At 68.2% G+C, this 57,463-nt stretch carries 51 protein-coding genes and 2 pseudogenes (2 of these 53 cut by a window edge); 38 read left to right on the plus strand and 15 right to left on the minus strand.

The genetic code is table 11. From position 1 onward, the window contains the following. Window positions 1–722 carry the 5' portion of a Ppx/GppA phosphatase family protein gene (locus tag AC3WS6_RS06535; protein ID WP_492500244.1) on the minus strand. It extends 208 nt beyond the left edge of the window, so 722 of the gene's 930 nt are visible here — the first part of the coding sequence; its start codon is at window positions 720–722; its stop codon lies beyond the left edge, outside the window. 36 nt (window positions 723–758) lie between these two features. Between AC3WS6_RS06535 and coaA the strand changes: the two genes are divergently transcribed. Next, on the plus strand, window positions 759–1,703 hold the full coding sequence (gene coaA, locus AC3WS6_RS06540; protein WP_492500245.1) for a type I pantothenate kinase: 945 nt from the start codon (window positions 759–761) through the stop codon (window positions 1,701–1,703). Between the two features lie 63 nt (window positions 1,704–1,766). Then, a complete protein-coding gene (gene glmS / locus AC3WS6_RS06545) occupies window positions 1,767–3,614 on the plus strand; it encodes a glutamine--fructose-6-phosphate transaminase (isomerizing) (protein ID WP_492500246.1) in 1,848 nt (615 codons plus the stop codon). 107 nt (window positions 3,615–3,721) lie between these two features. Here the strand turns inward: glmS and AC3WS6_RS06550 are convergent, their stop codons facing one another. Both AC3WS6_RS06550 and AC3WS6_RS06555 read right to left on the minus strand, forming a co-directional pair. Further along, window positions 3,722–4,216, minus strand: coding sequence for an endonuclease domain-containing protein (locus AC3WS6_RS06550; RefSeq protein WP_492501454.1), 495 nt, complete (start codon window positions 4,214–4,216; stop codon window positions 3,722–3,724). 201 nt (window positions 4,217–4,417) lie between these two features. Further along, a pseudogene (locus AC3WS6_RS06555) lies at window positions 4,418–4,552 on the minus strand (type IV toxin-antitoxin system AbiEi family antitoxin domain-containing protein); the annotation flags it as partial. Window positions 4,553–4,785: 233 nt separating this feature from the next. Here AC3WS6_RS06555 and AC3WS6_RS06560 point away from each other — a divergent pair. Genes AC3WS6_RS06560 through AC3WS6_RS06595 form a run of 8 tightly spaced genes read left to right on the plus strand, consistent with a single transcriptional unit; the run spans window position 4,786 to window position 10,717 of the window. Continuing rightward, window positions 4,786–5,145 carry a holo-ACP synthase gene (locus tag AC3WS6_RS06560; protein WP_492500247.1) on the plus strand — a complete coding sequence of 120 codons (360 nt, stop codon included), beginning with the start codon at window positions 4,786–4,788 and terminating at the stop codon, window positions 5,143–5,145. Beyond that, a complete protein-coding gene (gene alr / locus AC3WS6_RS06565) occupies window positions 5,142–6,248 on the plus strand; it encodes an alanine racemase (protein ID WP_492500248.1) in 1,107 nt (368 codons plus the stop codon). The genes AC3WS6_RS06560 and alr overlap by 4 nt, the downstream gene beginning before the upstream one ends. Then, on the plus strand, window positions 6,245–6,742 hold the full coding sequence (gene tsaE / locus AC3WS6_RS06570; protein WP_492500249.1) for a tRNA (adenosine(37)-N6)-threonylcarbamoyltransferase complex ATPase subunit type 1 TsaE: 498 nt from the start codon (window positions 6,245–6,247) through the stop codon (window positions 6,740–6,742). Before alr ends, tsaE begins: the two co-directional genes overlap by 4 nt. Before the next feature lie 20 nt (window positions 6,743–6,762). Then, window positions 6,763–7,386 carry a tRNA (adenosine(37)-N6)-threonylcarbamoyltransferase complex dimerization subunit type 1 TsaB gene (tsaB, locus tag AC3WS6_RS06575; RefSeq protein ID WP_492500250.1) on the plus strand — a complete coding sequence of 208 codons (624 nt, stop codon included), beginning with the start codon at window positions 6,763–6,765 and terminating at the stop codon, window positions 7,384–7,386. Further along, the gene (rimI, locus tag AC3WS6_RS06580; RefSeq protein WP_492500251.1) at window positions 7,383–7,889 is read left to right on the plus strand and encodes a ribosomal protein S18-alanine N-acetyltransferase; all 507 of its coding nucleotides are present in this window, start codon (window positions 7,383–7,385) and stop codon (window positions 7,887–7,889) included. The genes tsaB and rimI overlap by 4 nt, the downstream gene beginning before the upstream one ends. Next, a complete protein-coding gene (gene tsaD, locus AC3WS6_RS06585) occupies window positions 7,886–8,956 on the plus strand; it encodes a tRNA (adenosine(37)-N6)-threonylcarbamoyltransferase complex transferase subunit TsaD (protein ID WP_492500252.1) in 1,071 nt (356 codons plus the stop codon). Before rimI ends, tsaD begins: the two co-directional genes overlap by 4 nt. After that, the gene (locus AC3WS6_RS06590; protein WP_492500253.1) at window positions 8,956–9,474 is read left to right on the plus strand and encodes a hypothetical protein; all 519 of its coding nucleotides are present in this window, start codon (window positions 8,956–8,958) and stop codon (window positions 9,472–9,474) included. Before tsaD ends, AC3WS6_RS06590 begins: the two co-directional genes overlap by 1 nt. Window positions 9,475–9,478: 4 nt before the next feature. Beyond that, window positions 9,479–10,717, plus strand: coding sequence for a hypothetical protein (locus tag AC3WS6_RS06595; protein ID WP_492500254.1), 1,239 nt, complete (start codon window positions 9,479–9,481; stop codon window positions 10,715–10,717). A gap of 2 nt (window positions 10,718–10,719) precedes the next feature. Here the strand turns inward: AC3WS6_RS06595 and AC3WS6_RS06600 are convergent, their stop codons facing one another. Next, window positions 10,720–11,934, minus strand: a complete 1,215-nt coding sequence (locus tag AC3WS6_RS06600; protein WP_492500255.1) for a class I SAM-dependent methyltransferase — start codon at window positions 11,932–11,934, stop codon at window positions 10,720–10,722. A gap of 163 nt (window positions 11,935–12,097) precedes the next feature. Between AC3WS6_RS06600 and groES the strand changes: the two genes are divergently transcribed. Next, window positions 12,098–12,394 (plus strand): co-chaperone GroES, encoded by a 297-nt coding sequence (gene groES / locus AC3WS6_RS06605; RefSeq protein WP_017203655.1) that lies wholly within the window; start codon window positions 12,098–12,100, stop codon window positions 12,392–12,394. Here groES and AC3WS6_RS06610 read toward each other — a convergent pair. Together AC3WS6_RS06610 and AC3WS6_RS06615 are read right to left on the minus strand one after the other, a co-directional pair. Beyond that, window positions 12,301–12,972, minus strand: coding sequence for an MmyB family transcriptional regulator (locus AC3WS6_RS06610; protein WP_492501455.1), 672 nt, complete (start codon window positions 12,970–12,972; stop codon window positions 12,301–12,303). The genes groES and AC3WS6_RS06610 overlap by 94 nt on opposite strands. Before the next feature lie 77 nt (window positions 12,973–13,049). Continuing rightward, window positions 13,050–13,277, minus strand: a pseudogene (locus tag AC3WS6_RS06615) (helix-turn-helix domain-containing protein); the annotation flags it as partial. 101 nt (window positions 13,278–13,378) lie between these two features. On the opposite strand from AC3WS6_RS06615, the gene AC3WS6_RS06620 reads away from it, so the two are divergent. The 3 genes from AC3WS6_RS06620 (at window position 13,379) to AC3WS6_RS06630 (ending at window position 17,268) form a co-directional block, all read left to right on the plus strand. Next, on the plus strand, window positions 13,379–14,794 hold the full coding sequence (locus AC3WS6_RS06620) for an MFS transporter (protein ID WP_492500256.1): 1,416 nt from the start codon (window positions 13,379–13,381) through the stop codon (window positions 14,792–14,794). 121 nt (window positions 14,795–14,915) lie between these two features. Then, window positions 14,916–15,848, plus strand: a complete 933-nt coding sequence (rarD, locus tag AC3WS6_RS06625; protein WP_492501456.1) for an EamA family transporter RarD — start codon at window positions 14,916–14,918, stop codon at window positions 15,846–15,848. Window positions 15,849–15,993: 145 nt separating this feature from the next. Continuing rightward, window positions 15,994–17,268 (plus strand): ABC transporter substrate-binding protein, encoded by a 1,275-nt coding sequence (locus AC3WS6_RS06630; RefSeq protein WP_492500257.1) that lies wholly within the window; start codon window positions 15,994–15,996, stop codon window positions 17,266–17,268. A 139-nt stretch (window positions 17,269–17,407) separates the two neighbouring features. Here AC3WS6_RS06630 and AC3WS6_RS06635 read toward each other — a convergent pair whose 3' ends face one another. The 4 genes from AC3WS6_RS06635 to AC3WS6_RS06650 are packed head-to-tail and all read right to left on the minus strand — an operon-like array spanning window position 17,408 to window position 21,456. Beyond that, a complete protein-coding gene (locus AC3WS6_RS06635; RefSeq protein ID WP_492500259.1) occupies window positions 17,408–18,163 on the minus strand; it encodes an ABC transporter ATP-binding protein in 756 nt (251 codons plus the stop codon). Continuing rightward, window positions 18,160–19,113 (minus strand): ABC transporter ATP-binding protein, encoded by a 954-nt coding sequence (locus AC3WS6_RS06640; RefSeq protein WP_492501457.1) that lies wholly within the window; start codon window positions 19,111–19,113, stop codon window positions 18,160–18,162. The genes AC3WS6_RS06635 and AC3WS6_RS06640 overlap by 4 nt, the downstream gene beginning before the upstream one ends. Before the next feature lie 46 nt (window positions 19,114–19,159). After that, window positions 19,160–20,137: a branched-chain amino acid ABC transporter permease gene (locus tag AC3WS6_RS06645; RefSeq protein ID WP_492500260.1), complete on the minus strand. Its 978-nt coding sequence runs from the start codon at window positions 20,135–20,137 to the stop codon at window positions 19,160–19,162. 2 nt (window positions 20,138–20,139) lie between these two features. After that, window positions 20,140–21,456, minus strand: a complete 1,317-nt coding sequence (locus AC3WS6_RS06650; protein ID WP_492500261.1) for a branched-chain amino acid ABC transporter permease — start codon at window positions 21,454–21,456, stop codon at window positions 20,140–20,142. 301 nt (window positions 21,457–21,757) lie between these two features. On the opposite strand from AC3WS6_RS06650, the gene guaB reads away from it, so the two are divergent. The 9 genes from guaB (at window position 21,758) to AC3WS6_RS06695 (ending at window position 31,690) form a co-directional block, all read left to right on the plus strand. After that, entirely contained in the window at window positions 21,758–23,260 is a 1,503-nt protein-coding gene (gene guaB, locus AC3WS6_RS06655) for an IMP dehydrogenase (RefSeq protein WP_201469079.1), read from the plus strand. A 190-nt stretch (window positions 23,261–23,450) separates the two neighbouring features. Next, a complete protein-coding gene (locus tag AC3WS6_RS06660) occupies window positions 23,451–24,494 on the plus strand; it encodes a PIG-L deacetylase family protein (protein WP_492500262.1) in 1,044 nt (347 codons plus the stop codon). Further along, window positions 24,494–25,483: an ATP-grasp domain-containing protein gene (locus AC3WS6_RS06665; RefSeq protein ID WP_492500263.1), complete on the plus strand. Its 990-nt coding sequence runs from the start codon at window positions 24,494–24,496 to the stop codon at window positions 25,481–25,483. Before AC3WS6_RS06660 ends, AC3WS6_RS06665 begins: the two co-directional genes overlap by 1 nt. Further along, entirely contained in the window at window positions 25,480–26,190 is a 711-nt protein-coding gene (locus AC3WS6_RS06670) for a PHP domain-containing protein (RefSeq protein ID WP_492500264.1), read from the plus strand. The genes AC3WS6_RS06665 and AC3WS6_RS06670 overlap by 4 nt, the downstream gene beginning before the upstream one ends. Further along, a complete protein-coding gene (locus tag AC3WS6_RS06675) occupies window positions 26,190–27,677 on the plus strand; it encodes a glycosyltransferase family 2 protein (RefSeq protein WP_492500265.1) in 1,488 nt (495 codons plus the stop codon). The genes AC3WS6_RS06670 and AC3WS6_RS06675 overlap by 1 nt, the downstream gene beginning before the upstream one ends. Continuing rightward, entirely contained in the window at window positions 27,674–27,817 is a 144-nt protein-coding gene (locus tag AC3WS6_RS06680; protein WP_492500266.1) for a hypothetical protein, read from the plus strand. Before AC3WS6_RS06675 ends, AC3WS6_RS06680 begins: the two co-directional genes overlap by 4 nt. Beyond that, window positions 27,814–28,161 carry a response regulator gene (locus AC3WS6_RS06685; RefSeq protein ID WP_492500267.1) on the plus strand — a complete coding sequence of 116 codons (348 nt, stop codon included), beginning with the start codon at window positions 27,814–27,816 and terminating at the stop codon, window positions 28,159–28,161. Before AC3WS6_RS06680 ends, AC3WS6_RS06685 begins: the two co-directional genes overlap by 4 nt. Continuing rightward, window positions 28,158–29,933, plus strand: a complete 1,776-nt coding sequence (locus AC3WS6_RS06690; RefSeq protein ID WP_492500268.1) for a sensor histidine kinase — start codon at window positions 28,158–28,160, stop codon at window positions 29,931–29,933. The genes AC3WS6_RS06685 and AC3WS6_RS06690 overlap by 4 nt, the downstream gene beginning before the upstream one ends. Before the next feature lie 68 nt (window positions 29,934–30,001). Then, window positions 30,002–31,690, plus strand: a complete 1,689-nt coding sequence (locus AC3WS6_RS06695) for an ABC-F family ATP-binding cassette domain-containing protein (protein WP_492500269.1) — start codon at window positions 30,002–30,004, stop codon at window positions 31,688–31,690. Window positions 31,691–31,696: 6 nt separating this feature from the next. Here AC3WS6_RS06695 and AC3WS6_RS06700 read toward each other — a convergent pair whose 3' ends face one another. Then, complete coding sequence (locus tag AC3WS6_RS06700; protein WP_492500270.1) at window positions 31,697–32,779, minus strand: FAD-dependent oxidoreductase; 1,083 nt, start codon at window positions 32,777–32,779, stop codon at window positions 31,697–31,699. Between the two features lie 76 nt (window positions 32,780–32,855). On the opposite strand from AC3WS6_RS06700, the gene AC3WS6_RS06705 reads away from it, so the two are divergent. The 12 genes from AC3WS6_RS06705 (at window position 32,856) to AC3WS6_RS06760 (ending at window position 49,008) form a co-directional block, all read left to right on the plus strand. Beyond that, complete coding sequence (locus AC3WS6_RS06705; protein WP_492501458.1) at window positions 32,856–33,971, plus strand: GuaB3 family IMP dehydrogenase-related protein; 1,116 nt, start codon at window positions 32,856–32,858, stop codon at window positions 33,969–33,971. A 58-nt stretch (window positions 33,972–34,029) separates the two neighbouring features. Then, window positions 34,030–34,794 (plus strand): SURF1 family protein, encoded by a 765-nt coding sequence (locus AC3WS6_RS06710; RefSeq protein WP_492501459.1) that lies wholly within the window; start codon window positions 34,030–34,032, stop codon window positions 34,792–34,794. A gap of 236 nt (window positions 34,795–35,030) precedes the next feature. Then, entirely contained in the window at window positions 35,031–39,689 is a 4,659-nt protein-coding gene (locus AC3WS6_RS06715) for an ExeM/NucH family extracellular endonuclease (RefSeq protein ID WP_492500271.1), read from the plus strand. 162 nt (window positions 39,690–39,851) lie between these two features. Continuing rightward, window positions 39,852–40,649: a DeoR/GlpR family DNA-binding transcription regulator gene (locus AC3WS6_RS06720; protein WP_492501460.1), complete on the plus strand. Its 798-nt coding sequence runs from the start codon at window positions 39,852–39,854 to the stop codon at window positions 40,647–40,649. After that, window positions 40,646–41,584: a 1-phosphofructokinase family hexose kinase gene (locus AC3WS6_RS06725; RefSeq protein ID WP_492500272.1), complete on the plus strand. Its 939-nt coding sequence runs from the start codon at window positions 40,646–40,648 to the stop codon at window positions 41,582–41,584. The genes AC3WS6_RS06720 and AC3WS6_RS06725 overlap by 4 nt, the downstream gene beginning before the upstream one ends. A 25-nt stretch (window positions 41,585–41,609) precedes the next feature. Beyond that, window positions 41,610–43,646, plus strand: a complete 2,037-nt coding sequence (locus tag AC3WS6_RS06730) for a PTS fructose transporter subunit IIABC (protein WP_492500273.1) — start codon at window positions 41,610–41,612, stop codon at window positions 43,644–43,646. 49 nt (window positions 43,647–43,695) lie between these two features. After that, entirely contained in the window at window positions 43,696–43,965 is a 270-nt protein-coding gene (locus AC3WS6_RS06735) for an HPr family phosphocarrier protein (RefSeq protein WP_492500274.1), read from the plus strand. 96 nt (window positions 43,966–44,061) lie between these two features. Continuing rightward, window positions 44,062–44,574, plus strand: a complete 513-nt coding sequence (locus tag AC3WS6_RS06740; protein WP_492500275.1) for a DUF3817 domain-containing protein — start codon at window positions 44,062–44,064, stop codon at window positions 44,572–44,574. Further along, window positions 44,571–46,157: a glutamine-hydrolyzing GMP synthase gene (gene guaA / locus AC3WS6_RS06745; protein ID WP_492500276.1), complete on the plus strand. Its 1,587-nt coding sequence runs from the start codon at window positions 44,571–44,573 to the stop codon at window positions 46,155–46,157. Before AC3WS6_RS06740 ends, guaA begins: the two co-directional genes overlap by 4 nt. Window positions 46,158–46,241: 84 nt before the next feature. After that, window positions 46,242–47,180, plus strand: coding sequence for an L-lactate dehydrogenase (locus tag AC3WS6_RS06750; protein WP_492500277.1), 939 nt, complete (start codon window positions 46,242–46,244; stop codon window positions 47,178–47,180). Between the two features lie 114 nt (window positions 47,181–47,294). Next, a complete protein-coding gene (locus tag AC3WS6_RS06755) occupies window positions 47,295–47,723 on the plus strand; it encodes a YciI family protein (protein WP_492500278.1) in 429 nt (142 codons plus the stop codon). 1 nt (window position 47,724) lies between these two features. Then, window positions 47,725–49,008 (plus strand): RNA polymerase sigma factor, encoded by a 1,284-nt coding sequence (locus AC3WS6_RS06760; protein ID WP_492500279.1) that lies wholly within the window; start codon window positions 47,725–47,727, stop codon window positions 49,006–49,008. A 72-nt stretch (window positions 49,009–49,080) separates the two neighbouring features. Here the strand turns inward: AC3WS6_RS06760 and AC3WS6_RS06765 are convergent, their stop codons facing one another. Further along, complete coding sequence (locus AC3WS6_RS06765) at window positions 49,081–49,353, minus strand: GlsB/YeaQ/YmgE family stress response membrane protein (protein ID WP_210097234.1); 273 nt, start codon at window positions 49,351–49,353, stop codon at window positions 49,081–49,083. Window positions 49,354–49,513: 160 nt separating this feature from the next. After that, a complete protein-coding gene (locus AC3WS6_RS06770; protein ID WP_492500280.1) occupies window positions 49,514–50,443 on the minus strand; it encodes a Bax inhibitor-1/YccA family protein in 930 nt (309 codons plus the stop codon). Window positions 50,444–50,531: 88 nt separating this feature from the next. On the opposite strand from AC3WS6_RS06770, the gene AC3WS6_RS06775 reads away from it, so the two are divergent. Next, window positions 50,532–51,518 (plus strand): glycerophosphodiester phosphodiesterase family protein, encoded by a 987-nt coding sequence (locus AC3WS6_RS06775; RefSeq protein ID WP_492500281.1) that lies wholly within the window; start codon window positions 50,532–50,534, stop codon window positions 51,516–51,518. A 37-nt stretch (window positions 51,519–51,555) separates the two neighbouring features. On the opposite strand, the gene AC3WS6_RS06780 is transcribed toward AC3WS6_RS06775, so the two are convergent. Together AC3WS6_RS06780 and AC3WS6_RS06785 are read right to left on the minus strand one after the other, a co-directional pair. Further along, window positions 51,556–52,017, minus strand: a complete 462-nt coding sequence (locus AC3WS6_RS06780; RefSeq protein WP_201469098.1) for a hemerythrin domain-containing protein — start codon at window positions 52,015–52,017, stop codon at window positions 51,556–51,558. A gap of 32 nt (window positions 52,018–52,049) precedes the next feature. Then, a complete protein-coding gene (locus AC3WS6_RS06785; RefSeq protein ID WP_492500282.1) occupies window positions 52,050–52,445 on the minus strand; it encodes a YccF domain-containing protein in 396 nt (131 codons plus the stop codon). Between the two features lie 157 nt (window positions 52,446–52,602). Between AC3WS6_RS06785 and AC3WS6_RS06790 the strand changes: the two genes are divergently transcribed. Together AC3WS6_RS06790 and AC3WS6_RS06795 are read left to right on the plus strand one after the other, a co-directional pair. Beyond that, window positions 52,603–55,926 carry a lamin tail domain-containing protein gene (locus AC3WS6_RS06790; protein WP_492500283.1) on the plus strand — a complete coding sequence of 1,108 codons (3,324 nt, stop codon included), beginning with the start codon at window positions 52,603–52,605 and terminating at the stop codon, window positions 55,924–55,926. A gap of 129 nt (window positions 55,927–56,055) precedes the next feature. After that, window positions 56,056–57,463: the 5' portion of an ATP-dependent helicase gene (locus AC3WS6_RS06795; protein ID WP_492500284.1), read on the plus strand. 1,052 nt of this gene lie beyond the right edge of the window; 1,408 of the gene's 2,460 nt are visible here — the first part of the coding sequence; its start codon is at window positions 56,056–56,058; its stop codon lies off the right edge, out of view.

The raw sequence follows: 57,463 nt of genomic DNA on the forward strand, positions 1-57,463 counted from the left end.
CCGAGAGCTGCGCGCGGCAGCACCATCCGCTGGATCCCCGACCACCCGGGCATCGGATAGCCGGCCAACCGGGCCAGTGACCGGATGGCCTTCGACGAGCCCACCACGTGATCGGGGCGGGGAAGCGCCTCGAACCGGGGGAGCACCCCGGCGAGAGTCTCCGTCGCGTGCACGCGCAGGCGGTCGACGTCGTCTTCCCCCGGCGGGTCCTCCGGAAGGAACTGCACCGTCATGCGGCCTGCACCGAGGGGCACCGATGCGGCGGCATCCGGAAGTTCATCGCCGCCGGCCGCGATCTCCAACGAGCCGCCGCCGATGTCGAGAAGCAGCAGCTGGCCCGCTGACCACCCGAACCAGCGGCGCACCGCCAGGAACGTCAACTCGGCCTCGGTCTCGCCGTCGAGCACCTGCAGCGGCTGGCCGAGCGCCTGCTCGATGCGGGCGATCACGTCGGCGCCGTTCGTCGCATCGCGCACGGCGCTGGTGGCGGTGGCCAGGAGCGCGTCGACGCGCTCCTCCTCGGCGACTCGTCGCGCCTGCGACACGGCAGCCTCGAGCGCGCGGACTCCCTCTTCCGAGATCGACCCGTCATCCGTGAGATACCGCATCAGACGCAGCACGCTGCGATCGCTCGTCTTCGCGAGAGGACGACCGCCCGGATGCACGTCGGCGGCGAGCATGTGGACGGTGTTGGAACCGATGTCGAGAACTCCGAGGCGCACGGATAGACACTACCGCCGCCCCGTTACGATGTATCCGTGACCACCGTCGACCCCACGCTGCCGCTGTCCCCCTATCGGGAGATCGGCCGCGCTGAATGGGCGCGGCTCGCCGCAGGACTCGATCAACCCCTCACCGAGACCGAGGTCGTCGAGCTCCGCGGCATCGGAGACCGGCTCGACCTCACCGAGGTGCGCGAGGTCTATCTGCCCCTGAGCCGACTGCTCAGTCTGTATGCCACCGCGACGAAGCGGCTCGGTGCCGCGACGAGCTCGTTCCTGCAGGAGGACGACTCCACGACCCCGTTCGTGGTCGGCGTCGCAGGCTCGGTCGCGGTCGGCAAGTCGACGATCGCACGACTGCTGCGCGAGCTCATGAGCCGGTGGCCGGGCACGCCGAGAGTCGAGCTCGTCACGACCGACGGCTTTCTGCACTCCAACGCCGAACTCGAGCGGCGAGGGCTCATGGACCGCAAGGGGTTTCCCGAGTCGTATGACCGCCGCGCGCTGATCGAGTTCCTCACCGAGGTCAAGAGCGGCGCCGCCGAAGTACGCGCACCCTTCTATTCGCACATGCGCTACGACATCGTCCCCGATGCACACGTCGTGGTGCGGCGACCTGACGTCGTGATCGTCGAGGGGCTCAACGTGCTGCAGCCGCCGCCCGCGCCGAACGACGTCGCCGTGAGCGACCTGTTCGACTTCTCGATCTTCGTCGATGCCGACACCGCCCACATCGAGAAATGGTACGTCGACCGCTTCCTCGCGCTGCGCGAGGGGGCGTTCTCGAACCCGTCGTCGTACTTCAACGTGTTCGCCCACCTCACCGACGAAGAGGCCATCACGACCGCTCTCGGGTACTGGAACGAGATCAACATGCCGAATCTCGTCGAGAACGTGATGCCGACCAAGCATCGTGCCCGACTGGTGCTCAACAAGGGCGTCGATCACAGCGTCGAGAGCGTGCTGCTCCGCAAACTCTGAGCCTGAGGCCCCGCCGCAGTTCGTTCGGGATCTTCGCAAAATTCCGCCCTTACGCTTGATCGCATGTGTGGAATCGTCGGATACGTGGGCCCTCGGCCCAGCCAGGACATCCTGCTCGCGGGCCTCGCTCGCCTCGAGTATCGCGGCTATGACTCCGCGGGGGTCGCCGTGATCGACGGAGACGGCGCGCTGGGGATGCGCAAGAAGGCGGGCAAGCTCGCGGCACTGCGCGATTCGCTCGCCGACTCCGCCCTCGCGGACGGTCACACCGGCATCGGCCACACACGCTGGGCGACCCACGGGGGGCCGACCGATGTCAACGCGCACCCGCACCTGGCCGACGACGACCGGCTGGCACTGATCCACAACGGCATCATCGAGAACTTCTCGGCGCTGCGTGAGGAACTGCTCGCCGACGGCGTGGTGTTCCGCAGCGAGACCGACACCGAGGTCGCCGCTGCCCTGCTCGGCCGCGAGTACCGCGGCAACGGCGGCGATCTGCAGCTGGCGTTCCGCAACGTGGTCAACCGCCTCGAGGGGGCGTTCACGCTCCTTGCCCTCCACCAGGATCACCCGGGTCTCGTGGTCGGCGCGCGCCGCAACTCCCCGCTCGTCATCGGTCTGGGCGAGGGCGAGAACTTCCTCGGCTCCGATGTGGCCGCTTTCGTCGAGCACACCCGCAAGGCACTCGCGATCGGTCAGGACCAGATCGTCTCGATCACGCCCGACGCCGTCACCGTCACCGACTTCGCGGGCACCCCGGTCGAGGCCGAGCCGTTCGACGTGTCGTGGGACGCTGCCGCCGCCGAGAAGGGCGGATGGTCGAGCTTCATGGCGAAAGAGGTCGCAGAGCAGCCCGAGGCGGTCGCCAACACGCTCCGTGGGCGCATCCAGGACGGTCAGGTCGTCATCCCGGAACTCGAGGGGCTCGACGATCTCTTCCTCGGCATCAACCGCATCATCATCACGGCGTGCGGCACCGCTGCGTACTCGGCGCTCGTCGGCAAGTATGCGATCGAGCAGTGGGCACGCATCCCGGTCGACGTCGAGCTGGCCCACGAGTTCCGCTACCGCGATCCGGTGATCGGCGCAGACACCCTCGTGGTGTCGATCAGCCAGTCGGGCGAGACGATGGACACCCTGATGGCCGTCAAGTACGCCCGCGAACGTGGGGCGCGCACGCTGTCGATCTGCAACACGCAGGGAGCGACCATCCCTCGCGAATCCGATGCGGTGGTCTACACGCACGCGGGCCCCGAGGTCGCGGTCGCATCGACCAAGGCGTTCTCGGCTCAGATCACGGCACTGCTGCTGCTCGGCCTGCACATGGGCCGCATCCGTGGTTCTGTCGCTGACGCATCCGCCGACGTGGCCGAGCTCGCCGCGCTGCCCGAGAAGATCGCGAAGGTGCTCGCGAGCGAGCACGAGCACGTCTCGCAGCTGGCGGGGTGGATGGCCGACACGCGCTCGGTCCTGTTCCTCGGACGCCACGTCGGGTTCCCGATCGCCCTCGAGGGTGCGCTCAAGCTCAAGGAGATCTCGTACATCCATGCCGAGGGATTCGCGGCCGGTGAGCTCAAGCACGGTCCGATCGCGCTGATCGAGCCCGGTCAGCCGGTCTTCGTGCTGGTGCCCTCGCCGCGCCACTCGGCTCTCGTGCACTCGAAGGTCGTCTCGAACATCCAGGAGATCCGGGCCCGTGGGGCGCGGGTCATCGTGGTCGCCGAAGAAGGCGACGCGGCAGTTCTGCCCTTCGCCGACGAGGTCATCCGCATCCCCCTCGCCGGGCCGATGTTCGAGCCGCTGCTCGCCGTGGTTCCGCTGCAGATCTTCGCGATGGCACTCGCCACCGCGAAGGGCCTCGACGTCGATCAGCCGCGTAACCTCGCGAAGTCGGTCACGGTCGAGTAGACCTCATCGGGTGGGTCGGGTTTCCATCTGGATGGCTGCCGGATCCCCGGATGGCTGGAGATGCGCGCGCCCACGGTCAGCCGGCAGGGAATCTGCCAGCCATACGGCTAAGACTGCGAGCGGGACAGAGCGCTGAGGATCGCGGCGATCACCACGTCCCACTCATGGATGATCATGGCGTAGTCGAACCGCAGCGTCTCGAACCCGAGACGGGATGCCGCGGCATCCCTCATCAGATCCCGGTGGCGCTCGGAGCGGCCGGCGTGGTTGCCCTTGCCGTCTGCCTCGACGATGATTCGTCTCTCGATGACGAAGTCGACACGGCCTACGCCGTCGATCGCAACCTGAGTCTCCACCCGAATGCCGAGCAGGTACAGCCGCAACCGGACGATGGACTCGAGACCGCTGTCTGCATCATGGCGCGCGATGTCGGTAAGCCACCGAGCGCGCGCAGGAAGCGCGACGCGAATTCGGCGCCGCGCGGCTGCGCCGATCAAGCCCAGCGCCCACGCCGACTCATAAGCAGCGAAGAAGAACTCCTCGCCATGGCACCCGAACGAGTGCACCAATGCCGTTTCGACCGGGGCGAGCCCCAGATGCATAGGCCCCGCACGGTAGTGCTCTACGCATCCGCAGCCAGCGTGAGCATGCGTTCGCCCTGCTTGACCGAGCCAGACGTGGGGGCTCGTGTCGTCGTCGAGGACCCAGACACCGTGCAAGCGAAGCGCGCCAGAACACGAGAGCGCACCCCCGTGCAGGGCCGCAGTGCGTACACTCCACGCGCACGACGGTGCCGCGAACACTCCAGCCCGCACGCGGATCAACTCGCCTCGACGCACGGCGGTTGACAGATCTTTGCGAGTGAATCCGAATCTCGCGAGTCCCGATCCACGAGCGATACCACCCTGCAGTTCGACCAGCATCAGAGGTGTGTGCATCCGCCGATCCTTGTGCAGTCATGAGCCACGCGTCGCGGACCGCGCCAGGGCCTGAGGATGAGTAGCGTCACCCGGGCGGGTGGGGAGAGACAGTGAAGGCTGCCGGCTGGCTGCCGGATCCCCGCGTGGCCGCCACGAGGCGCCCAACGACGCAGCCCACCGGGGAATGGCCAGCCGATCGGGCGCACGGCACCGAGCGGAGGCATTCCGGATGCCGCGACTAGGCTGAACTGGTGATCATCGGGACCGGCATCGACCTCGTGGACATCCCGCGGTTCGAGCGGACGCTCGATCGCACACCGCGGCTTGTGGAGCGGCTCTTCGCGCCGAGTGAACGGGGCCTGCGGCTGCCGTCGCTCGCCGCGCGGTACGCAGCGAAGGAAGCGCTGATCAAGACGCTCGGCGGCTCGGACGGCGTGCACTGGATCGAGATCGAGATCGCGTCCGAGACATCCGGTCGACCGCACTTCGTGCTCTCGGGAACCACCGCCGAGGTCGTCGCCGAGCGAGGGATCGTCCGCCTCCACCTGACCCTCACCCACGACGCGGGGCTCGCCGCCGCGTTCGTCGTCGCCGAAGGAGATCCGCTGTGACCGTTCCGTTCCGCGAGGCCCGCATCGAGCTCGACGCCATCGGCGACAACGTGCGCCACTTCCGTCGCCTGACCGGCGTGCAGGTCATCGCGGTCGTCAAGGCCAATGCGTACGGACACGGTGCCGCCGCCGCCGCCGTCGCGGCCCTCGCCGGGGGAGCGACGCGACTCGGCGTCGCCGAGATCCCCGAAGCGCTGGACCTGCGGCGCCAGGGGATCACCGCGCCCATCCTCGCGTGGCTGCACGCCCCGGGGGAGAGGTTCGAGCAGGCAGCGGAGCACGGCGTCGAGGTCGGCATCTCGTCGTTCGACCAGCTGGAGGCGGCAGGGGCTGCGGCCTCGGTCGATCGTCCCGTCGGCGTGCACCTGAAGTTCGAGACGGGGCTGTCGCGCAACGGCATCGCGCCGGCCGACTGGCGTCGCGTGCTCGCCGAGGCGGCCCGTCTCGAACGCATCGGCCGGCTGCGCATCATCGGACTCTTCAGCCATCTCTCCAACACCTCTGCGCAGGATGACCGCGAGTCGCTGTCGAAGTTCGAGCAGGGCGTGGCGCTCGCCGCATCCTTCGGGATCCATCCCGAGATCCGGCACATCGCTGCGACGGCCGCGGCGATCGACCTTCCCGAGATGCGGCTCGACGCGGTGCGCATCGGCATCGGAATCTACGGTCTCTCGCCGTTCGACGACCGTTCGTCGGCCGAGCTGGGCCTGCGGCCCGCCATGACACTGCGCGGCGCTGTCGCCGCGGTGCGTCGAGTGCCGGCCGGAGCGGGGATCTCCTACGGATACGACCATCGCACGCCGCGCGACACCACCCTCGTGCTCGTTCCGTTCGGCTACGCCGACGGAGTTCCTCGGCAGGCCTCGGGGCGGTTGCCCGTCTCGATCGCGGGACGGCGTTATACCAACGTCGGGCGCATCGCTATGGATCAGTTCGTCGTCGATGTGGGTGATGCGGCGGTCTCGATCGGCGACGAGGTCGTGCTGTTCGGCGATCCGACCCTCGGGGTGCCCTCCGCCGCGGAATGGGCGAACGCCGCGTCGACCATCGACTACGAGATCGTGACCCGTATCGGCGCACGGGTCGCGCGGAGGTCTGCATGAGCGTCGACCCCGCCTTCCTCGGCAGGCACGAGATCGAGACGTCGGATGCGATGGAGCAGCTCGGCTTCCGCATCGGAGAGCAGCTGCGGGCCGGTGACCTGCTGATCCTGACCGGGCCGCTGGGCGCCGGCAAGACGACCTTCACCCGCGGGCTCGCCGAGGGTCTCGGCGTGCGTGGCCCGGTCCAGAGCCCGACCTTCGTGATCGCGCGGACGCATCCGTCGCTCGTCGGGCGCGCACCGCTCGTGCACGTCGACGCATACCGGCTCGGCTCGGGGGCCGAACTCGACGACCTCGACCTCGACCTGGCGCGCTCGGTCGTGGTGATCGAGTGGGGGCGCGGCATGGCCGAAGACCTCGCCGACCGCTGGTGGGACATCGAGCTCGAGAGACCTGTGGGTGGGGGAGAAGACCTCGACCCGTCAGAGCTCGATGCCGACGCTCCGCGGCATGTCACGATCACGTGCGAGGGGCGCTCGGCGATCCCCGAGTGAACCCCGACTACCCTGGAGAGGTGATCCTCGCCGTCGACACCTCCCTGGGCACCGCCGTCTCGCTCATCGATGCCGACGGCACCCTGCGCTCGCAGGTCTCCGCCTCCGATCCGCTCGGACACGCCGAGGTGATCGGCGATCTGCTGGCGCGTGCGCTGCACGACGCCGGCGAAGGGCGGATCACCCACGTCGTCGCGGGGATGGGCCCCGGGCCGTTCACCGGCCTGCGGATCGGCATCGCGGCGGCGCGTGCGTTCGCCCTCGGTCGCGGGATCCCCGTCGTGCCGGTCCCCAGTCATCATGCGGCCGCCCTCACCGCGATCGAGCAGGACCTCGTCGTCGGAGCCTTCGCGATCGTGACGGATGCACGACGCCGCGAGGTAGCGATCACCGTGTTCGACGGAACAGATGCCGACGGCATCCCGGCCGTCGTCACCGAGACCGCGCTCGTGCCGCGCACCGACGCGGACGAGCACCTCGACGGCATCCGCCGCATCGATGTCGAGACGCTCTTCGCCGCCGACCTCGCGCGGGTGGGTGCACGTGCTCTCGCCGCCGGACGCGTGCTGGCCGACGCAGAGCCGCTCTACCTGCGTCAGCCCGACGTCACCATGCCGGGTGCTCCGAAGAAGGTGGGACTGTGACTCTTCGCGCCGCCACGTCTGACGATCTCGACGCCATCATGGCGATCGAGCACCGCTCCTTCCCGACCGACGCGTGGAGCTCGGAGGCGATGGCGCTCGAACTCGCCAGTGTGCACGGTCGCTACCTGGTCGATGAGCACGAGGGCTCGATCATCGGGTACGGCGGAGTCCGTGCGCTGCAGGGGTCGAAGGATGCCGACATCCAGACCATCGCGTTCGACGCGGAATACCGCGGCATGGGGCGAGGCCGCGCGCTGCTGCGGGCATTGCTCGGTGCCGCCGCCGAGCGCGGAGCCCGCGAGGTGTTCCTCGAGGTGCGCGCCGACAACCCGGGCGCCGAGGGCCTCTATCGTTCCGAGGGTTTCGAGGAGATCGCCCGCCGCCCTCGGTACTACCAGCCCGACGACATCGACGCGATCGTGATGCGCCTCGCTCTACAGCATCCGCGTTCCGACCACCGAGACGGCGCTGCGTCGGATGCCGCGAAGGAGGCGAGCGCATGACCGAGCCGTTGGTGCTGGGCATCGAGACCAGCTGCGACGAGACGGGCATCGGCATCGTCAGAGGACGCACTCTGCTCTCGAACACGATCGCCTCGAGCATGGACGAGCACTCGCGCTACGGCGGGGTGATTCCCGAGGTCGCCGCGCGCGCCCACCTCGAGGCTCTGCAGCCGTCGATCGATGCCGCGCTCGCCGAGGCCGACGTGCGACTCGAGGACCTCGATGCCGTCGCCGTGACGAGCGGTCCCGGTCTCGCCGGTGCGCTCATGGTGGGAGTGGGAGCCGCGAAGGGCCTCGCCGTCGCGCTCGACAAGCCCCTGTACGCGGTCAACCACCTGGTGGGTCATATCGCAGCAGACATCCTGACCCCCGACTCGGAGCCGCTCGAGTATCCGACGATCGCACTGCTCGTGTCGGGAGGTCACACGTCGCTGCTGCATGTGCGCGACCTCACCACCGACGTCGAGATGCTCGGCGAGACGATGGACGATGCCGCGGGCGAGGCCTTCGACAAGGTCGCTCGTCTGCTGTCACTCCCGTATCCCGGAGGTCCCGAGATCGACCGCGCCGCGGCGACAGGCGACCCGACCGCGATCCGCTTTCCCCGCGGACTGTCCCGCGCCTCCGACCTCGCCGCGCACCGGTACGACTTCTCGTTCTCCGGGTTGAAGACCGCCGTCGCGCGATGGGTGGAGCGCTGCGAAGCCGACGGCCTCGAGGTCCCCGTCGCCGATGTCGCAGCGAGCTTCCGCGAGGCGGTCGTCGACGTGCTCGTCACGAAGGCGCTCGCCGCATGTGCCGATCTCGGAGTACCGCGTCTGCTGCTGGGAGGCGGGGTCATCGCGAATCGGCGTCTGCGAGAGGTCGCGCTCTCGAGGGCAGAGTCCGCGGGCGTCACCGTGCGCATCCCGCCGCTCTCGCTCTGCACCGACAACGGCGCGATGATCGCGGCGCTGGCCGCCGAACTCATCAGCTCGGGCCGCCCGCCGTCGACGCTCGCGTTCGGCGCCGACTCGACTCTTCCCGTCACCCAGATCCAGGTCGATGAGCGGGTCGAGGTGCGCTGATGAGTGACTCGTCGGGCACGACCGGCCCCACGGATGCCGCGGGGGCGGGTCCGCGGGCGGTGGTTCCGCCGGCGCGTCTCGAGCAGCCCACGCCCGAGGTGGTACGCCCGGCGGGAGCCGCGCGACTGCCCGGAGTCCCGCGGGAGGGATACACGAAGCTGCCGACCGGTCCGGTCGGGATCGAACCCGTGGTCGTGAGCGGCCCCGAGCTCGATCGGCCGCCGCGCGAGACCGAGTGGGAGCCCACGGGCACCGCTGCGGTACCCGTGATCGCAGACGAGACGAGGCTCGCGCCGTGGGCTCTCATGGCGGCGATCGTGGCACTGGTCGCCTCGTTCTTCGTCGGCTGGGGGATCCCGATCGCCATCGTCGCGGTGATCGCCTCGATCATGTCGCTGAGGCGCCCGGTCGAGAGCCGGGCGATCGCGCGGTGGGCGCTGGTGCTCGGTCTGTGCGCCACTGTGTACAGCCTGGGCTGGCTGGTGTGGGCCGGCATGCAGTTCGAGAGGCTCGGCTGACCGGATGCTCGACGCCGAAGAGACGACGCAGCTGCGAGCGCTTCAGGCGCGTGCCTACGGGCGTGAGAGCTCTCTCACAGCGGCGGATGCCGCACGGTTGGCGGAGCTCGAGGCGAAGCGGTTCGGGGCGTCGCGCGATGAGTCTCAGCGGGCGACGACCGTGGCTGATCGGTCGGAGGCGGTACCGTCGTTGCAGCCCGCAGCACTTGCCGCACCGGAGTCGTCCCCGCTCTCCCCGGAGGCCGCGGACTCGGTCGAGTCCGAAGAGCCCACGGCCGAGTCGACCGCCGAGTCCACGGCCGAGCCCGCCGACGAGCCCGCGAGCACGCGTGCTGCGACGGCGGCGCTGCGTCCCGCGGTCCGCCGCCACTGGCGAGCCGTGGCGGCCGCCTGCGTCGGCCTTCTGATCGTCGGTCTGGGGGCCGGGTGGGCGTTGTTCGGGCGCGACGACGGGGTTCCGCTGAGTGCAGAGGAGAAGCAGCGGAGCGCCGCGATCGAATCCGCCGGAGGGTACGACCCGGGGACTGTCGAGGCGATCGCACGCGATGACGATGCGATCGTGTGGTTCGGTACGAAGAAGAACGGCGAGATCGAGTGCATCGTCCTCGACGCCGCAGAGGAGTCGTCGAACGGCTGTCTGATCGTGGCCGACCTCGAGCGCGGCCACGGTCTCAGCGCCGCCGTCATCGACTCGCGCCGCAGTGACGAGGGAATGGGCGAGCAGATCTCCGCCACCGCAGGGCGTACGCACGACGGGGAGATGACCGCGCTCATCCAGCGCTGGGCGGTCGGCGTCGATGATTGGATGCAGCAGTTCGACGCGAGTGAGCGGGAGCGTGCCGAAGAGCTGCTCGACAGAGGGTACGAGCCGTACTCGCTGTCGGTCATGGGCTACGCGGCAGGGGCGCCGATCTGGACGGCGACGCGCACCGAGGAGTTCACCACCATGCAGTGCCTGATCGTGGATGCCGTCGAAGCGACGCATTGCGTCGACGGCGACAACGGCATGATCCCGGGAGAGGGAATCGTCGTCGAAGGCGTCTCGGTCGACGATGCGAATGGGCAGGCGGCCCCGTGGAGCGTCACGCTGGAGTACACGACGATGGGTCGCTCGTACCTCATCGTGGCGGGAGACATCCCGGACGCAGGCGACGTCCGCGACGAGGAGACGTCCACGGGCACCGCCACGGTGCGGCCGGATGAGTCGCTCGAGCCCGACGCGCCTTCGGGAGACGCGGGCTGACCCTATTCGCTCGAGGCGCGGCTCGGCGCGACGCGATCGGCGAGGATCGCCCGACGCTGGGATCCGATGCGCGTGAGGATCAGCGTCGCCGACTCATCGCCACGAAGGGTGAGCTTCTTGCGGAAGGCGGCGGGGTCGATGTCCATTCCCCGCTTCTTGATCTCGAGGGTGCCGATGCCATGCGCCTTGAGGGAGGAGCTGATGGCCTTCGGGTTCGCCGGCAACACCTCGCGCACGCGGAACGACTGCACGAACGGGCTCGTGAGCGCGGCGTCCGAGGTCAGGTAGGCGATCTTGTCGTCGAGCATCCCGGCATCGAGCGTCCGGGCGACGTCGCCGATCAGCCGGGCACGGATCACCGCGCCGTCGGGCTCGTGCACGAACGCTCCGAGTTCTCGGACAGGGGCGTCTTCGGCGTCTGCGCCGGCGGTGAGCTCGTGCGACTCGTCGCCCCTGATGATCAGGGCCGAGCGCCGGACTCCTTCACGGGCCAGGACGCCCGTCCACACCACGAGCTCCACCACGCTGCCGTCCGCGCTGACCCACTGGGTCTCCGCGTCATCCGGGAGCGCACCTCGGTCGTGCCCGGGACCGAGCTTGATCCCCGTCGGGATGCGCGAGGCCACGGAGAACGCCCAGTCCAGCGGTGGCGAGTAGTCGTCGGAGGCGACGCGACGTGTGTCGCCATGCCCCTGGGTGCGTCGAGCGGGGTCCATCCAGACGGCCTGTGGGCCGTCTGCCTCGTCCGGCACGTTCTCCTGGGCCGTGCCGTGCCGCACGACGGCGTCGTCGCCGAACGGTGCGAGGTTGTACGCCGCGATCGCAGAGGTGACCTCATCGGCGTCGACGGCGACGACGTCGAGGCCCGCGGCGGCGAACGCGAGGGCATCGCCGCCGATCCCGCAACCGAGATCTGCCACGCGAGTGATCCCGGACCGGCGCAGACGCTGCGCATGCCTCGCCGCGACGCCGAGCCGGGTCGACTGCTCGAGGCCCGCTCGAGTGAACAGCATCCGGCTCGCGAAGGGACCGAACTTCGTCACCGCCTTCGCACGGAGGTGCGCTTGGCCGACCACGGCCGAGACGAGATCGGGGGAGTGTCCTGCGGCTCGCAGGCGGGAGACCGCGCGCGCGACATCTGCGACCTGATCGATCGGGCCGACCGCGTCCAGCAGCTCGAGGCCTTCGGGGGTGAGCAGGGCTCTCAGCTCAGACATCTCCACCTGCTCAGCTTAGGCGGGGCGACTCACCCGCTTCGTGTCGGCGACTGGCACTCGCATTGCATGAGTGCCAGCGCACCGCATAGACTGGGGTTAGCACTCTCGGGTTGAGAGTGCGAACAAGTCTTTCGTGTCAGCGTCAAGAAAGAAGAGGTAGACCGTGTCGGTTTCCATCAAGCCGCTCGAGGACCGCATCGTCATCAAGCAGGTCGAGGCCGAGCAGACCACCGCGAGTGGCCTGGTCATCCCCGACACCGCAAAGGAGAAGCCCCAGGAGGGCGAGGTCGTGGCCGTGGGCCCCGGTCGCATCGATGACAACGGCAACCGTGTTCCGCTCGACGTCGCCGTCGGCGACCGCGTGCTCTACAGCAAGTACGGCGGCACCGAGGTGAAGTTCGGCGCAGACGAGTTCCTCGTTCTGTCGGCCCGCGACGTGCTCGCGGTCGTCGTCCGCTGATCAGCGGACCAGCCTGTTCCTGAGCCCGACGAGGGCCAGGAGCGCATGTTCCTCGGAGAGGGCCCGGATGCATCACGCATCCGGGCCCTCTCTGCATGTCCGGAGATCGCGATCCGGGCAGGTGGGATCATCGGGAATCGAGCAGTGCGATGGCTGCCGCCGCAGCGCTCGACCTCGGCGCGCTGAATGCGAGGATGCTGGCCGTCGCCGTCCGGGAGGTGAAGGACTTCGTATCCCAGAGTCAGCTCGCCGACGACGGGGTGGGCGAACCGCTTTGCTCCGCTGGTGCAGAGCCGGACCATGTGTCCCGCCCACAGCGCGGCGAACCTCGGGCTTTTCAGGCTCAGCTCGCCGACGAGCGAGATGAGACGCGCATCGTCGGGGAACTGAGCGGCCGTGTACCGCAGCGATGCGACGGCGAGAGCTGCCTCGTCCTCCCAGTCGGGGTAGAGGTCTCGGGTATGCGGGTCGAGGAAGAGCATCCGGATGTTGTTCGGTCGGTCCGCCGACACAGACGAGGCATCGGCGTCCAGATGACCCGCCAGCAGCAGATGAGCCGAGCGATTCCAATCGAGGATGTCGTTGACGCGCCCGACAAGAAGTCGTCGTCACTCAGTTGCAGGGCGCGCGCCAGGGCGTCGATCACGGCGTCCGACGCGTTCTGGGACTGGCCCTGCTCGAGGCGGGTGAGATAGGTGACCGAGACTCCGGCGAGCTGTGCCAGCTCTTCCCGACGCAGTCCGGGCACGCGACGTCTGCCGAAGCTCTGCACCCCGGCACGCTGCGGGGTGATGCGGTCCCGCCGTGATCGCAGGAACTCGCCGAGCTCAGTGACAGGGCGGCCAGGGGCCGTGGCCGAGCTCGCCGACGGATGCCTGTTCATGACTACATTCTCGCTGACCTCGGAGTCGGCAGCCTGACCCTACGGGTGCTAGTCACGTCAGGGGGCTGGATGCCCGATCGCGCGACTCTCAGGCGGGCAGCATGACCCAGATCGATTCGACCGCCTCCGGGCGCGACGCGCGGGGTTCCGCGCACTTCACGACCGCACAGACAGTGGCGATGGCCGTGCTCCTCGCCGCCAACTTCACTCTCGCCGTCGACTTCTCCATCCTCACCGTCGCTCTGCCGCCGATCGGCAGAGAACTGGGATTCGACGATGCCGCGCTGCAGTGGATCGTCACGGTGTTCGCCGTGTGCGCTGCGTCGTTCACGCTGTTCTTCGGGCGAGTCGCCGACCTCTTCGGTCGGAAGCGTCTGTTCCTCGCGGGGATCGTCCTGCTCGGTGTCGCGTCGCTCGCGGGCGGGCTCGCAGCCACGCCAGGGATGCTGCTGGCGGCGCGAGCCGGACAGGGCATCGCCACTGCCATGGTCACGCCCGCGGCCTTGGCGTTGATGACCACGATGTTCCCGGAGGGTCCGGCGCGTTCACGAGCGCTCGGTCTGAACGGCGCCCTGATGGCCGCAGGATTCACGACCGGAGCGGTGCTCGGAGGCGTGCTGACGGGATCCGTCTCCTGGCGTTGGGCGTTTCTTCTCAACGTCGCCGTCGCGGTCGCGGCCTTCGTCGTGGGGGTCGCCGTGCTGCGCGAACCGTCTCGGGTCCGGCGGCCGCGGCTCGATCTGGTGGGCGCAGTCACTGTCACCGCGGCACTGGTCGCACTCGTGCTCGGCATCGATTCCGCCGGGCGTCAGGGCTGGGCACACCCCGGAACCTGGGGCGCGCTCGTGATCTCAGCCGTGTTCATCGCGGCGTTCGTGCGGACCGAGCAGCGCACCGCGCAGCCCCTCGTCGATCTGGCGATGTTGCGTCGGCGGAGCGTCGCCTGGGGCAATCTCGCGGGTCTTCTCGCGTTCGCCACCGAGACCTCGCTCGTGTTCCTCCTCACCCTCTATCTGCAGGACATCCTCGGCTTCTCGCCCCTCGCGGCCGGGCTGATGCTCGGTCTGCTCGGGCTGGGCACGGTGCTCGGGGGTCTGCTCGCGCCACGGGTCATCGGCAGGATCGGCGCTCGCACCGCGATCGTCCTCGCGATGACCGCGCAGGCGCTCGTGACGCTGCCGCTGGCGTTCCTCTCGTCCGACAGCGCCTGGGTGGCGCCGCTGCTGGGGCTCACCTTCGTCGGCGGCGTGGCCAATCTCGTCGCGATCGTCGGCTACGTCGTCACCGCCACCGGCGAGGTTCCCGCTGACCAGCAGGGGCTCGCGACCGGACTGGTCACGATGAGTCAGCAGGTCGGCATCGCTCTGGGCACTCCTGTGATGGCGGCCGTGGTCTCCGTCTTCACGGGGGCCGGGCTCCTGCGCGGAGTGCAGTCGGCGATCGCGCTCAATGCAGCGATCGCTCTGACGACGGCGATCGTGACCTCGATCGCCCTCAGGGAGCCGCGACGACGCTGACTCGAGACCGTCGCGAGAGTCGCATCTGCGTCGTCATGCGTCGTATTGCTGCCAATCAGGAGCCCGCGGCCGCGGACTGCTCTGCGCCCCTTCGAGCCGGGCATAGTGTTGTGCGGTGACCCTGACGACCCCCACCGCCCGCGCGACCCAGACGGCGGGAGTCGCGTACGCAGGCGGGGCATACCTGCTGTGGGGCGTGCTCCCGCTGTACTTCCTCCTGCTCGCACCGACCGGTCCGTGGGAGGTCGTCGCCTGGCGCGTGCTGCTGTCGTTCGTCTTCTGCGCGCTCCTGCTCACCGTCACTCGCGGGTGGTCGGCGCTCGCGGCGATCGTGCGCCAGCCGAAGCTGCTCGGGTGGACCGCGCTGGCCGGGGTGCTGATCTACGTCAACTGGCAGGTGTTCCTCATCGGCACGCTGACCGGACACGTGGTCGAGACCAGCCTCGGCTACTTCATCAATCCGATCGCCACGGTCCTTCTCGGCGTCTTCGTGCTCAAGGAGCGCATCCGCAGGCTCCAGTGGGTGGCCATCGGCATCGCGGCCATCGCTGTGGTCGTGATCGTGGTCTTCTACAGCTCGTTCCCATGGATCGCGCTGTCGCTCACGGCATCGTTCGGAGTCTACGGACTGATCAAGAAGAAGATCGGCCCGGCGGTGGACGCGATCAGCGGACTCACGCTCGAGTCGTTCTGGTTGATCCCGATCGCGGTGGTGCAGCTGATCCTCGTGGCGACGACGCCCGCTGGCATCACCATGGGACAGTACGGCGTCTGGCATGCGGTGCTGCTCGCATTCGCCGGGGTCGCGACCGCCGTTCCCCTGCTGCTCTTCGCGGCGGGCACGAGGCGGATCAACCTGACCGTGATCGGGATGATCCAGTTCGTGACTCCCGTGATGCAGTTCATCATCGGCGCGGCGGTGCTGGGAGAACCGATGCCGCTCGAGCGCTGGCTGGGCTTCGTGATCGTCTGGATCGCGATCGCCGTGTTCGTCGTCGACCTGCTCCTCGCCGCTCGCCGCGGGCGCCGGACGGGGCATCCCGACACGGTCTGAGTCCGGGAGCAGCCCCCGTGACACTCGGTGCCGGATCGTTAACGCACCGAAACATCGGCGACCCCAAATCGACCAATTCCGGTCCTAGGGTTAGAGCACCCGAGCGTGGTCAGTAGATCCACGTTCAGCAACGCAAGGGAGCATCATGAACTCACTGAAGGGCTCGCGCAAGGCGAGGATCTTCGCAGGGCTCGCGCTGGCCAGCGCGGCCGCCGTCGTCATCGCGGGCTGCAGCAGCACGCCGACCGAGGAGCCGTCGGAAGGCGGTGGATCGTCGTCCTCCGAGGACCTCACCCTCAAGCTCGGCTCGCTGCTTCCGCAGACCGGATCGCTGTCGTTCCTCGGCCCGCCCATGGAATCGGGCGTCGGCCTGGCCGTCTCCGAGGTCAACGAGGCCGCAGCCGGAATCACCATCGATCTCACCGCTGAGGACGAGGGCGACACCGACACCAAGGCCTACGAGACCTCGATCACGAAGCTCGAGGGCGCCGATGTCTCCGCGATCGTCGGCGCGGCAGCGTCGGGAGTCTCGCGTCTGATCCTCGACGGCAACGTCAGCGCGGGGATCCTGCAGATCTCGGCCTCGAACACGGGCCCGGACTTCACGGACTGGGACGACAACGGCCTCTACTTCCGCACGGCTCCCAGCGACCTGCTGCAGGGTGAGGTGCTCGGCAACCTGATCGCCGAGGACGGCGCCAAGACGCTCGGTGTGATCTACCAGAACGACGCCTACGGCACCGGTCTGTTCGAGAACATCAAGTCGACGTTCGAAGGCGCCGGCGGCGAGGTCGTCGCAGACGCGTCGTACAACGTCGGTGACGGACAGTTCGATGCTCAGGTCGCGACCATCACGGCCGCCAACCCCGACGCCGTCGCCATCGTCTCGTTCGATCAGTTCAAGACGATCGCACCGCTGCTGTCGAACGCCGGCGTCTCGCCCGAGAAGTGGTACCTCGTCGACGGAAACCTGTCGGACTACGGCTCCTCGCCCGACACGAACTTCCCGTTCTCGCTCGAGGGCGCGCAGGGCACCAAGCCCGGCCCCGCACTCGAAGACGACTTCACCGAGCGTCTCCAGACCTTCTGGACCGGCGAGGGCAACTCCGAGGTCAACGACTTCACGTACGCCGCAGAGGCATACGACGCTGTCGTGCTCGTGGCGCTCGCGTCGCTTGCGGCGGGCTCCACCGAGGGCACGGAGATCGCAGCCAAGATGCAGGAGGTCTCGGGAGGCAGCGGAGACGGTGAGAAGTGCACCAGCTTCGCCGACTGCGCCAAGATCATCAACGACGGCGGAACGGCCGACTACGACGGCTACTCCGGCGAGGTCACGTTCGACGAGAACGGCGACCCGCAGGGCGCCTCGATCGGCACCTACGTCTACGGCGCGGACAACCTGATCACCCGCACCAACTGATCACCTGATCGCAGCACGAAGGCCCCGGATGCATCATCCGGGGCCTTCGTCATGCGACGCGCAGGCGTCGCGTCCGACGCACCGGCGGGCAGGGAAGAGGGGCGGATGCATATCGCATCCGCCCCTCTCCCATACGCTCTCAGGCGGCTTCGGTGCCCAGGGTTCCCAGGTAGAGGCCGATGACCTTGGGGTCGTTCAGCAGATCGCGTCCGGTGCCCTCGTACGCGTCCCTGCCCTGATCGAGCACGTAGCCCCGATCGCAGATCTGCAGGCAGCGTCGGGCGTTCTGCTCGACCATGATCGTGGTCACACCGGCCTTGTTGATGTCGGAGACGCGGATGAACGCGTCGTCCTGGCGCACCGGGCTGAGACCCGCCGACGGCTCGTCGAGCAGCAGCACCGACGGGTCCATCATGAGCGCCCGTGACATGGCGACCATCTGCCGCTCGCCACCCGAGAGGGATCCTGCCCGCTGCTTGAGGCGCTTGCCGAGCTCGGCGAAGATCTCGGTGACGAACTCGAGCCGCTCGGCGTAGATCTTGGGGTTCTGGTAGAGCCCCATCTGCAGGTTCTCCTCGATGGAGAGCGAGGGGAAGACGTTGTTCGTCTGCGGCACGAATGCGACGCCGCGCTTGACGAGCTTGTCCGCCTTGAGCCCGACGATGCTCTCGCCGTTGAGCGTGATGTCGCCGTCTCGCACGTTCACGAGGCCGAACATCGCCTTCAGCAGTGTCGACTTGCCCGCGCCGTTCGGACCGATGATCCCGATCAGCTCGCCCTTGCGGGCGATCAGGTTGGCGCCGTTGAGGATGTTCACGCCCGGCAGATAGCCGGCGTGCACGCCCTTCATCTCGACGACGACGTGGTCGTTCTTCACAGAAGCGTCATCGGTCATGCGCGTCCCTCCTCGGTGTCTTCAGCGGCGAGCTCGGCCTCGGCCTCTGCCTCGATCTGTTCGCGCAGCCGGACGGCCGCGGTGTCGGCGAGCACGGGGATGCGCCCGGTCACGGCTCCGAGGTCCACATCCTGATGAGCGCCCAGATAGGCGTCGATCACGGCGGGATCCTCCATGACCTGGTCGGGCGGTCCCTCGGCGACGACGCGCCCCTCGGCCATCACGACCACCCAGTCGGCGATGTGGCGGACCATGTGCATGTCGTGCTCGACGAACAGCACGGTCATGCCCTGTTCCTTCAGGTCGAGGATGTGGTCGAGCAGCGACTGCGTCAGAGCCGGGTTCACGCCGGCCATCGGCTCGTCGAGCATCACCAGGGTCGGGTCGCTCATCAGAGCGCGCGCCATCTCGAGCAGCTTGCGCTGTCCGCCCGAGAGCGCCGCGGCGAAGTCCTTCTCCTTGGCATCGAGTTTGAAGCGGGCGAGCAGCTCGCGCGCCTTCACCTCGATCTCCTGGTCCTGCGAGCGCCAGAGGAAGGGGAAGAGGCTCGACCAGAACCCCTCGCCGCGCTGGCCGGGGGCGCCGAGCTTCATGTTCTCGAGCACCGTGAGCAGCGACAGCGACTTCGTCAGCTGGAACGTGCGCACCTGGCCCATGCGTGCGACCTTGAAAGAGGGCACGCCCGAGAGGTTGGTTCCGTCGAACGACCACGAGCCGCTGTTGGGCTTGTCGAATCCGCAGAGCAGGTTGAACAGCGTCGTCTTGCCGGCCCCGTTCGGGCCGATCAGCGCCGTGATCGCACCGCGGGGGATCTCGAGGTGCTCCACGTCGACAGCGGTCAGACCGCCGAAGCGTCGCTGCACCGCGTCGACCACGAGGATCGGGTCGACCTTGCCCACGCCCGGGGCCGCGGGGCCGGTGGTGAGACCGGTGGTCTTGGGACGCCGGATGCTTCCGGTGGCGGGCGCCTGTGCGGCACCCGCGTCGGGGTTCAGTTCATTTGACAAAGGTCATCTCCCTCTTGTCTCCGAGAATCCCCTGGGGGCGGAAGATCACGAGCAGCATCAGGGCCACACCGACGAAGACGAACACGAGTGTGGACGCCTGGCTGTCGGACATCGGGAGGATCCCCGACTTCGCCAGCGCGGGAAGCAGATTCGCCAGGAAGGCGAAGACCACCCAGAAGAGCACTGCACCGAGAGTGGGACCGAACACGGTCGCCGCTCCGCCGAGCAGGAGGATGGTCCACAGGAAGAACGTGAGCGAGGTCGTGTAGCTGCCGGGGACCACGGCGGAGGGAAGCACGAAGATGATGCCGCCCGCCGCGCCGATGATACCGCCGACGACCAGGGCCTGCAGTTTGTACGCGAACACGTTCTTGCCGAGCGAGCGCACCGCATCCTCGTCTTCGCGGATGCCCTTGAGTACACGACCCCAGGGGCTGCGCATCAGCGACCACACGAGCAGGATCGCGATCGCGAGGACGATGAGTCCGAACACGCGGTTCCACAGGTCGTTGGCGGTGAAGGTCCACGGGCCGAAGCCGTAGGTGCCGTCGGGGAAGGGGTTGGCGTCGCGGAACCCGCCGTTGAACTGCGCGAGTCCGTCGGCGGAGTTCGTGTACTCGTCGAAGACCTGCGTCGTGAAGAGCAGACGCACGATCTCGCCCGCGGCGATCGTCGCGATGGCGAGGTAGTCGGCGCGCAGCCGCAGGGTCGGGATGCCGAGGATGATCGCGAACACCGCGCCGCCGATCAGTCCGATCAGCATGCCGATCCACCAGGGGAGCCCGAACGTGAGCACCGAGATCGCGTAGCCGTAGCCGCCGATGGCCATGAACGCGGCCATGCCGAAGTTGAGCAGGCCCGCGTAGCCGAAGTGCACTGCCAGACCCGTGGCCGCGAGCGCATACGCGATCGTGACGGGGCTGAGCAGGTAGACCGCGGTGTTGGAGAAGATGCTTCCGAAGTCCATCGTCAGCCCAACCTTTCCTTGCGTCCGAGCAGACCCTGCGGCCTCACCAGGAGGATCACGATGAGGATGACCAGCGCACTCGCGTACTTCAGGTCGGAGGGGATCCACAGCGTCGAGATCTCGACCGCGATCCCGACGATCAGCGAGCCGACGAGGGCTCCGAACGCGGTGCCGAGTCCGCCGAGGGTGATCGCGGCGAAGATCAGGAGCAGCATCTGCACGCCCATGTCCCATTTCACACCCGGGCGGAAGTACGCCCAGAGGATGCCGGAGATGGCGGCGAGCGAACCGGCCAGGATCCACACGATGCGGATCACCCGGTCGACGTCGATGCCCGATGCCGCGGCGAGCTGCGGGTTGTCGGAGATCGCTCTGGTCGCCTTGCCGATGCGGGTGCGCGTGAGGAACCAGGCGACCCCGACGATGACGACGATGCTGACGCCCATGCCGATCATGTCGATGTACGAGAGCGACACGGGACCGAACTGGATCGGAGTCGGGCTCGCGCCGGGGAGCTGGCGGGTGCCGCCGCCGATGAAGTACTGGAAGACGTACCGCAGGGCCAGCGAGAGGCCGATGCTCACGATCATGAGCTGCACGATCCCGAGTCCGCGTCGTCGCAGGGGACGCCAGAGACCGGCGTCCATGGCCCAGCCCAGGAGGCCACCGCCGATCACGGCGGCGACGATGCCGAGCCAGAGGGGCAGCTGCCAGAACGATGTCACGACGAGAGCCACGAGCCCGCCCCACGTCACCATCTCGGCATGGGCGAAGTTCGACAGGCGGGTCGTGCCGTAGATCAGCGCTGCGCCCATCGAGGCGAGCGCGAGCAGCAGGCCGAAGTTCAGGCCGCCCACCAGTCGTGACAGCAGCTGGTCGACGAACGAGACCGTGATGCGCTCGCCCTCTCCGAGGAAGAGGTTCATGATCTTGGTGCCGGTGAGTCCGAACTCGACCTCGAACGATGCGGTCGTGCCCGAGATCGGCTGCGTGCCCTCGGGGAGCTGAGCCGCATCGACGATGACACCGTCGGGGAGGGTGTCTTCATCGACCGTCAGCGTGTACGTCTCCTTCTCAGGCACGTACAGGCGCCACTTGCCCTCGGCATCCGTCTCGGTCTCGCCCTCGAAGCCGTTGCCCTCGATAGCCATGACCACACCTTCGACGGGGTCGTCATCGAAAGTGATGACACCGGCGAAGTAGAACTCGGTGATCTCCTGCCCGTCATCCGTCTCTTCGGCGGCGGCCGATGCGGGAGGCTGCAGCCACAGGAAAGCGATGGCGAGAAGCGACGCCAGCAGGATCGTGACCCACCGCATTCCGCTTCGATTCGCCGAGATCGTCGGACGCACAGAACCTCCAGCCCAGTACAGGGGCCATGACGGAGTTGTGCATCGGCCCTGATGTACGACGGTATGAGCGTAATGTGTCGGCTCTGTTTCGACCAAGGCACGATCTGCGCACGGTGAGAACGATCCCATCACGAAGTTGCGCGATCGCTGTCGGTCGCGGAGCGATGCAGCTCGTGGACGGCGACGCGCGCGGGGAATTTCTCCGGCGCCACGGCACTTAGAATTGGTACACCCTCACCCCAGATCGCGCCCCGCAGGAGGACAATCCATGGACCAGCACGACCCCTTCGGCTTCGTCGGACTCACGTACGACGATGTGCTGCTCCTGCCGGGGCACACCGACGTCATCCCGAGCGAGGCCGACACCTCATCGCGGATCACTCGCCGGATCTCGGTCGCCACTCCGCTGCTCTCCAGCGCCATGGACACCGTCACCGAATCCCGCATGGCCATCGCCATGGCGCGTGAGGGCGGCATCGGCATCCTGCACCGCAACCTGTCGATCGCGGATCAGGCGGCTCACGTCGACCGCGTCAAGCGCAGCGAGTCGGGCATGATCACCGACCCGATCACCACGAACCCCGATGCCACCGTCGAAGAGGTCGACGCGCTGTGCGCGAAGTACCGCATCTCGGGCCTGCCGGTCGTAGATCCCGACGGTCGCCTCGTGGGAATCATCACGAACCGCGACATGCGCTTCGTCTCGGGCTTCGAGCGTCAGACCACCTTTGTGAAAGACGTCATGACCTCGGAAGGACTCGTCACCGCGCCCGTGGGCGTCGCGGCGGGCGAGGTGATCGCACTCTTCGCGAAGCACCGCGTCGAGAAGCTCCCGCTCATCGATGACGACGGCAAGCTCGCAGGCCTCATCACCATCAAGGACTTCGACAAGAGCGAGAAGTACCCCCTCGCCACGAAGGACGACCAGGGTCGCCTGCGCGTCGGAGCGGCCATCGGATTCTTCGGAGACGCGTGGGAGCGTGCCGAGGCACTGCGGGATGCGGGCGTCGACGTGCTCGTGGTCGACACCGCGAATGGGCAGTCCCAGGGCGTCATCGACCTGGTCAAGAGGATCAAGGCCGACGAGAGCTTCGCGCACGTCGACGTGATCGGCGGCAACGTCGCGACGCGCGAGGGTGCTCAGGCGCTCGTCGACGCCGGCGTCGACGCCGTCAAGGTCGGTGTCGGACCCGGATCGATCTGCACCACGCGCGTCGTCGCCGGCGTGGGCGTGCCGCAGGTGACCGCGGTCTACGAAGCCTCGCTCGCGGCTGCGCCCGCCGGCATCCCGGTGATCGCCGACGGCGGTCTGCAGTACTCGGGCGACATCGCCAAGGCGCTCGTGGCCGGTGCTGACGCTGTCATGCTGGGGTCGCTGCTCGCCGGCACCGACGAGTCGCCGGGCGAGATCGTGTTCCAGTCCGGCAAGCAGTTCAAGCAGTACCGCGGCATGGGATCGCTCGGTGCCATGCAGACCCGCGGCAAGCAGACCTCGTACTCGAAGGACCGCTACTTCCAGGCGGATGTGCCGAGCGACGACAAGCTCATCCCCGAGGGCATCGAGGGGCAGGTCCCGTACCGCGGACCCGTGTCGGCCGTGGCGTATCAGCTGGTCGGCGGGCTGCGTCAGTCGATGTTCTACGTCGGTGCGCGCACGATCGAGGAGCTCAAGCAGCGCGGCAGGTTCGTGCGCATCACCGCGGCGGGACTCAAGGAGTCGCACCCGCACGACGTGCAGATCGTGGTCGAGGCGCCGAACTACAAGCGCTGATTCGGAAGAGACGAAGGACCGGATGCGAAAGCATCCGGTCCTTCGTCATGCTGCGCCCTCGCCACGTGTGTTGATATGCCAGTATTTAGTGACACCCGCTCGACTTCCCCTCGAGCTCCCGGCGCGAAGGGCGCAGAGAGACACTCCGGACATTGACCGGTAGGGGACTTCCCCATTGAGAGCTGCCGATATGCCCCAGGATGCTCCCCGCGTCCTTGTCGTCGACGACGACCCCGACGTCGCCCTGCTCGTCAAGACCGTGCTCGAGAGGCGGGCGGGCTGCGAGGTCGTGGTCGCCCACGATGGAGAGTCCGCCGTCGCGCGGCTCGAGACCTTCACGCCGGACGTGGTCGTCACGGACATCGAGATGCCCGGACTCGACGGGCTGGAACTGCTCGCGCAGCTGCGTCGAAACGACCCGCTCCTGCCCGTGGTCGTCATGACCGCGCACGTCTCGGTCGAATACGCCGTCTCGGCCCTGCGCGCGCAGGCGGACGAATTCCTCACGAAGCCGCTCGACAACATGAAGCTCGTCGAGGCCGTCACGCGCCTCGTGACGGAGGGCCGCGCGCGCCGTGAGGCCAACCGCACGAAGGAGGTCGTGCTCGCGATCGGCGCACACCCCGACGATGTCGAGATCGGAGTCGGCGGACTCCTCGCAGCGCACGCCCAGGCCGGCGACTCGATCACGATCCTGACCCTGTCGCGTGGTGCGCGCGGGGGAGACGCCGACAGTCGGCAGCACGAATCCCTCGCCTCGGCCGAGATGCTCGGCGCGCGACTGTTCGTCAAAGACCTCATCGACACCGAGATCTCGGGCGGCGGCGCCACGGTGCGGCTGATCGAAGAGGTCGTGCAGGAGGTGCAGCCGACCATCGTCTACACCCACTCGTCGAACGACCGACACCAGGACCACCGCGCCGTGAGCGAAGCCACGATCGCTGCGACCAGACGGGTCGGCACTGTCGCCTGCTATCAGAGCCCCTCGGCGACGATCGACTTCCGCCCGACGCGTTTCGTGCGCATCGACCAGTACATCGCCCAGAAGCTGCGACTGCTCGAATGCTTCGGCTCGCAGACCGCGACCAGGGACTATCTCGACCCCGACTTCGTGACCGCCACGGCCCGATACTGGTCGCGCTTCGGAGGAGGAGCGGCTGTCGAGCCGCTCGAGGTCGTCCGCGAGACCGCCGAGTTCATCGGCGCCCACGAACTCACTCGACGGGAGAGCTGATGAGCGCACGTGTACTGGTGACCGGCGCTGGAGGACCCGCCGGGGTGGCCGTCATCCGCTCGCTTCTCCGCCGCTCCGATCTCGAGGTCTTCGCCGCCGACATGGACGGCTGGGCGAGCGGCATCTACCTCGTGCCGCCGACCCACCGGCGGCTCGTGCCGCCCGGTCGCGACGACGACTTCGTGCCCGCGATCGCCCGCATGGTGGCCGACGATCGGCTCGACCTCGTGATCTCGACGGTCGACGTCGAGCTCGCGGCCCTCGCCGGACGACGCGAGGAGCTGGCGCCGGCCGTGCTCGCGGCTCCGTCGCAGGACACGCTGTCGGTCGCGCTCGACAAGCTGCTGCTCGCCGAGCGCTGCGAGGCGACCGGTCTCACGCCGCGCACCGTGCTCGCCGGCCCCGACGCGCTCGCGGTCGACTGGGAGTTCCCCGTCTTCGCCAAGCCGCGCCAGGGTGCGGGCAGCCGCGGGGTGCGACTCGTTCCCGACCGTGCGGCACTCGAGGCGCTGCCGGATGACGAGGGGCTCATCGTCCAGGACTACCTGCCCGGCGAGGAGTACTCGGTCGACGTGATCGCGGATGCGGACGGCGCAGTCATCGCCGCGGTGCCTCGCACACGCGCCAGGGTCGACTCCGGTGTCGCGATCGCCGGGCGCACCGTGCACGATCCGGAACTCGAGCACACCGCCTCGGCGATCGCGCAGGCGATCGGTCTGGTCGGCGTCGCGAACGTGCAGCTCCGTCGTGACCGTGCGGGCCGCGCGGTACTGCTCGAGGTGAATCCCCGCTTCCCCGGAGCGCTCCCGCTCACGATCGCGGCGGGTGTCGACATCCCGTCGCTCGTCGCGGACCTCTTCCTGGGGCGTGACATCCCACGCAGCATCCCCTTCCGCGAGATCGCTTCGGTGCGGTTCCTCGAGGACATCATCGTCGAGATTCCCGAGATCCTCGTCTCCGCGCATGCCGGGCATCAGGAGGATTCGTGATCGATGCGCTGCGCGGAGACCACCACGTCCATTCGACGTTCTCCGACGACGCCGTCTCGACCATGGCGGAGAACGTGGCCGTCGCATCGGCGATCGGACTCACGACTCTCCGCCTCGTCGACCACGTACGCCGATCGACGACCTGGGTTCCGGAGTACCTGACCGCGGTGCAGGCACTGCACGTCCCTGACGGCCTCACCGTCCTGACCGGCGTCGAGGCGAAGATCCTCGACGCCTCCGGCGCGCTCGACATCCCCGATCTGCCGTCCGGTATCGACCGCATCCTGATCGCCGACCACCAGTTCCCCGGCGCCGACGGCCCGCTGAGCCCGAGCACGGTCCGTGAGCGGATCGCGAGCGGCTGGAGTGCCGACGGCGTTCTCGACCAGCTGATCTCGGCGCTGATCTCGGCGATGCGTCGCCATCCGGGGAACCAGCTCGCGCACTGCTTCTCGATCCTCCCGAAGATCGGTCTCGCCGAAGACGACCTCGGCTCCGAGCGGGTGGCCGCGTGGGCGCAGAGCGCAGCCGAGACCGACACTCTGGTCGAGGTGAACGAGAAGTGGGCATGCCCGGGACCCGCGCTCCTCGGCGCCCTGCACCGTGCGGGTGCCGAGATCGTGGCGTCCACCGACAGTCATGTCGCGTCCGAGGTCGGACGCTACGCGCGCGTCACTGAGCTCCTGTCCCAGCGGGAGGTGCGCTGATGCCCGATCTGAACGTGTTCGAGACGGTCGTCGTCGTCATCCTGCTGCTGTGCGTGCTCGTCGGAACGCTCCCGGTGATCAACACCGGTCTGCAGTTCGTCGTCTTGCCGTTGCACGCCTTCCGGAACCACTACGGCAAGGCCGCGCCCCATCATCCGCGTGTGGCCGTGTTGATCCCCGCCTGGAACGAGGGACTCGTGCTCGGACAGGCCATCGAACGCCTGACGCAGCTCGAGTACCCCGCTGACCGGCTGAGGATCTTCGTGATCGACGACGCGTCGACCGACGACACACCGGCAGTGGTGGCCGCGAAGGCGGCGGCGTATCCGGGGCGGGTCGTTCATCTGCGCCGGGACAAGGGCGGCGAGGGCAAGGCCCACACCCTCAACCACGGCCTCGAGACGGTGCTCGCCGACGACTGGACCGAAGCGGTGCTCATCATGGACGCCGATGTGATCTTCGCGCGCGACTCCCTGCGCAAGATGAGCCGTCACCTGGCCGACGAGAAGGTCGGGGCCGTCACGGCGTACATCGCCGAGGGCAGCCGCGACCGCAACTACCTCACGCGATTCATCGCCATCGAGTACGTGATCGGTCAGCTCTCCGCCCGTCGCGTGCAGAACGTGGGCGGCGCCATCGCGTGTCTGGCGGGCGGCGCCCAACTGCACTCGCGAGCGAACCTCGAGGCGATCGGCGGAAGGATCCCGACCGGAACCCTCGCCGAAGACACGATGACCACGTTCGAGGGTCAGCTGGCGGGACGACGCATGGTCTTCGAGCCTCATGCCGTCGTGCTCGCCGAGGAGCCGCGCACGATCGACAGCCTCTGGAAGCAGCGCTTGCGCTGGGCGCGAGGCAACGTGCAGCTGACATCGATCTATCGAACGCTCTGGTTCCGCCCCAGCCTCGAGCACAACCTCGGCAGCTTCGGCTTCGGACTCGCGTGGTTCACGATCCTGCTCCTGCCGGCGTTCATGCTCCTCGCGGCAGCAGGCATGCTCGCTCTGCTGGTCCTGCACAGCGACATCGCCGACTTCGTGTTCCGCTTCATGTGGATCTCGGCCGCCTGCATCTATCTCTTCTCCATCCTGTACTCCGTGCAGCTCGATCCGCGCATCGGTCGGCAATCCTGGCGCGAGGCGCTGATGTTCCCCGGTCTCGGGGCTCTCATCCTGATGGCGATCGCCCTCTTCCCGTGGTTGTTCGAGAGCGGCCTGCGCGAGCTCGGCTTCGCGGTGACCGATCAGACGCGGATCGTCTGGGCGGTGATCTTCTACCTGTGGGGGCCGATCTCGATGCTCGGGATCTGGCTCGCGCGCGCCGTCGAGCCGTTGCCGGGTGGCCGCTTCTTCGCGGGGCTCCTGCTCTACGTGTGCGGATACGGATCGCTCCTGTGCGCGATCACCGTGGATTCCTACATCAAAGAGTGGCGCCATGCCGACGCCGCCTGGATCAAGACCGAGAAGATCGGACGTGTCGACTCATGACCGATGCACCGTCACCAGACCCCGAGCAGGATGAGATCGCCGTGGACCGTCGGCGGGAGAGGCTCCTGATCCCGCAGGCGCTCCTCTCTCTCGCGATCGTCGTCGCGATCGTCGTCGTGCGAGAGCTGTTGCTGCGATGACCGGACGGCCGCTGGCTCTGGTGATCGAGGACAGTGCGGACCAGCGGGACCTCCTGCAGCGGCATCTGAGTCGAGAGGGCTTCGATGTCTTCGCCGCGGCGGACGCGGAATCCGCGATCGCGGCCTTCGACACCATCACACCGGCCGTCGCCGTCATCGACCTGCTGCTGCCCGGGATCACCGGCACCGAGTGCGTGCGACGGATCAGGACCCGCTTCCCGCAGTGCTTCCTCATCGTGAGTTCGGTGCTCGACGAGGTCGACTACCCGGATGCCGACGCTGCGCTGCCGAAGCCGATCGTGGGCGCCGCGCTCCGCGAACTCCTCCGGGCCGTGCCGCGATGAGCGCCACGAGCGTCCACGAGACGGTGGAGCGCGGGTGGCGTCGATACTTCGACGATCCGACCCCGCTGATGAAGCAGGGGCCGACGGCGATCGCGGTCGGCATCGCAGGCATGCTCATGTGGTTGGTGCCCGGCGTGTCGGTCACGAACGTGGGCGTGGCGTTGTCCGGCATCATCGCGGTCGGTGCGGTGACGGTGCTGGCGGCCGTGCTCGCTGCGCGCGGCGTGTACGACGGGTGGCTGGTGATGCTGGTGCCGATGGTCAGCATCCTCGGAATCGGCGCGTTGCGCGCCGGCACCGGGGGACCGAGCTCACTGTTCTCGTCACTCGTGCTGCTGCCCGTGATCTGGATCGCGGCGGCTCCCGGGCGGCGTCAGGTCGTCATCGTCGGAATCCTCACGTCGGTGGCGCTGCTGATGCCCAACGTCATGGACCCGCCGGAGGACCCGGCCGCGTGGTTGCGCGGCATCGTCGGACCCCTAGTGTTCGCGACGGTGGGTGCCATCATCAACGAGTTGTCGCGGCTCCAGCGACTGCGCACCTCGCAGGCCGAGGCGCTCGTGGCGGCGCGGACCTCCGCTCTCGCAGAGAACGAGACCATGCTGCTCCAGCTCCGCTACAGCGAGGCGCAGTTCCGCTCCCTGTCGGAGTCGTTCCTCAGCCTGTGGAACTCCATCACCGGACAGGCGGTGATCGCCACCGATGGCGACGGCATCATCACCGCATGGAACCCCGGTGCGGTTCGTCTGCTGGGGATGTCGGTCGACGACGCGCTCGACGATGTCCGGGTCGATCGATTCTTCGAGTCGGCGGTGCTCGCGCAGTTCGCTCCGGGTGCGGATCACGCGCCGGGACGACTGCACCCCGGTCTTCGCACGCTGTTCGACGAGGCCGATGCCGGCCTGCCGGTCGATTCCGACATCGAGGTCACGACGGTCGCGGGCTCGCGGGTCCCCGCTCGTGTGACGGTCTCGCCGTATCAGGATGCGGAGGGCTCGCGGCAGGGCTACCTGCTCGTGCTCACCGACGAGACACGGGCCGTCGAGGTCGTGCGCATGAAGGACGAGTTCGTGGGGATGATCTCGCACGAACTGCGAACGCCCCTGAGCGCGATCATCGGGTTCCTCGATCTTCTGCAGAATGATCCCTCGCAGCCGCTCACGGACGAACAGCAGGAGTTCGTCGGCATCATCGAGCGCAATGCCCAGCGGTTGCTGACCCTCGTCGGCGACCTTCTGTTCACGGCTCAGGTCGAGTCGGGCAGATTCCCGCTCGAGCGCCGCGACGCCGACATCGCGGAGCTGGTGCGCAATGCCGTCGCATCGTCCGGCCCGCATGCGCAGCGCGGCGGGATCGAGCTGATCGCGGAGGCGCCGACCTCGCCGGTGCGCATGTCGATCGACCCGGGGCGCATGGGGCAGGCGATCGACAACCTCCTGTCGAATGCGATCAAGTTCACACCGGCCGGGGGTCGAGTCACCGCGAGCGTGCGTGCGGTCGATGCGGGCGTCGAGGTCGCGATCCGCGACACCGGTGTCGGAATCCCCGAAGACGAGCAGGGGATGCTGTTCACCCGCTTCTTCCGTGCGTCGACGGCGACCCGCAACGCCGTGCCCGGCGTCGGACTCGGGCTCACGATCACCAGGGCGATCGTGCTCGCGCACGGCGGCACGATGGATGTCACGAGCAAGGAGGGCGTCGGCACCGAGTTCCGGATGCTGCTGCCGATGGCTCCGCGCACAGAGGCCATCCAGGTCATCGGCCGCCGGTGATCGACCCCCGCGCCGGTTGCTGATAGCCTGGTCGGCTCGCCATGCGGGCGGAAGGACGGCCACGCACGGTGGGATACATAGATGTGGCAGGAGTCTCGCTGACCCTGCCTGACGGCAGACCGCTGCTGGACGAGACGACGTTCCGCGTCGGCTCGGGGTCGACGAGTGCGCTCATCGGACCCAACGGCGCAGGCAAGACCACGCTGTTGCGGATCATCCGCGGAGATCAGACGCCGGATGCCGGCGTGGTGACGATCGACGGCGGGCTCGGCGTCATGGACCAGTTCGTCGGTCACGGTGAAGCCGGACAGACAGTGCACGAGCTGCTCGTGCGGGTCGCTCCGCGACGCATCCGCGAGGCTGCGGAGGCACTCGAGGCGGCGGAGGACGCGCTGATCGAGCGAGACGAGCACGATACGCAGATGGCGTACGCGACGGCGATCGCGGAGTACGCGGACGCGGGTGGATACGAGCACGAGACCGTCTGGGATCAGTGCACCGTGGCGGCGCTGGGCGTGCCGTACGAGCGGGCGCGGTTCCGAGAGCTCACGACGCTCTCGGGGGGCGAGCAGAAGCGCCTCGCGCTCGAGGCGCTGCTGCGCGGCCCCGACGAGGTGCTTCTGCTCGACGAGCCCGACAACTACCTCGATGTGCCCACCAAGCGGTGGCTCGAGGAGCAACTCCGGCAGACCGCGAAGACGGTGCTGCTGGTGTCGCACGACCGCGAGCTGCTCGCCCGCGCCGTGGACCGGCTGATCACACTCGAGCCCGGAGGGGCGGGGGCTTCGGCGTGGGTGCACGGCGGCGGGTTCGCGACCTATCATCAGGCGCGAAGCGATCGGATGGACCGGCTCGACGAGCTGCGCCGGCGGTGGGACGAGCAGCACGAGAAGCTGCGGATCCTCGTCGCGACTCTCAAGGTCAAGGCATCGGCCAACGACGGTTTCGCCTCGCGATACCAGGCGGCGCAGACGCGACTGCGCAGGTTCGAGGAGGCAGGTCCTCCCGAGGAGCGCCCTCCCGCTCAGGACTTCGACATGAGGTTGCGGGGGTCACGCACCGGCAAGCGCGCGGTGGTCGCGGATCGGCTGGAGCTCACCGGTCTGATGCACGCGTTCGACGCCGAGGTCTGGTTCGGGGATCGGGTCGCGGTGTTGGGCTCGAACGGCTCGGGAAAGTCGCATTTTCTGAGGCTGCTCGCCCGCGGTGGCAGCGATCCGGATCCCGCACTCGGCCATGTGACGTCGACGGGGGAGCAGCTCGCAGAGGTTCCGCACGGCGGGCGGGCGACCCTCGGGGCGCGCGTCGTGCCGGGCCTGTTCGCGCAGACGCATGCGCATCCGGAGTTCGTCGGCCGAACCCTGCTCGAGATCCTTCACCGGGGCGATGAACGACGCGCCGGCATGCCCAGAGATGCCGCGAGCTCGGCGCTCGACCGTTACGGACTCGTCCGCCAGGCGCAGCAGACCTTCGAATCGCTGTCGGGCGGCCAGCAGGCGCGTTTCCAGGTGCTGCTGCTCGAGCTCTCGGGTGCGACACTCCTGCTGCTCGACGAGCCGACCGACAACCTCGACATCGAGTCGGCTGAGGCGCTGGAAGCGGCTCTCGAACGCTTCGAGGGCACTGTGCTCGCTGTCACGCACGACCGATGGTTCGCTCGCTCTTTCGACCGGTTCCTGGTGTTCGGCTCGGACGGGGAGGTGTACGAGGCGGGCGCTCCGGTGTGGGATGAGCGAAGGGTCGCGCGAGCGCGCTGAACCGCGTCAGCGCAGGCGGAACGGTTCAGCCGCTCGCGCCGCGGGGTCCAGCGCGAGGTCGGCGAGCAGCGCGCCCACCCCGGGCGCGAACTTGAATCCGTGTCCTGAGAAGCCGGCGCCGACGACGAGTCGACCGCGTCTGTCGAGCACGAAGGCGCCGTCATCGGTCGAGGTGTATGTGCAGCTGATCGGCGTCGCCGAGAAGGGGTCGAGACCGGGCATCCATTCGCGCACGTACTCGGCCAGGGCCTCGGCATGCGTGGTGCGGTGCGGTCGAGCGTCGGGGTCGACGACATCACCGACCCCGTGGAATCCGACCTTGATCCCCTCGCCGGGAGTCGGCATCCCGTAGACGGTCGCGGGAAAACGAGTCGTGTCGACGTAGTGGTTGAACGACGGCCAGGTCTTCCCGCTCACGGGCAGGAAGTGGGCGGGCGTCTCCTCTGTGACCACGAGGCGCGGAAGACGGATGTCGGAGAGCAGCCTCTCCGACCAGGCGCCCACAGTCACGACGGCGACGTCGGCGCGCACCCGGCTGTCGTCGAGATACAGGTCGACTCCGTCGTGGGTCTGCTCGATGCGGGTCACAGGCGTGCGCCAGCGGACCTCGCCGCCGGCGCTCGCGATCCGCCGCTCCAGCTCCTCGAGAGCTGCCGCGGCCCGCACCACGCCCGCATCGCGGGAGAACAGCACGGGATCGCCGAACCGCATGCCCGACCACCGCGCTGCGGCATCGTCGGGGGAGAGCAGCGTGGCGTCGATCCCGCGTTCCCCGAGCCGGCGCTCGATGGCGTGAAGGTCCACATCGCCATGGGTCACGAGTCCGTGCAGGCGAAGCAGAGGCTCGCCGTCGGCGCGCGCCAGGGCATCCCACCCCTCCCGCGCGCGCACGAGCAGATCGAGGTAGTGGTCTTCCGCGTAGGCGTTGTTGAAGTTGCGGGTGGCCCCATGCGAGGCGCCTTCGTGGTGTCCGCGGCCGTGTCGCTCGAACACGACGGGAGTGAGCCCTCGCCGCGTGAGCTCCCACGCCGTCGCGAGTCCCATCACGCCACCGCCGACCACGGCCACTTCCACGGCTTCCACCGACATACTGCCTCCCGAGCTCTCACCCAGTCTCGCAGCCGTCGGAACCGTGGCGTGCGCCCGGTAGTCTGGAGTGGTGACCATGGAGATCGAGCTCGGCCGAGGCAAGCGCGCGCGACGCGCGTACACGTTCGACGACATCGCGGTGGTGCCGTCCCGGCGCACGCGAAACCCGGAGGACGTGTCGACCGCATGGACGATCGACGCCTTCGGCTTCGGCATCCCGGTGCTCGGCGCCCCGATGGACTCGGTCGTGAGCCCGCGGACCGCCATCATGCTCGGAGAGCTCGGCGGCCTCGGTGTGCTCGACCTCGAGGGCCTCTGGACGCGCTACGACGACCCCGAGCCCCTGCTGGCCGAGATCGCGGGTCTCGACGAGGGGCGGGCGACCGCTCGCATGCAGCAGCTCTACGCGGAGCCCATCAAGGCCGAGCTGATCACGCAGCGCATCGCAGAGATCCGCGAGGCCGGCGTGACCGTCGCCGGATCGCTGACGCCGCAGCGTACGCAGGAGTTCTACGACACCGTCGCCGCCGCGGGCGTCGACCTGTTCGTGATCCGGGGCACCACGGTGTCGGCCGAGCATGTCTCGAGCGTCGACGAGCCGCTGAACCTCAAGAAGTTCATCTACGACCTCGACGTCCCCGTGATCGTCGGCGGCGCCGCGACCTACACCGCAGCCCTGCATCTGATGCGCACGGGGGCGGCCGGAGTCCTCGTCGGATTCGGCGGAGGCGCAGCGTCCACGACGCGCGCGACCCTCGGCATCCACGCGCCCATGGCGACGGCCGTCTCCGACGTCGCCGCCGCTCGTCGTGACTATCTCGACGAGTCCGGCGGGCGCTACGTGCACGTGATCGCCGACGGCGGCGTGGGCACGTCGGGCGACATCGTCAAGGCGCTCGCGATGGGTGCCGACGCCGTCATGCTCGGCGTCGCTCTGGCCCGCGCCACGGATGCTCCCGGTCGGGGATTCCACTGGGGTCCTGAGGCTCATCACCCGAAGCTCCCTCGCGGTCGGCGCGTCGAGGTGGGCGGCATCGGCACCCTCGAGGAGATCCTCTACGGCCCGGCCCCCGTCGTCGACGGCACGGCGAACCTGATCGGGGCGCTTCGCAAGTCGATGGCGACCACCGGATACTCCGACCTCAAGGAGTTCCAGCGGGTCGAGGTCGTCCTGGCGCCCTACGAGGCCTGAGGCACTGCTCGACACCGTGACATCACCAAGCCTGTTCCCCCCGACCCTTCGTGAGGTCATGCTGCGGGGTCGCTGGATCGGGATGCTCGTGCTGTGCCTCGTGGTCGCGGGCGTCTTCGCCTGGCTCGGCCAGTGGCAGCTCGAGCGCGCGATCGACACCGATCCGCCGCCGGCGGGGGTGACCGAGCAGGTGCGTCCGCTCACCGACGTGCTGCAGCCGGGGGAGTACCTCGCCGAGCCCCTGGTGGGCCAGAAGGTCGAGACCTCCGGCACCTGGGTCCCGGAGGACTTCCTCGTGGTGTCGAGTCGCTTCAATGACGACGTCGAGGGCTACTGGGTCACGGGGCAGCTGCGGGTCGCCGACCGCACCTCGATCGCGGTGGCACTCGGATGGACGGCCGACCGTGCCGTCGCGGATGCGGCGGTCGATGAGCTCGCAGCTGAGGCGGAGGACGGGACCGAGGTCGAGGTCACCGGACGCATCATCTCGGACGAGGGGCCTTCCCTGCCTCCCGCCGATGATCCGCTGCGGATGGACCGCATGTCGACCGCTGCGCTGCTCAGCTTCTGGCACGACACCGAACAGCTCGATGTCTACCGCCCGTTCCTCGCCGCCGACACCGCAGCCGCCGGGCTGGTCGACATCTCGTCGCCGGCGCCCGAGGAGATGTCGCCGGTGAACTGGCTGAACATCTTCTATGCGGCGGAGTGGGCGATCTTCGCCGGTTTCGCGTTCTATCTCTGGTACCGGCTCGCGAAGGACGCCTGGGAGCGTGAGGTCGAGGAGTTCGAGGACGCGGCTTCGGGCTCGGCAGCCGTCTGATCCGCGCGCATCCGCGCATGAGGATTCGCGCATGCGAGCGTTCTCCGGCGCCGCTTTCTACCTTTGTCAGGGGCGGTTCCGGACGTTCGGTGAGGGCTTGGTTACCAATCGGAAAACTCCGTTGAGGTTGTCTGAGGGCCTCCGTATGCTCGCTCACATGTGCGTCAGCTGAGAGCCCGCGCAGACGCGGTTTCACGAGAGCCGTCGCCAGATCACACCCGAGGAGACAACCACTGATGATGTCCGCTCCCGACGCCGCGAACCACATGGTTCCCGGTTCAGATCGCAGAGGTCGGGGACGCATCGGCGTCCTGGCTGCCACCTGCGTCGCCGCTCTGGGCGCCAGCGCCCTGATCGCGGCCCCCGCCTCCGCCGACGTCGCAGGAACGGGGGTGGTCATCAACGAGGCGTACCTCTCGGGCGGCAGCGCAGGCGCGGCGTTCACGAACAAGTTCGTCGAGCTCTACAACCCGACCTCCCAGCCCGTCTCGCTCGACGGCTTCTCGCTCCAGTACCGCTCTGCGACCGGCACGGCCGCCTTCACGGGGGTCGCCCCGCTGGCGGGCAGCATCCCCGCCGGCGGCCACTACCTGGTGCAGGGCGGCAGCAACGGCGCGAACGGCGCCGCGCTGCCGACCCCCGACGCGGTCGGCGCTCTCAACCCGAGCGGAACGAACGGCACGCTCGCTCTGGTGAAGGGCACCGCAGCGGTCACGCTCGCCCCGGGATCGGTGGCGGGCGTCGACGGCGTGGTCGACGTGCTCGGCTACGGCACCTCGAACACCTTCGAGACGAAGGCGGCGACTCCGCCCACGGGCAACACCGACGTCAAGTCGCTGAATCGCACGGCAGGCGTCGACACCGACGACAACAGTGCGGACTTCACGCTCTCCGCGTCGATCACTCCCCAGAACTCCGGCGGCACCGACCCGGGCACCGACCCGGGCACCGACCCGGGCACCGACCCCGGCACCGATCCCGTGAAGGTGTCGATCGCCGAGGTCCAGGGCACCACCGACGTCTCGCCGCTGAGCGGCCAGACAGTCACCGTCGAGGGCGTCGTGACCGCCGACTTCCGCACCGGCGGATACAAGGGCGTGGTGATTCAGACCCAGGGCTCGGGCGGCGAGACCGACTCGACTCCGGGAGCCTCCGACGGCGTCTTCGTGTATCTCAACGCACTCGCGCCGACGCTGGCCATCGGCGATCTGATCTCGGTCACGGGCTCGGTGGGAGAGTACTTCGGGCAGACGCAGATCAACCCCGGTTCGCTCGCAGGCGTCTCGGTCGTTCAGGCCGGCGTCGGCGTTCCCGCTCTCACCCCGCTGCCGGACACCGTGGTCGGAGCCGATCGCGAGCAGTACGAGAACATGTACGTCGCACCGGCGGGCACCTATCGGCTGGCCTCCAGCCACCAGCTCTACAACTTCGGCACGCTGTGGCTCAACGCCGGCGAGGATCTGAACGTCAAGAGCACGGAGCTGAGCCGCCCGGGTGACGAGGCGGCTGCGATCGCCGCGGCCAACCGCGCGAACCGCATCCTGCTCGACGACGCCTGGTCGATCCAGGTGACAAACAGCGGTCACCCGAACGATCAGCCGTACTTCACGAAGGATCAGGTCGTCCGAAACGGCGACACGGTCGACTTCAGCGACACCGGCTATGTGCTGCAGTACGGTTTCGACGACTGGCGTCTGCAGCCGGTGCTGCCGATCGACAGCACCACCCCGGCCGAGCAGAGGGCCGGATTCACCACGACCAACCCGCGTGCGGAATCGGCACCCGAGGTCGGTGGTGACGTGCAGGTGGCGTCGTTCAACGTCTTCAACTACTTCACGACGCTCAAGAGCGAGAACTCGAACGCGCGAGGCGCGGCGAATGCCGAGCAGTTCGCGATCCAGAAGTCGAAGATCGTGGCGGCGATCAACGGACTCGATGCCGAGATCGTCTCGCTCATGGAGATCGAGAACTCCGTCAAGCTCGGGGGCTCGCTCGACGAGGCGCTCGCCGACCTGGTCGACGGACTCAATGACGCGCTCGGTGAGGATGAGTGGGACTACGTCCGCACGCCCGACGAGCTGAACGACGCGACGACGACCGACTTCATCACGAGCGCCATCATCTACAAGAAGGATGCCGTGTCGACGGTCGGCGAGAGCCTCACCGTGACGGACGAGTCGGTGTGGGGCAACGCGCGTGAGCCGATCGCCCAGGCGTTCGACGTCGACGGCAGGACCGTCACGGTCGTCGCGAACCACTTCAAGTCGAAGTCGGCTCCCGAGGGAGGCGGAGCAGAGCCTGCCGACGGCCAGGGATTCTTCAATGGCGACCGTGTCGCACAGGCGAACTCGCTCCTCGGATTCACCGCGGAGATCGAGGAGGCCACAGGCAGCAGCGACATGCTGCTGATCGGCGACTTCAACGCTTACGCGAAGGAAGATCCGATCGACGTCTTCACGTCGGCGGGCTGGAGCGACGTCGCGCGCGAGAAGGCACCGGAGCAGCACACCTACTCGTTCGACGGTGAGCTCGGTTCGCTCGATCACGTGCTGGCGTCGCCGTCACTCGCGGCATCGATCACAGGGGTGGGCGTCTGGAGCATCAACTCGCCGGAGTGGAGCGACCGCGGCTACGCGTTCGCCGCCACAGAGGCCGGCACTCCGTTCCGCTCCAGCGACCACGACCCGATCATCGTGGGCGTCTCCTCCGAGATTCCGCCGGTGAGCATCGACGTGGTCACCATGAACGACTTCCACGGCCGCATCGAGGCCGACGGCGCCGCCGCCGGCGCAGCAGTCGTGGCGGGAGCCGTCCAGCAGTTCCGCAGCGAGAACCCGAACACGATCTTCGCCGGAGTCGGCGACCTGATCGGCGCCTCGACGTTCACCTCGTTCATCAACGACGACAACCCGACGATCGACGCGCTCAACGCGGCCGGTCTCGATGTCAGCGCGGCGGGGAACCACGAGTTCGACCAGGGCTGGGAAGACCTGCGCGACCGCGTGCAGGATCGCGCGGACTGGGAGTACATCTCCTCCAACGTGTTCCTCACCGAGACCGGGGAGCCCGCGCTCGCACCGGCTTGGGTGAAGGAGCTCGACGGCGTCAAGGTCGGCTTCATCGGCGCTGTGACCGAAGACCTCGACTCGCTCGTGTCCCCTGAGGGCATCGCGGACCTCGAGGTGCGCAGCATCGCCGATTCGGTGAACGCCGTGGCAGACGACCTGCGCGACGGAGACACCTCGAACGGTGAGGCGGATGTCGTCATCCTCCTCGTCCACGAGGGGGCCGCAAGCAGCGAGCTCTCGAGCATCACCCCGGAGTCGCCCCTCGGCGAGATCGTCTACGGAGTGGATGACGATGTGAACGCGATCGTGTCGGCGCACACGCACCTCGCCTACAACCACGTGATCGACGGGCGTCCCGTGATCTCGGCCGGTCAGTACGGCGAGAACCTCGGGCTGATGAACCTGCAGGTCGACCCGAAGACGAAGGACCTGATCTCGATCACCAACGAGATCAAGCCGCTCACGGCGAACGGTCAGGCGCTCTACCCGGCCGTCACCGAGGTCGCAGACATCGTCGCGAAGGCGAAGGCCGACGCCGACGTGCTCGGTGCCGTCAAGGTCGGCGACATCACCGCCGACTTCAACCGGGCTCGTCAGGCGAACGGCGCGGAGAACCGCGGCGGCGAGTCGACGATCGGCAACTTCGTGGCGGACGTGCAGAAGTGGTCCACGGGTGCGGACATCGCACTCATGAACCCGGGCGGAATCCGTGCGAACCTCACGTACGCGTCATCCGGTGCGAGCGACCCGAACGGCAACGTCACCTATCGCGAGGCGGCGACGGTGCAGCCGTTCGCCAACACGCTGGTGACGCTCACCATGACCGGCGCCGAGATCAAGGGCGTGCTCGAGGAACAGTGGCAGCCGGCGGGTGCCGCGCGTCCGTTCCTGAAGCTGGGAGTGTCGCAGGGGCTGGTCTACACGTACGATCCCGCAGCCGCTGCGGGATCGCGGATCACCTCCCTCACTCTCGACGGCACGGCCATCGATCCGGCGGCGGACTACACGGTCGCCGCGAACTCCTTCCTGGCTGCCGGCGGTGACAACTTCTTCACCTTCCGTGAGGGGGAGAACAAGCGGGACACCGGAAAGATCGACCTGCAGTCGATGGTCGACTGGTTCGACGCCAACAAGACCGCGACCCCCGACCTCGCTCAGCGTGCGGTGGGCGTCTCGGTCAGCGCACCGGATGCCGACGGCTACAGTGCCGGCGACCAGGTCACCGTGGCCCTCTCGTCGCTGGCGTTCAGCGCCGGGGAACAGGCGCCGGGAGCGGTGACCCTGTCGCTGGGCGATGCTCAGCTGGCCACGGGAGCGATCGATCCCACGATCGTCGACACCACCGACGAGGTCGGGCGCGCGACGCTCACCTTCGCTGTGCCGTCGGGTGTCTCGGGAGACCAGTTGCTCACCGTCGCCGTCGCCGGGACAGGGACGACCGTGCAGGTGCCGTTCTCTATCACCGCAGAGGAGCCCGAGGAGTTCGCGGGATCCATCGACTTCGGATCCTCGAAGGTGGCCGCAGGCAAGAAGCTGCCGATCACCGGCGAGGGCTACGAGTCGGGCGAGACCGTGACCATCGAGCTGCGCCCCAAGAAGGGCGCCCCTCTCGAGGTCGGCACCGTGAAGGTCGCAGCTGACGGCACCTTCTCGACTGCCGTCACGGTTCCCAAGAACGCGCAGCCGGGCAAGTACACGGTCGCGGTGGCGCAGGCCGACGGAGACGAGGCCACGGCCACGGTCACCGTCAACCGTGCAGGAGGCGTCGGCGGCATCATCGGCGGCATCATCGACTGGCTGTGGAACCTCATCAACGGCTGGTTCTGATCTGACAGCGCGACGAGCGGGCCGGGGAGATATCCCCGGCCCGCTTTCGTCGTGCCCCGGTTCTCCGTGAGTACACACAGGCAGATCCAAAATGAGTTCTTGTGTTTGTGTTGTTTCATGTTGTAACGTGTGGGAAAGTTTCCCACCAGCAACGGAGCAGCGATGTACGCGATGGAGCGCCAGCAGCAGATCGAGCGGATCCTGGGCGACGAGGGACGCATCGCGGTCGTGGACCTCGCGCAGCGATTCGACGTCACGACCGAGACGGTCCGCCGCGATCTCGCCGTCCTCGAGGAGGCGGGCTCGCTCGTCCGCGTCCACGGGGGAGCTGTCGCGAAAGACGACGACAGCACCAACGAGCCGACCGTGCACGAGCGCGTCCTGCAGCACGGATCCGAGAAGCGTGCGATCGCCACACGAGCCCTCGCGGCACTGGGCCGGGACTTCCGCGGATCCGTCTTCATCGACGCGGGCACGACCGCCGGGGCCGTCGCCGATGCGCTGGCCAGACACGCGGAGAATCCCTCCGCCGGAGCCCGCGCGCGTGTCGAGGCAGTGACGCATTCGCTGACGATCGCTCCGGTGCTCGCCGCCGCCGACGACATCTCGCTCACTGTCATCGGCGGACGCATCCGTGGGGTCACCGCGGCGGCTGTGGGGGCCGAGACGGTCGCGACGATCGCTCGCCTGCGTCCCGACGTCGCTTTCGTCGGAGTCAACGGCATCTCGGCGGGCTTCGGCCTCAGCACTCCCGACCCCGAGGAGGCCTCGGTGAAGGCAGCCATCGTGCGAGCGGCGCGGCGGGTGATCGTGGTGGCGGACTCGAGCAAGCTCGACAGAGAGCTGCTGGTGTCTTTCGCCTCACTGTCGGACATCGACGTGCTCGTGACCGACGTCGAGCCGTCGGCCGAGCTCTCTGCAGCGCTCGCGGATGCAGACGTGGAGGTCTGGATCGCATGATCGTCACCCTGACCATCAACCCCGCTCTCGACCGCACGATCGCGATCGATGCGGCTCTCCGTGCGGGGCAGGTCCAGTCCGCGAGCTCGGCCCGCGAGGAGGCGGGCGGCAAGGGCATCAACGTGTCGCGCGTCGTCGCCGCGGCGGGCGCCGACACGATCGCGGTTCTCCCGCTCTCCGCCGACGACCCGTATCGCATCGCCCTCACGGCGGCAGGCATCGCGGCGGTGGCGGTTCCCGTCGACCGGCATGCGCGCACCAACCTCGCGATCACGGATCCCGACGGGGTCACCACGAAGATCAATCTGGCCGGGACTCCGCTGACTCCCGTCGATTCACAGGCGGTGGTGCAGGCGGTCGTGGATGCGAGCGAGGATGCCGCATGGCTGGTGCTCGCGGGCTCGCTCCCCGAGTCGACCGCCGCGTCGTTCTACCTCGACGTGATCCGCGAGGTGCGCGCTCGATGGGGCGTGAACGCGCCGCGAATCGCCGTCGATGCGTCGGGTGCTGCGCTGCGCGAGGTCGTCGCGCACGGTGCGGTCGACCTCATCAAGCCGAATGATGAAGAGCTCGCCGAACTCCTCGGCACGGTCATCGATGCAACCGACCCCGAGGCGATCGTCGACGCCGTTCGCGCCCTCGTGCCGGGGAGCGTCGGCGCCGCTCTGATCACCCTCGGCGGCGCCGGTGCCGCGCTCGTCACGGCAGACGACGCACGTCTCGCCGCCGCGCCCCGCATCCGAGTGGTCAGCACGGTCGGGGCGGGGGACAGCTCGCTCGCCGGCTATCTGCTCGCCGATCTCGCGGGGGCCGACTCCACGGCACGACTCACGTCCGCCATCCGCTACGGCGCCGCGGCGGCCTCTCTTCCGGGAACCCAGGTGCCGACGCCGGCCGATCTCGGACACCACGACATCACTGTTCGATCGATCTGATCACTGACGACCACTGGAGGTCATCATGTCCGACACCATCACCACCGAGCTCGTCAGCATCGACGCACCCCTCGGCGCCGACAAAGCGGCGGTGATCCGCGCGCTCGCCGCGCTGGTCGCTGCCGAGGGTCGTGCCGACGACGCCGACGCGCTGTTCGCCGACGCCTGGGCACGCGAGGAGAAAGACGAGACCGGGCTTCCCGGGGGCATCGCGATCCCGCACGCCAAGAGCGCGTCGGTCACGATCCCGAGCCTCGCCTTCGCGCGGCTCGCACCCGGCGTCGACTTCGGCGCCCCCGACGGTCCGGCGGACCTGGTCTTCCTGATCGCCGCGCCCGACACCGCTGCGGAGGCCCATCTCGCGATGCTGTCGAAGCTCGCGCGCAGTCTCATGCAGGACGAGTTCACCGCGTCGCTGCGGGCGGCGAAGACCGCTGACGAGGTGGTCGCCATCGTCGACGCCGCGATCGCGGACGAGCCGGCCGCAGAGGAGTCCGTCGCTGAGACCCCGGCTGCGGCGGAGACTTCGACTGCCGCTCCTGCCGCCGGCGGAGGGCGTGCGCGGATCGTCGCCGTCACCGCGTGCGCCACCGGCATCGCGCACACGTTCATGGCCGCCGACGCCCTGACCGCGGCCGGTCGCGCCGAGGGAGTCGATCTGGTGGTCGAGCCGCAGGGCTCCAGCGGTTACAAGCCGCTTCCGCAGAGCGTGATCGACCAGGCGGATGCCGTGATCTTCGCGGTCGACGTCGACGTGCGCGAGCAGGAGCGCTTCGCCGGGAAGCCGGTCGTGCGCTCGGGCGTCAAGCGCGGCATCGAGGAGCCGACGCAGATGATCGCCGAGGCGATCGCCGCTGCCGCCGACCCCTCGGCAGCGCGCGTCGCCGGTGCCGCTGCCTCGGTGACGTCGGGCAGTTCGTCGACAGCCGCCCCGCAGTCGATGGGACGCCGGATCCAGCGCATCCTCCTCACCGGCGTGAGCTACATGATCCCGTTCGTCGCGGGTGGCGGTCTGCTCATCGCTCTCGGATTCCTGTTCGGCGGCTACGAAGTGAACGCCGACAACCAGGCGTTCACGGTGATCCTCGAGAACGCCCTGTGGGATCTCCCCGCAGGAGGCCTCGGTCAGTACATCGGCTCCGTGCTGTTCGTGATCGGCGCCACATCGATGGGCTTCCTGGTCTCCGCTCTCTCGGGCTACATCGCCTTCGCCATAGCCGACCGTCCGGGCATCGCGCCCGGATTCGTCGCAGGCGCCGTCGCGGTGCTCATGAACGCCGGCTTCATCGGCGGCATCGTCGGAGGACTCCTGGCCGGTACGGTCGCCTGGGCGATCGGGCGCATCGATGCTCCTCGATGGCTGCGTGGGCTGATGCCGGTCGTGATCATCCCTCTGCTCGCATCGCTCGCGGCATCCGGACTCATGCTGCTGTTCCTCGGTCGACCGATCGCCTGGCTGATGCTCGTGCTCAACGACTGGCTGACGGGCCTCGCGGGCACGTCGGGAATCGTCCTGGTGGGTGTGATCCTCGGGCTCATGATGTGCTTCGACCTGGGCGGCCCCGTCAACAAGGTGGCGTACGCCTTCGCGACTGCCGGACTCGCCTCGGCATCCGCCGACAACCCCACTCCGTACCTGATCATGGCGGCCGTGATGTGCGCGGGAATGGTGCCACCACTCGCCATGGCACTCGCGTCCACCGTGCTCGACCGCCGTCTGTTCACTCCGGTGGAGCGCGAGAACGGCGTGGCCGCGTGGCTTCTGGGTGCGTCGTTCATCAGCGAGGGGGCCATCCCGTTCGCAGCGGCCGACCCTCTGCGTGTGATCCCCGCGTCGATGCTCGGCGGTGCGATCACCGGCGCGCTCAGCATGGCCCTGTCGGTGCAGTCTCTCGCCCCGCACGGCGGTATCTTCGTCTTCTTCGCGATCGACCCCATCTGGGGCTTCCTGCTCGCGCTGGCGGTGGGAACCCTCGTGAGCGCCTTCGCCGTGATCGGGCTCAAGCGTTTCGCGCGGAGCAAGAGCTCATCAGAGGCGACGCTCGTCGCCGCCACGGTGTGATCGCCCGTACTTCACCCTGATATCAGAACGACACGAGAGAGAGATCGACATGGCAGAACGACAGGCGACCATCGCAAGCGGCTCCGGGCTGCACGCACGTCCGGCGAAGCTGTTCGTCGCGGCCGTGCAGGAGAAGGGCATCCCGGTCACGATCTCGGTGGCGGGGGGATCGGAGCTCAACGCGGGGAGCATTCTCGCGCTCATGGGCCTCGGCGCCTCGAAGGGCACGGTCGTGACGCTGCGCTCCGACGCCGACGGCGCGGAACAGGCGCTCGACGAGCTGGCGACGCTGCTCGAGAGCGATCTCGACGCGGTCTAGACGAGCGGTCCCCGGCCTCATCCGGTCGGGGGCCGGCCCCGTCGCCCGCGCTCCCGAGCCGGAATCGGCGGGGAATCTCCCGGCTAGACTGGTGTCATGCCCGAACCGAAAGTCGCCAGCTTTCCGGCGATCCGCGGTGCGCTGAAGTTCTACCAGATCGCGTCGATCATCACCGGAGTCATGCTGCTCCTGCTGTTGGCCGAGATGGTGCTCAAGTACACGCCGATCCACCTCGAACTCTTCGCGGGAGGCTCGGGCGGATTCCTCTGGTTCGCCGGAGTGCTCGCCGGCCCCGACTGCCAGTGGTGGTCGTTGTTCGCGCCGTGGACGAACTCGTGCGAGATGACCTCGCTGGGAGACGGCGTGAATCTGTCGCTCTTCATCCTGGTCGCACACGGCTGGTTCTACGTGGTGTACCTGTTCGCGTGCTTCCGCGTGTGGAGCCTCATGCGCTGGCCGTTCCCCCGCTTCATCCTGCTCGCTCTCGGCGGCGTCATCCCGCTGCTCTCCTTCTTCATGGAGGCGATCGTCGCACGCGAGGTCAAGACCTATCTCTCCACTCGAGAGGCCGCCGCGGCCTCTGCCCCTGCCACGGAAGGTGTCCGGTGACCGAACAGTCCGAGACCCAGCAGCGCCCCGCGCTCGTCGTCGACTTCGGCGCGCAGTACGCGCAGCTGATCGCACGCCGAGTGCGTGAGGCCGGTGTCTACAGCGAGATCGTGCCGCACACCGCCACGGCCGCAGAGATCGCCGAGAAGAACCCGGTCGCGATCATCCTCTCGGGTGGTCCGTCGTCGGTGTACGAGGAGGGCGCTCCGCGTCTGGACCCGGCCGTCTTCGACCTCGGTGTGCCGACGCTCGGCATCTGCTACGGCTTCCAGTACATGGCGCAGACCCTCGGTGGCGAGGTCGCCAACACGGGCCTCCGCGAGTACGGGGCGACGGATGCCGTCATCTCGGGTGACGGCGGCACGCTGCTCGGCGGGCAGCCGAGCGAGCAGAACGTCTGGATGAGCCACGGCGATCAGGTCGCCAAGGCGCCCGAGGGCTTCGACGTGCTCGCCACGACCGACGCCACGAGGGTCGCCGCGTTCGCGAACGAGGAGCGCGGCTTCTACGGCGTGCAGTGGCACCCCGAGGTCAAGCACTCCGACCACGGCCAGCGTGTGCTCGAGAACTTCCTGCACAAGGGTGCAGGTCTCGCGTCGGACTGGAACAGCGACAACGTGATCGCTGAGCAGGTCGAGCGCATCCGCGAGCAGGTGGGCGACGCCCGCGTCATCTCCGCGCTCTCGGGCGGCGTCGACTCCGCGGTCTCGACGGCTCTCGTGCACAAGGCGATCGGCGACCAGCTGACTGCGGTGTTCGTCGACCACGGGCTCCTGCGCAAGGGAGAGCGTGAGCAGGTCGAGAAGGACTACGTCGAGTCCACCGGCGTCCGTCTGATCACGGTCGATGCGGCCGATGTCTTCCTGGGGCACCTCAAGGGAGTCACCGACCCCGAAGAGAAGCGCAAGATCATCGGACGCGAGTTCATCCGCGCGTTCGAGAAGGTGCAGCTCGATCTCGTCGCCGAGGCCAAGGCCTCGGGCGGTGCACCCGTGAAGTTCCTCGTGCAGGGCACGCTCTACCCCGACGTCGTCGAGTCGGGCGGCGGCGCAGGCACCGCGAACATCAAGTCGCACCACAACGTCGGCGGACTGCCCGATGACCTCGACTTCGAGCTCATCGAGCCGCTGCGCGCCCTGTTCAAGGACGAGGTCCGCGCGATCGGCCGTGAGCTCGGCATCCCGGAGGCGATCGTCGGACGCCAGCCGTTCCCCGGTCCCGGTCTCGGCATCCGCATCATCGGCGAGGTCACGCAGGATCGTCTCGAGATCCTCCGCGAGGCCGACGCGATCGCGCGCGAGGAGCTCACCAAGGCGGGGCTCGATCAGGACATCTGGCAGTGCCCGGTCGTGCTGCTCGCCGACGTCCGCTCCGTGGGTGTGCAGGGCGACGGCCGCACCTACGGGCACCCGATCGTGCTGCGTCCGGTGTCGAGCGAAGACGCCATGACCGCCGACTGGACGCGTCTGCCCTACGACGTTCTCTCGAAGATCTCGAACCGCATCACCAACGGCGTGCGCGACGTCAACCGCGTCGTGCTCGACGTGACGTCGAAGCCGCCGGGGACCATCGAGTGGGAGTGATATCGCTCTCGCGCCGCTGATATCGAACGGGCACAGACCATCGGGGTCTGTGCCCGTTCGCGGTATTTCGGGCAGGATGAGCGTATGACCAAGGCGCGAACGAAGATCACGGTTATCGGTGCGGGCAGCGTGGGGGTGAGCGTCGCATATGCGGCCCTGATCCGGGGGAGTGCGGCTGAGGTCGCCCTCTACGACATCGCCACGGACAAGGTCGACGCCGAGGTCCTCGATCTCGCGCACGGCACGCAGTTCACCTCCGCTGCGGTGAGCGGAGGGTCAGACCTCTCGGTCATCGACGGCAGCGACGTGATCGTCGTGACCGCCGGTGCAAAGCAGCAGCCGGGGCAGACCCGCATGGAGCTCTCGGGCATCAATGCGCGGCTGCTCGAGAACCTCATGCCGCAGCTCGTCGAGCGGGCGCCCGGTGCGGTGTTCATCATCGTCACGAACCCGGCCGACGTCATGACGGTCGTCGCGCAGCGCGTCTCGGGACTGCCGCCGCATCGAGTGTTCGGCTCCGGCACCGTGCTCGACACCTCGCGTCTGCGCTGGCGGCTCGCGCAGCGGGCGAACGTGAACACCGCGAGCGTGCACGCCGACATCGTGGGCGAGCACGGCGACACCGAGTTCCCGCTCTGGTCGAACGCGACGATCGGGTCCGTTCCGATCCTCGACTGGCCGGCCGAGGAAGCCTTCACGACCGAAGAGCTCGACCGGATCGCGGTCGAGGTGCGCGATGCGGCGTATGCGGTCATCCGTGGGAAGGGTGCGACCAACCTCGCGATCGGCGTCAGCTGCGCACGAATCGCCGAGGCGGTGCTGCACGACGAGCGCGCCGTGCTCCCGGTCGCGACCGTGCTCGACGGCGAGTACGGCATTCGGGGAGTGGCGCTGTCGGTACCGTCGGTCGTCGGGGCAGCGGGGGCCGCGCCGCTGGCAGAGACGCCCATGAACGAGCAGGAACTCACCCTGCTGCGGGCCTCTGCAGAAGCGATCAGGGCAGCGGTCGACGAGCTCGACTGACGAGCGCGGAAGAGAATCTCAGAAAACTCCACGGAGATGTCGATCTGCGACATCCTCGTTCGACGTCTTCAATGAGAGGGTCGAGAAGCGGCCCCACCCACCAAGGAGAACATCATGAAGTACATGCTGATCATGCGCTCGAACGACGAAGCGGTCGAGGCATACAAGGAGATGCCCTTCGAGCAGGTCATCGAGGCCATGGGCAGGTACAACGAGTCGATGATCAAAGCCGGTGTGCTGGCTGCAGGCGAGGGACTCAGCGACGCCGCAGAGGGCTTCGTCGTCGACTTCAGCGCCGAGACGCCGCTCATCACCGACGGCCCCTACGGCGAGACGAAGGAGCTGTTCAACGGCTTCTGGATCCTCGAGGTGTCGAGCCGCGAAGAGGCGGCGGAGTGGGCCAGCCGTGCGCCGCTCGGCAAGGGGTCGTTCCTCGAGGTGCGCCGCGTGACGGACGAGTCCGACTTCCCCGCCGACAACGAGTGGATCGAGAAGGAGAAGGGCTGGCGCGAAGAGGAAGAGGCGCGTCGCGCCCGTCAGTGAGATGAACGACGACAGCGAGGCGGCCCGCGCGGCATCCGATGAGGGTGTGCGGCGGGCCGTCGCCGCCGTGTGGCGTATCGAGTCGGCCAAGATCGTCGCGACGCTCACCAGGGTGGTCGGCGATTTCGGCCTCGCCGAGGATCTCGCGCAGGAGGCCCTGCTGGATGCCCTGCAGCAGTGGCCCCGCGACGGCGTGCCTCGGAACGGCGCGGCCTGGCTCACGGCGGTCGCCAAGCGCAAGGCGATCGACGGCTGGCGTCGACGCGAGCGACTGGACGACCGGATGGCGGTGCTCGCGCATGATCTCGAGCGCGAGCAGGCTGAAGGAGCGGAATCGCCCCCGTGGGATCCGGATGCCGTCGATGACGACGTGCTCAGGCTGATCTTCATCTCGTGCCACCCGGTGCTGTCTCGGGAGGCGCAGGTGGCCCTCACCCTGCGTGTGGTGGGCGGTCTGTCGAGTGAGGAGATCGCGCGCGCGTTCCTCGTGCCGACGGCGACCGTGCAGCAGCGCATCGTGCGGGCGAAGAGGACGCTCGCTGCAGCGAACGTGCCGTTCGAGATGCCTCCCCGCGAGGAGCATGTCGAGCGACTGGGTGCGGTGCTGGGTGTGCTGTACCTCGTCTTCAACGAGGGACACTCCGCGAGCGCCGGCCCTGACTGGATGCGACCCGAGCTGAGCCTCGAGGCCATCAGGCTCACGCGAGTCCTCGCCGCGCTGGCACCGCGGGAGCGAGACGTGCACAGTCTGCTCGCGCTGATGGAGCTCACGGCCGCGCGATTCCCTGCTCGCATCGACGCAGAGGGCCAGCCGGTCCTCCTCGCCGACCAGGATCGTCGCCGGTGGGATCGCAGCCGCATCGCACGGGGCCGGGCAGCGCTCGCCACGGCGGATGCAGTCGGATCGGGGCGAGGCCCTTACGGTCTGCAGGCGGCGATCGCCGAGTGCCATGCGCTCGCGTCCTCGGTCGACGACACCGACTGGGAGCGCATCGTGCTGCTGTATGAGGCGCTCGGTCGCATCGCGCCCTCACCCGTGGTCGAACTGAATCGGGCGGCGGCGGTCGCGATGGCGACCGGCCCGGCATCCGCCTTGCAGATCATCGACCGACTGTCTGCTTCGGGCGCGCTGGCCGGGTACCACCTGCTGCCCGCCACTCGCGCCGAGCTGCTGCTGCGTCTCGGGCGCGAGGAGGAGGCGCGCAGCGAGTTCGCGACTGCTGCTGCTCTGGCCGGCAACGATCGCGAGCGTGCCCGGCTCGAGGCGAAGGCGGCCTCTCGCTGACCCCACACAGAGAGACGCCCCCTCCGCCAGCGATGCTGGGGGAGAGGGCGTCTCTACGCGCGCTGCGTGATGTCAGCTGCGGGCCTTGCTGCCGCGGTTGACGACCAGACCGTAGATCAGCAGCACGATGATCGAGCCGCCGATGGCGAGGAGCCACGTGCCCAGGTCCCAGAACTCCGTGAGGGGACGGTTCAGGATCAGGCTTCCGAGCCATCCTCCGAGCAGTGCGCCCACGACGCCGAGCAGAAGGGTGATGAACCATCCGCCACCCTGCTTGCCGGGAAGGATCAGCTTCGCGATCGCACCTGCGATCAGGCCGAGAAGAAGGAATCCGAGAAAGCTCATGTTCAGCTCCTTTATTTCGTGAGCCGCGGGGTGCCGCAGCTCGTGTAATCCATGGTGCCTTCTCAGCTTTTTATCAGCCAACCCCTTGCGCTCGACCGCCCTGATATGGCAAGAGGCCCGCCTCCTCAGGGAGACGGGCCTCTGTGCGAGGCGGTTCGCGTCAGTTGTTGCCGCGAGCGATCGCGATGATGCGGAGGATCTCGACGTAGAGCCAGACGACCGTGACCATGATGCCGAAGGCGCCGAGCCAGCCGTACTTGCGGGGAGCGCCGTTGCGCACGCCCTGCTGGATCTGGTCGAAGTCGAGCACCAGCGAGTACGCGGCCATGATCACGACGAGCACGCCGATGATCAGGCCGAGCGGGATGCCGAGGATCTCGACCTTGCTCAGAAGACCGAACGCAGCGCCCTCACCGAGGACACCGGTCCACGTCAGGACGACGTTGAGCAGCGAGAAGACCAGGTAGCCGATCATGGCGATCATGAAGATCTTGGTGGCCTTCTTCGACGCGCGGATCTTGCCGCTGGCGAAGAGTGCGAGGGTGACACCCACCACCGATACGGTCGCGAGGGTCGCCTGGAAGACGATGCCCGGGTACAGCACCTCGAAGAACGCCGAGATGCCACCGATGAAGAGGCCCTCGAAGGCCGCGTAGGCGAAGATCAGCGCGGGGCGGACCTTCTTGCGCGAGGTGAACGAGATGACCATCGCGAGCACGAAACCGCCGAGCGCGCCGACGATCCACGGCAGCATGTTCGGCTGGAAGCGGTCGTACGGGTTCTGCTCGGGTGCGGCGACGCCGCCCAGAGTCACGAACCATCCGACCGCAGCGGTGACGAGCAGGATGGCGAAGAGACCCGCGGTCTTCCACACGGTGTCCTCGACCGACATGCGATCGGTCTCGATCGCGCCCGCAGGGGGAGCGGCATACATGCCCTCGAGCTGCGCGTTGGCGGCGGCGTCCATCGTGCCGTGCTGGAACGATGCGGACTGTGCACCCTGAGCACCCTGCGGCGCCCCCGGGTAGGTCGCGACGTTCCGCGGATCCTGCTGCTGGAACGCCGGATTGTTGAAGGCGAAGTTGCTCATGGTGGGCCTCACTCCAAAGGGGGTCGTAGGTCGCTTTCCTCCACGATAGCCGGAATGCCTGGCCACCAGGGTGTTCTACGCTGAGAGCGTGCCCAGGAAATCGCCTCTCGTGATCGGGCATCGCGGTGCGCCCGGCTACCGCCCGGAACACAGTCGCTCGTCGTACGAGCTCGCCCTCGCGATGGGGGTCGATGCGGTCGAACCCGACGTCGTCGCCACGATGGACGGAGTGCTCGTCGTTCGCCACGAGAACGAGATCTCCGGCACGACCGATATCGCAGAGCATCCCGAGTTCGCCGACCGCAAGACGACCAAGCGGGTCGACGGCGAGGCCCTGACCGGCTGGTTCACCGAGGACTTCACGTGGGACGAGCTCGCGACTCTGCGCAGCCGTGAGCGACTCCCCGACGTCCGCGCCTCGAGCGCCAGCTTCAACGGCTCGCAGGCGATCCTGCGTCTGTCGGACGTGCTCGGCATCGTGCGCGAGGGGTCGGTCGAGCACGGACGCGAGATCGGCGTGGTGCTCGAGGTCAAGCACGCCACGTACTTCGCGAGCATCGGCCTCGACCTCGCGCCGCTGATCGATCGCGATCTGCGGGCAGCGGGCTGGGTGACTGGCGAGCTCCCGCTCATCATCGAGTCGTTCGAGTCGACGGTGCTCGCCCAGCTCAAGGATCGCGGGATCGCCGCTTCCTACGTGTACCTCATCGAGGCGGCAGGGAGGCCGTACGACCTGTTCGTCGCGCAGGGGGCGAAAGGGCAGACGTACGCCGAAGCCGTCAGCGCCCGTGGCCTCGACGGCTGGGCCGGGGTCGTCGACGGCATCAGCGTCGACAAGCGGATGCTGCTCGCCGAAGGCAACACCATCGTGGCCGACGCCCATGCGCGTGGCCTCACCGTGTTCACCTGGACGTGCCGTCCCGAGAACAGGTTCCTGTCGCCGGAGTTCCGGGCAGGGGGAGGCAAGAGCGCCTTCGGGGACTACGAGTCCGAGTGGGGCGTCATCGCCCGCTCAGGGGTTGACGGGGTGTTCGTCGACCATCCGGATCTCGGCGTCGAGTTCTTCCGAGGCTGACGGTCTCTCCCCGGGCCGAGGGATCCGTGCGATCCGCTCAGAGGGGGCCGAGCACGTCGGGCACACGTCGATCGAGGTGCAGGGCTCTCAGCGGCTCGAGGATCTCGCGCTCCTCGTAGCGGAAATGCGACTCCATGATCGCGCCGACGCCGTCGAGGTGACGCTCGATCGTCTCGGGACCGGCGCCGCCCTCCACCGCTGTGCGCAGCGCAGCGAGCAGGTGGGAGAGCATCGAATGATCCTGCATGAGCCTGTCGATCACGTCGCCCAGCTCGGGATGCTCCTCCCGCAGTGCGGGAAAGAGCGCGCGGTCCTCGCTCGCGTGGTGTCCGTCGAGCGCCGAGCAGAAGCCGATGCAGAAGAGCAGAAGGTCGGAGGCGGCGTGCGGCATCGCGCTGTCGTCGTCCAGCGCTTCGCGCGTCGCCTCGAGAGCGGCGCGCAGGCGGGTGTGGGCCCGGCGGAGTTCCTCGTCCCATGCGATCAGGCGGTCGGCATCCATCGCCGCCAGTCTATGGCTGGGCGGGCGGACCCTCAGAGCGTGCGATCGAACGCTCCTCGGCGCGACACGATCTCTTTGCCGAGGGGCATCAGCGACACGGTCACCATCTTGAAGTCGGCGATGCCCATCGGGATGCCGATGATCGTGACGCAGAGCAGGAGACCCGACACGATGTGCCCGATCGCGAGCCACCAGCCGGCGAGGATGACCCAGAGCACGTTCCCGAGGAACGAGCCGACGCCCGAGGTGGGCTTGGCGACGATCTCGCGGCCGAACGGCCAGATCGCGTATCGCGCGATGCGGAACGAGGCGATGGCCCAGGGGATCGTCACGATCGGGATGCACAGCAGGATTCCCGCGAGCATGTAGCCGAGAAAGAGTCCGAGCCCGGCGAAGATCAGCCAGATGATGTTGAGGATCGTGCGCACGACTCGATTCTCCCATCGTGATCTGAGCATCCGCCGGTCGAGCGGTGCCGAGCGAATGTCCACCCTGCGTTCACCGTCCGTGCACCTGCGGGTCGTCGGAGGGCCATGCGAAGTCGGTGATGTGGGGTGACACCCGTCTGCTTTCCTCAGGAGCCCCATGTCCCGCCTGCACTCCGCGGCTGCGGTCACGACGGTCTGCGCCCTCAGCGCCGCCGCCCTGCTCGCCGTGCCGCTCGCCGCCACCGGCGCCGAATCCGGCGTCCGCATCAACGAAGTCGAGTCCAGCGGGGGAGTGCCCGGCGACTGGATCGAGTTCACGAACACGTCTGACGCCGCGGTCGATCTGAGCGGCTTCGTCGTCAAGGACGACGGGGAGGACGAGTCGTACGCGTTCCCCGACGGCACCCTCATCGAGCCCGGGGCGTACCTCGTGCTCGACGAGCTCGCTGCGGGTGCCGGTGACTTCGCCTTCGGCCTCGGCAAGGCCGACCAGGTGCGCCTGTTCGACCAGAGCGCCGCGCTCGTCGACGAGACCTCGTGGACGGCTCATGCCGCGGCGACGTGGGGATCGCGCGAGGTCGCCGGCGTCGTCGAGTGGGCTGACACGTCCGAGGCGACGAAGGGGGCGGCCAATGTGTTCGCCACCGACACTCCGGCGGGCGGCTCGATCGCGATCAACGAGGTCGACTCGCAGCCGGCCGACTGGGTGGAGTTCTTCAACGCGGGCGATGCCCCTCTCGACATCTCGGGCTACGAGATCCGAGACAACTCCGACGACCACCGGTGGCAGTTCCTGCCCGGAACCGAGATCGGCGCGGGGGCGTTCCTCGTGGTCGAGGAGGGCACGATCGGTCTGGTCGACGGCGTGCAGACGGCTTTCCGCGATCCGATCGGCATCGGCAGCGCCGATCGCATCCGCCTGTTCGACGCCGCGGGCGCCTTGATCGACGACACCCTCGCGTGGAGCGGCCACGCCGCGATCGACGGTGACGTCATCGCCGCGACCCTCGCGCGCTGCCCCGACGGCGAGGGCGCCTTCGTGCTCGCACACTCGACTCCGGGGGCCGCGAACTCGTGCGTCATGCCCGACGTCGTGATCAACGAGATCGAGTCCAACGGCGACGCGACCGACTGGGTCGAGGTGGTCAACACGGGCAGCACGCCGGTCGATCTCTCGGGCTGGACCGTCATGGACAGCGATCCGGTCGCCCATTCGGCAGAGACGACGCCGCTGCCCGCGGGCTCCGTGCTCGCACCCGGCGGCTACTTCGTCTTCGATCAGCCGTCGCAGTTCGTGTTCGGTCTGGGCAACGGCGACACCGTCACGCTGCGTGACGCGAACCTCGACGTCGTCGACGAGCACGTCTACGCGGCGCACGCCGCCGGCGTTCTCGCGCGCTGTGCGGACGGCAGCGGCGACTTCATCGACATCGCGGTCTCGACCAAGGGCCAGCGCAACGCGTGCGGGAATCCCGTGCGGATAAACGAGGTCGAGTCTGACGGCGGCTCGCCCGGCGATTGGATCGAACTCGTCAACCCGACCTCAGCGGCCATCGATGTCTCGGGCGTGGTCGTGAAAAACGATGACGACACCCACTCGTACGTCATTCCGGCCTCGACCACGGTGGCCGCCGGCGAGTACCTCGTGATCGAGGGCGCCGACCTGGGCTTCGGCCTGGGCGACGGCGACTCCGTGCGTCTGTTCGACGGCGACCTGCTCATCGACTCCACCACGTGGGGTGCGGGGCATGCGGCGACCACGTGGGGCCGGTGCCCCGACGTCACGGGAGTCTTCGCGGTGACCGCTGAGAGCAGCAAGAACGCGGCGAACATCTGTGCCGGAGAGATCGCCGTGTCTCCGTGGCCGGGGTCGCAGGAGGTCAGGGTGCTCGACGGCACGCCGACCTTCCTCGAGGACAGCTCAGGGCTCGACGTGCAGGAGACCTCGGACGGCGCGTTCCTGTGGGCCGTCGACAACGGCGAGGGTCGCATCTGGAAGCTCGAGGTGCACGCCGACGGATCGTTCACGCAGATCGCCGGCTGGGAGTCGGGCAAGCGAGTGCGGTTCCAGAAGGATGCAGACGCTCCGGGCGCCGCAGGACCCGACACCGAGGGCATCACGGTCGACGGCGACGGGCTCGTCTACGTCGCCTCGGAGCGGGACAACAGCGCGAAGGGCGTCAACCGGAACACGATCCTCGCGGTCGACCCCGAGGCGGCTGTGGGCGACCTCGTCGCCCAGCAGGAGTGGGACCTCACAGCACTGCTGCCGGCCGTCGGTGCGAACCTCGGCATGGAGGCCGTGCAGTGGGTGCCGGACACCGCCCTCGACGGAGAGCTCTTCGACGTCAACACCGGTGCCGCATACGAACCGACCGACTACGCCGGTCATGGTGACGGACTGTTCTTCGTCGCGGTCGAGGACAACGGGCACGTCTATGCATTCGCGCTCGCCGCAGACGGCGGTGCCACGCTCGTCTCGGAGATCGCGCCGGGACTCCCCGGAGTGATGGCGCTCGACTACGACAGTGTCCTCGATGTGCTGTGGGCGGTGTGCGATGACGGGTGTCACGGGCAGTCGGCTCAGATCACCCTGAACGCCAGCGACGCGCCCGGCATCTCGCACTTCGCACGGCCCGGCTCGATGCCCGACATCAACAACGAGGGATTCGCCACCGGACCCGCTTCGCTCGCGGTCGACGGTCAGCGTCCGGTTTGGTGGTTCGCCGACGGCTTCGCCGCCGAGGCGCTGCGTGCCGGAACCCTGCCGTTCGTGCCGGGGGAGGACCCGGCAACGGAAAACCCGGGGACGGAGAACCCGGGGACCGAGAACCCTGGCACGGATAACCCGGGGACCGAGAACCCGGGGACGGAGAACCCAGGGACGGAGAATCCGGGGAGTGAGAATCCGGGGACCGAGAATCCGGGGACCGAGAACCCGGGCACCGGGAACCCTGGCACCGAGAACCCGGGGAGTGAGAATCCGGGGACCGAGAATCCGGGGACCGAGAATCCCGGAAGTGAGAACCCTGGCTCGGAGAACCCTGGCTCGGAGAACCCGGACGACGGGCAGCCTCCGCTCCCCGGCTCCGCGCTCACGGACGACAATCGCAACGGTGTCACCGTGAATCCGTCCGTCGCAGGTCGCGGGGATCGGGTGACGGTCAGCACAGGCATCGCACACGCGGGCGAGCGGCTCGCGATCTGGATGTACTCCGAGCCCTCGTCTCTCGGAGCGAGCATGGCGTCCGACACCGGCGCGGTGACCGTCACGATTCCCGCAGATGCTCCGCTCGGTGCGCACCGCCTCGCGGCGTATGCAGCCGACGGATCTCTCGTCGGCTGGGCGGACGTCACGATCACCGAGCCGCAGGGGCTCGCCGTGACCGGAGGTGAGGTGCCCGCCGTGGCCATCCTCGCGGCGATCATGATGCTGATCGCCGGTGGTCTCATCGTGCGCGGGAGACGCCGCGCCGTCTGACCGATCGACAGACGGGCGAGGAGTGCGCGGCGAGCCGCGTGCTCCTCGTCCGCTGTCGCGCGAGTTCTCTTCTCGGCGGTCGGCGGCTCACACCGTGATGTCGGTGCCTCGGCCTAGACTCGTAAGGCCATGACAGAAGCCCCCCTCATCGTGCCCGGAACCGTCGGCCCCCGCTCCACCGGGAACCAGGGCCAGGACGATCTCCTCGCCGGTCTCAACCCGCAGCAGCTCGAAGCCGTCACCTACCGCGGCCCCGCGCTGCTCATCGTCGCGGGCGCAGGCTCGGGCAAGACGAGCGTGCTCACACGACGCATCGCCTCGCTGCTGCGTGCCCGAGAGGCGTGGCCCAGCCAGATCCTGGCCATCACCTTCACCAACAAGGCGGCGGGCGAGATGAGGGAGCGCGTCGAGGCGATCATCGGCGACGCGGCACGCGGCATGTGGATCTCGACCTTCCACTCGGCGTGCGTGCGCATCCTGCGGCGCGAGGCCGAGCAGTTCGGATTCACGAAGTCGTTCACGATCTACGACTCAGGCGACTCGCGAGCGCTCATCAAGAGGCTGGTGAAGGAACATGAGGCCGACGCCTACGGCCTGACCCCCGGAGCCGTGCAGTCGCGCATCTCGAAGCTCAAGAACGAGTTGTCGGATGCCGAAGGGTACGCGCGCCAGGCCAACATGTCGGATCCGGCCGAACGCATCTTCGTCGAGCTCTTCGCCGACTACCAGCGTCAGCTGCAGAAGGCCAATGCCTTCGACTTCGACGACCTCATCGGCCAGACGGTCTATCTGTTCCGCGCGTTCCCGCAGGTCGCCGACACGTACCGACGACGCTTCCGGCACATCCTCGTCGACGAGTACCAGGACACGAACCATGCGCAGTACGCGCTCATCCACGAGCTGACCAGGCCCGTGTCGGGAGACGCTCCCGATCCCTATGCCTCGAACGGCATGATGATCTTCGAGCCAGAGTCCACTCCCGCACCCGACGGCGCATCGCTCACCGTCGTCGGTGATTCCGATCAGTCGATCTATGCGTTCCGCGGCGCGGACATCCGCAACATCAGCGAGTTCGAGCGCGATTTCCCCGGCGCGCGCGTCGTGCTCCTCGAGCAGAACTACCGCTCGACCCAGAACATCCTGTCCGCCGCGAATGCGGTGATCGGCAACAACTTCGATCGCAAGGACAAGAAGCTGTGGAGCGACAAGGGCGACGGCGACAAGATCATCGGCTTCACCGGATACTCGCAGCACGACGAGGCGCAGTTCGTCGCGGATGAGGTCGAGTCGTTGCGTCGCTCGGGTTTTCCGTACTCCGAGATGGCCGTGTTCTACCGCACGAACTCGCAGTCGCGAGCGCTCGAGGAGATCTTCATCCGATCGGCCGTGCCCTACAAGATCATGGGTGGCACGAAGTTCTACGAGCGCGCCGAGATCAAGGATGCGTTGGCGTACCTGGTCGCGGTCGCCAACCCCGCCGATGAGATGGCGGTCCGCCGAATCCTGAACAAGCCCCGGCGCGGCATCGGGGATGTCA

Source organism: Microbacterium sp. EB106-03-03-XG65 (assembly GCF_058791955.1).

Coding starts and splice junctions, on each gene's coding strand:
- glmS (WP_492500246.1), top strand. CDS start 1,767: ATGTGTGGAATCGTCGGATACGTGGGCCCTCGGCCCAGCCAGGACATC.
- AC3WS6_RS06550 (WP_492501454.1), bottom strand. CDS start 4,216: ATGCATCTGGGGCTCGCCCCGGTCGAAACGGCATTGGTGCACTCGTTC.
- tsaE (WP_492500249.1), top strand. CDS start 6,245: ATGAGCGTCGACCCCGCCTTCCTCGGCAGGCACGAGATCGAGACGTCG.
- tsaD (WP_492500252.1), top strand. CDS start 7,886: ATGACCGAGCCGTTGGTGCTGGGCATCGAGACCAGCTGCGACGAGACG.
- AC3WS6_RS06590 (WP_492500253.1), top strand. CDS start 8,956: ATGAGTGACTCGTCGGGCACGACCGGCCCCACGGATGCCGCGGGGGCG.
- AC3WS6_RS06595 (WP_492500254.1), top strand. CDS start 9,479: ATGCTCGACGCCGAAGAGACGACGCAGCTGCGAGCGCTTCAGGCGCGT.
- AC3WS6_RS06600 (WP_492500255.1), bottom strand. CDS start 11,934: ATGTCTGAGCTGAGAGCCCTGCTCACCCCCGAAGGCCTCGAGCTGCTG.
- AC3WS6_RS06620 (WP_492500256.1), top strand. CDS start 13,379: ATGACCCAGATCGATTCGACCGCCTCCGGGCGCGACGCGCGGGGTTCC.
- AC3WS6_RS06630 (WP_492500257.1), top strand. CDS start 15,994: ATGAACTCACTGAAGGGCTCGCGCAAGGCGAGGATCTTCGCAGGGCTC.
- AC3WS6_RS06635 (WP_492500259.1), bottom strand. CDS start 18,163: ATGACCGATGACGCTTCTGTGAAGAACGACCACGTCGTCGTCGAGATG.
- AC3WS6_RS06645 (WP_492500260.1), bottom strand. CDS start 20,137: ATGGACTTCGGAAGCATCTTCTCCAACACCGCGGTCTACCTGCTCAGC.
- AC3WS6_RS06650 (WP_492500261.1), bottom strand. CDS start 21,456: ATGCGGTGGGTCACGATCCTGCTGGCGTCGCTTCTCGCCATCGCTTTC.
- guaB (WP_201469079.1), top strand. CDS start 21,758: ATGGACCAGCACGACCCCTTCGGCTTCGTCGGACTCACGTACGACGAT.
- AC3WS6_RS06660 (WP_492500262.1), top strand. CDS start 23,451: ATGCCCCAGGATGCTCCCCGCGTCCTTGTCGTCGACGACGACCCCGAC.
- AC3WS6_RS06665 (WP_492500263.1), top strand. CDS start 24,494: ATGAGCGCACGTGTACTGGTGACCGGCGCTGGAGGACCCGCCGGGGTG.
- AC3WS6_RS06675 (WP_492500265.1), top strand. CDS start 26,190: ATGCCCGATCTGAACGTGTTCGAGACGGTCGTCGTCGTCATCCTGCTG.
- AC3WS6_RS06680 (WP_492500266.1), top strand. CDS start 27,674: ATGACCGATGCACCGTCACCAGACCCCGAGCAGGATGAGATCGCCGTG.
- AC3WS6_RS06685 (WP_492500267.1), top strand. CDS start 27,814: ATGACCGGACGGCCGCTGGCTCTGGTGATCGAGGACAGTGCGGACCAG.
- AC3WS6_RS06690 (WP_492500268.1), top strand. CDS start 28,158: ATGAGCGCCACGAGCGTCCACGAGACGGTGGAGCGCGGGTGGCGTCGA.
- AC3WS6_RS06700 (WP_492500270.1), bottom strand. CDS start 32,779: ATGTCGGTGGAAGCCGTGGAAGTGGCCGTGGTCGGCGGTGGCGTGATG.
- AC3WS6_RS06705 (WP_492501458.1), top strand. CDS start 32,856: ATGGAGATCGAGCTCGGCCGAGGCAAGCGCGCGCGACGCGCGTACACG.
- AC3WS6_RS06710 (WP_492501459.1), top strand. CDS start 34,030: ATGCTGCGGGGTCGCTGGATCGGGATGCTCGTGCTGTGCCTCGTGGTC.
- AC3WS6_RS06715 (WP_492500271.1), top strand. CDS start 35,031: ATGATGTCCGCTCCCGACGCCGCGAACCACATGGTTCCCGGTTCAGAT.
- AC3WS6_RS06720 (WP_492501460.1), top strand. CDS start 39,852: ATGTACGCGATGGAGCGCCAGCAGCAGATCGAGCGGATCCTGGGCGAC.
- AC3WS6_RS06725 (WP_492500272.1), top strand. CDS start 40,646: ATGATCGTCACCCTGACCATCAACCCCGCTCTCGACCGCACGATCGCG.
- AC3WS6_RS06730 (WP_492500273.1), top strand. CDS start 41,610: ATGTCCGACACCATCACCACCGAGCTCGTCAGCATCGACGCACCCCTC.
- AC3WS6_RS06735 (WP_492500274.1), top strand. CDS start 43,696: ATGGCAGAACGACAGGCGACCATCGCAAGCGGCTCCGGGCTGCACGCA.
- AC3WS6_RS06740 (WP_492500275.1), top strand. CDS start 44,062: ATGCCCGAACCGAAAGTCGCCAGCTTTCCGGCGATCCGCGGTGCGCTG.
- AC3WS6_RS06750 (WP_492500277.1), top strand. CDS start 46,242: ATGACCAAGGCGCGAACGAAGATCACGGTTATCGGTGCGGGCAGCGTG.
- AC3WS6_RS06755 (WP_492500278.1), top strand. CDS start 47,295: ATGAAGTACATGCTGATCATGCGCTCGAACGACGAAGCGGTCGAGGCA.
- AC3WS6_RS06760 (WP_492500279.1), top strand. CDS start 47,725: ATGAACGACGACAGCGAGGCGGCCCGCGCGGCATCCGATGAGGGTGTG.
- AC3WS6_RS06765 (WP_210097234.1), bottom strand. CDS start 49,353: ATGAGCTTTCTCGGATTCCTTCTTCTCGGCCTGATCGCAGGTGCGATC.
- AC3WS6_RS06770 (WP_492500280.1), bottom strand. CDS start 50,443: ATGAGCAACTTCGCCTTCAACAATCCGGCGTTCCAGCAGCAGGATCCG.
- AC3WS6_RS06780 (WP_201469098.1), bottom strand. CDS start 52,017: ATGGATGCCGACCGCCTGATCGCATGGGACGAGGAACTCCGCCGGGCC.
- AC3WS6_RS06790 (WP_492500283.1), top strand. CDS start 52,603: ATGTCCCGCCTGCACTCCGCGGCTGCGGTCACGACGGTCTGCGCCCTC.